This is a genomic window from Meinhardsimonia xiamenensis (assembly GCF_900102905.1).
GTDB lineage: Bacteria > Pseudomonadota > Alphaproteobacteria > Rhodobacterales > Rhodobacteraceae > Meinhardsimonia > Meinhardsimonia xiamenensis.
This window is the reverse complement of the sequence record NZ_FNFV01000001.1, coordinates 117,607-173,529: the sequence shown is the minus strand read 5'-3', so window position 1 is coordinate 173,529 and position 55,923 is coordinate 117,607. Positions and strand designations below refer to the sequence as shown.

General features: G+C 69.2%; 47 protein-coding genes and 1 pseudogene (1 of these 48 only partly in view). 22 read left to right on the top strand and 26 right to left on the bottom strand.

Annotation, left to right across the window (positions count from 1 at the left end; genetic code table 11):
• The first annotated feature begins 59 nt into the window (after nucleotides 1–59).
• Nucleotides 60–1,037 carry an iron exporter MbfA gene (mbfA, locus tag BLQ14_RS00830; protein ID WP_092497232.1) on the top strand — a complete coding sequence of 326 codons (978 nt, stop codon included), beginning with the start codon at nucleotides 60–62 and terminating at the stop codon, nucleotides 1,035–1,037.
• 6 nt (nucleotides 1,038–1,043) lie between these two features.
• On the opposite strand, the gene BLQ14_RS00825 is transcribed toward mbfA, so the two are convergent.
• A complete protein-coding gene (locus BLQ14_RS00825) occupies nucleotides 1,044–2,351 on the bottom strand; it encodes an NAD(P)/FAD-dependent oxidoreductase (RefSeq protein ID WP_092497230.1) in 1,308 nt (435 codons plus the stop codon).
• 15 nt (nucleotides 2,352–2,366) lie between these two features.
• On the bottom strand, nucleotides 2,367–3,356 hold the full coding sequence (gene denD, locus BLQ14_RS00820; protein WP_092497228.1) for a D-erythronate dehydrogenase: 990 nt from the start codon (nucleotides 3,354–3,356) through the stop codon (nucleotides 2,367–2,369).
• 214 nt (nucleotides 3,357–3,570) lie between these two features.
• On the opposite strand from denD, the gene BLQ14_RS00815 reads away from it, so the two are divergent.
• A complete protein-coding gene (locus BLQ14_RS00815) occupies nucleotides 3,571–5,064 on the top strand; it encodes a calcium-binding protein (protein ID WP_092497226.1) in 1,494 nt (497 codons plus the stop codon).
• A 213-nt stretch (nucleotides 5,065–5,277) separates the two neighbouring features.
• Here BLQ14_RS00815 and BLQ14_RS00810 read toward each other — a convergent pair whose 3' ends face one another.
• Nucleotides 5,278–7,206 carry a GumC family protein gene (locus BLQ14_RS00810; protein ID WP_092497224.1) on the bottom strand — a complete coding sequence of 643 codons (1,929 nt, stop codon included), beginning with the start codon at nucleotides 7,204–7,206 and terminating at the stop codon, nucleotides 5,278–5,280.
• 137 nt (nucleotides 7,207–7,343) lie between these two features.
• Between BLQ14_RS00810 and BLQ14_RS00805 the strand changes: the two genes are divergently transcribed.
• The 3 genes from BLQ14_RS00805 (at nucleotide 7,344) to BLQ14_RS00795 (ending at nucleotide 11,685) form a co-directional block, all read left to right on the top strand.
• A complete protein-coding gene (locus BLQ14_RS00805; RefSeq protein WP_245656790.1) occupies nucleotides 7,344–7,976 on the top strand; it encodes a sugar transferase in 633 nt (210 codons plus the stop codon).
• A gap of 324 nt (nucleotides 7,977–8,300) precedes the next feature.
• Entirely contained in the window at nucleotides 8,301–9,248 is a 948-nt protein-coding gene (gene deoC / locus BLQ14_RS00800) for a deoxyribose-phosphate aldolase (protein WP_245656917.1), read from the top strand.
• Nucleotides 9,249–9,327: 79 nt separating this feature from the next.
• A complete protein-coding gene (locus BLQ14_RS00795; protein ID WP_092498274.1) occupies nucleotides 9,328–11,685 on the top strand; it encodes an aldehyde dehydrogenase family protein in 2,358 nt (785 codons plus the stop codon).
• 18 nt (nucleotides 11,686–11,703) lie between these two features.
• Here BLQ14_RS00795 and BLQ14_RS00790 read toward each other — a convergent pair whose 3' ends face one another.
• The 13 genes from BLQ14_RS00790 to trhO form a co-directional block, all read right to left on the bottom strand.
• Complete coding sequence (locus BLQ14_RS00790) at nucleotides 11,704–12,156, bottom strand: SRPBCC family protein (RefSeq protein ID WP_092497218.1); 453 nt, start codon at nucleotides 12,154–12,156, stop codon at nucleotides 11,704–11,706.
• Nucleotides 12,157–12,187: 31 nt separating this feature from the next.
• Nucleotides 12,188–12,949, bottom strand: a complete 762-nt coding sequence (locus tag BLQ14_RS00785; protein ID WP_092497216.1) for an XdhC family protein — start codon at nucleotides 12,947–12,949, stop codon at nucleotides 12,188–12,190.
• Nucleotides 12,950–12,962: 13 nt separating this feature from the next.
• Nucleotides 12,963–14,144 (bottom strand): vWA domain-containing protein, encoded by a 1,182-nt coding sequence (locus BLQ14_RS00780; RefSeq protein ID WP_092497214.1) that lies wholly within the window; start codon nucleotides 14,142–14,144, stop codon nucleotides 12,963–12,965.
• Nucleotides 14,144–15,019, bottom strand: coding sequence for an AAA family ATPase (locus tag BLQ14_RS00775; RefSeq protein ID WP_092497212.1), 876 nt, complete (start codon nucleotides 15,017–15,019; stop codon nucleotides 14,144–14,146). Before BLQ14_RS00775 ends, BLQ14_RS00780 begins: the two co-directional genes overlap by 1 nt.
• 79 nt (nucleotides 15,020–15,098) lie before the next feature.
• Nucleotides 15,099–17,519 carry an aerobic carbon-monoxide dehydrogenase large subunit gene (locus BLQ14_RS00770; protein ID WP_092497210.1) on the bottom strand — a complete coding sequence of 807 codons (2,421 nt, stop codon included), beginning with the start codon at nucleotides 17,517–17,519 and terminating at the stop codon, nucleotides 15,099–15,101.
• Nucleotides 17,516–18,010, bottom strand: coding sequence for a (2Fe-2S)-binding protein (locus BLQ14_RS00765; RefSeq protein ID WP_092497208.1), 495 nt, complete (start codon nucleotides 18,008–18,010; stop codon nucleotides 17,516–17,518). The genes BLQ14_RS00770 and BLQ14_RS00765 overlap by 4 nt, the downstream gene beginning before the upstream one ends.
• 11 nt (nucleotides 18,011–18,021) lie before the next feature.
• Entirely contained in the window at nucleotides 18,022–18,855 is an 834-nt protein-coding gene (locus BLQ14_RS00760) for an FAD binding domain-containing protein (protein WP_092497206.1), read from the bottom strand.
• A 147-nt stretch (nucleotides 18,856–19,002) separates the two neighbouring features.
• Complete coding sequence (locus BLQ14_RS00755) at nucleotides 19,003–20,151, bottom strand: MHYT domain-containing protein (RefSeq protein WP_245656788.1); 1,149 nt, start codon at nucleotides 20,149–20,151, stop codon at nucleotides 19,003–19,005.
• Between the two features lie 78 nt (nucleotides 20,152–20,229).
• Complete coding sequence (locus BLQ14_RS00750; RefSeq protein ID WP_092498272.1) at nucleotides 20,230–20,742, bottom strand: flavin reductase family protein; 513 nt, start codon at nucleotides 20,740–20,742, stop codon at nucleotides 20,230–20,232.
• A gap of 158 nt (nucleotides 20,743–20,900) precedes the next feature.
• On the bottom strand, nucleotides 20,901–21,302 hold the full coding sequence (locus BLQ14_RS00745; RefSeq protein ID WP_092497201.1) for a hypothetical protein: 402 nt from the start codon (nucleotides 21,300–21,302) through the stop codon (nucleotides 20,901–20,903).
• A 23-nt stretch (nucleotides 21,303–21,325) separates the two neighbouring features.
• Nucleotides 21,326–21,733 carry a curli-like amyloid fiber formation chaperone CsgH gene (gene csgH, locus BLQ14_RS00740; RefSeq protein WP_092497199.1) on the bottom strand — a complete coding sequence of 136 codons (408 nt, stop codon included), beginning with the start codon at nucleotides 21,731–21,733 and terminating at the stop codon, nucleotides 21,326–21,328.
• Between the two features lie 78 nt (nucleotides 21,734–21,811).
• On the bottom strand, nucleotides 21,812–22,246 hold the full coding sequence (locus BLQ14_RS00735; RefSeq protein ID WP_170068373.1) for a curlin: 435 nt from the start codon (nucleotides 22,244–22,246) through the stop codon (nucleotides 21,812–21,814).
• A gap of 204 nt (nucleotides 22,247–22,450) precedes the next feature.
• Nucleotides 22,451–23,359 (bottom strand): oxygen-dependent tRNA uridine(34) hydroxylase TrhO, encoded by a 909-nt coding sequence (gene trhO / locus BLQ14_RS00730; RefSeq protein WP_092497195.1) that lies wholly within the window; start codon nucleotides 23,357–23,359, stop codon nucleotides 22,451–22,453.
• Nucleotides 23,360–23,472: 113 nt separating this feature from the next.
• Between trhO and pncA the strand changes: the two genes are divergently transcribed.
• The 6 genes from pncA (at nucleotide 23,473) to infB (ending at nucleotide 31,100) form a co-directional block, all read left to right on the top strand.
• A complete protein-coding gene (gene pncA / locus BLQ14_RS00725) occupies nucleotides 23,473–24,087 on the top strand; it encodes a bifunctional nicotinamidase/pyrazinamidase (RefSeq protein ID WP_092497193.1) in 615 nt (204 codons plus the stop codon).
• Nucleotides 24,087–25,379 carry a nicotinate phosphoribosyltransferase gene (gene pncB / locus BLQ14_RS00720; RefSeq protein ID WP_092497191.1) on the top strand — a complete coding sequence of 431 codons (1,293 nt, stop codon included), beginning with the start codon at nucleotides 24,087–24,089 and terminating at the stop codon, nucleotides 25,377–25,379. The genes pncA and pncB overlap by 1 nt, the downstream gene beginning before the upstream one ends.
• A 195-nt stretch (nucleotides 25,380–25,574) precedes the next feature.
• Nucleotides 25,575–26,183: a ribosome maturation factor RimP gene (rimP, locus tag BLQ14_RS00715; RefSeq protein ID WP_092498270.1), complete on the top strand. Its 609-nt coding sequence runs from the start codon at nucleotides 25,575–25,577 to the stop codon at nucleotides 26,181–26,183.
• Between the two features lie 2 nt (nucleotides 26,184–26,185).
• Complete coding sequence (nusA, locus tag BLQ14_RS00710; RefSeq protein ID WP_092497189.1) at nucleotides 26,186–27,958, top strand: transcription termination factor NusA; 1,773 nt, start codon at nucleotides 26,186–26,188, stop codon at nucleotides 27,956–27,958.
• Nucleotides 27,959–27,963: 5 nt separating this feature from the next.
• Nucleotides 27,964–28,596: an RNA-binding protein gene (locus BLQ14_RS00705; protein WP_092497187.1), complete on the top strand. Its 633-nt coding sequence runs from the start codon at nucleotides 27,964–27,966 to the stop codon at nucleotides 28,594–28,596.
• Nucleotides 28,593–31,100 (top strand): translation initiation factor IF-2, encoded by a 2,508-nt coding sequence (gene infB, locus BLQ14_RS00700; RefSeq protein WP_092497185.1) that lies wholly within the window; start codon nucleotides 28,593–28,595, stop codon nucleotides 31,098–31,100. Before BLQ14_RS00705 ends, infB begins: the two co-directional genes overlap by 4 nt.
• Nucleotides 31,101–31,323: 223 nt before the next feature.
• On the opposite strand, the gene paaZ is transcribed toward infB, so the two are convergent.
• Complete coding sequence (gene paaZ, locus BLQ14_RS00695) at nucleotides 31,324–33,348, bottom strand: phenylacetic acid degradation bifunctional protein PaaZ (RefSeq protein WP_092497183.1); 2,025 nt, start codon at nucleotides 33,346–33,348, stop codon at nucleotides 31,324–31,326.
• 128 nt (nucleotides 33,349–33,476) lie between these two features.
• Between paaZ and BLQ14_RS00690 the strand changes: the two genes are divergently transcribed.
• Nucleotides 33,477–35,351, top strand: coding sequence for an FAD-dependent monooxygenase (locus tag BLQ14_RS00690; RefSeq protein ID WP_092497181.1), 1,875 nt, complete (start codon nucleotides 33,477–33,479; stop codon nucleotides 35,349–35,351).
• A gap of 155 nt (nucleotides 35,352–35,506) precedes the next feature.
• Here BLQ14_RS00690 and BLQ14_RS00685 read toward each other — a convergent pair whose 3' ends face one another.
• A complete protein-coding gene (locus BLQ14_RS00685; protein ID WP_092497179.1) occupies nucleotides 35,507–36,271 on the bottom strand; it encodes a hydroxypyruvate isomerase family protein in 765 nt (254 codons plus the stop codon).
• Nucleotides 36,271–36,882 carry a DUF1285 domain-containing protein gene (locus BLQ14_RS00680; protein ID WP_092497177.1) on the bottom strand — a complete coding sequence of 204 codons (612 nt, stop codon included), beginning with the start codon at nucleotides 36,880–36,882 and terminating at the stop codon, nucleotides 36,271–36,273. The genes BLQ14_RS00685 and BLQ14_RS00680 overlap by 1 nt, the downstream gene beginning before the upstream one ends.
• 71 nt (nucleotides 36,883–36,953) lie before the next feature.
• Here BLQ14_RS00680 and BLQ14_RS00675 point away from each other — a divergent pair, with 71 nt between their 5' ends.
• The 4 genes from BLQ14_RS00675 (at nucleotide 36,954) to BLQ14_RS00660 (ending at nucleotide 43,679) form a co-directional block, all read left to right on the top strand.
• Nucleotides 36,954–37,961, top strand: a complete 1,008-nt coding sequence (locus tag BLQ14_RS00675) for an AAA family ATPase (RefSeq protein ID WP_092497175.1) — start codon at nucleotides 36,954–36,956, stop codon at nucleotides 37,959–37,961.
• Complete coding sequence (locus BLQ14_RS00670) at nucleotides 37,958–38,833, top strand: DUF58 domain-containing protein (RefSeq protein WP_092497173.1); 876 nt, start codon at nucleotides 37,958–37,960, stop codon at nucleotides 38,831–38,833. Before BLQ14_RS00675 ends, BLQ14_RS00670 begins: the two co-directional genes overlap by 4 nt.
• The gene (locus BLQ14_RS00665; protein ID WP_092497171.1) at nucleotides 38,833–41,604 is read left to right on the top strand and encodes a DUF4159 domain-containing protein; all 2,772 of its coding nucleotides are present in this window, start codon (nucleotides 38,833–38,835) and stop codon (nucleotides 41,602–41,604) included. Before BLQ14_RS00670 ends, BLQ14_RS00665 begins: the two co-directional genes overlap by 1 nt.
• 68 nt (nucleotides 41,605–41,672) lie before the next feature.
• Complete coding sequence (locus tag BLQ14_RS00660; protein ID WP_092498268.1) at nucleotides 41,673–43,679, top strand: hypothetical protein; 2,007 nt, start codon at nucleotides 41,673–41,675, stop codon at nucleotides 43,677–43,679.
• A 59-nt stretch (nucleotides 43,680–43,738) separates the two neighbouring features.
• Here BLQ14_RS00660 and BLQ14_RS00655 read toward each other — a convergent pair whose 3' ends face one another.
• The 6 genes from BLQ14_RS00655 to BLQ14_RS00630 form a co-directional block, all read right to left on the bottom strand.
• The gene (locus BLQ14_RS00655; protein WP_092497169.1) at nucleotides 43,739–44,242 is read right to left on the bottom strand and encodes an Hsp20 family protein; all 504 of its coding nucleotides are present in this window, start codon (nucleotides 44,240–44,242) and stop codon (nucleotides 43,739–43,741) included.
• A 125-nt stretch (nucleotides 44,243–44,367) separates the two neighbouring features.
• On the bottom strand, nucleotides 44,368–45,189 hold the full coding sequence (locus BLQ14_RS00650) for a trypsin-like serine peptidase (protein ID WP_092498266.1): 822 nt from the start codon (nucleotides 45,187–45,189) through the stop codon (nucleotides 44,368–44,370).
• A 50-nt stretch (nucleotides 45,190–45,239) separates the two neighbouring features.
• Entirely contained in the window at nucleotides 45,240–46,535 is a 1,296-nt protein-coding gene (gene glcF, locus BLQ14_RS00645) for a glycolate oxidase subunit GlcF (protein WP_092497167.1), read from the bottom strand.
• 3 nt (nucleotides 46,536–46,538) lie between these two features.
• The gene (glcE, locus tag BLQ14_RS00640) at nucleotides 46,539–47,696 is read right to left on the bottom strand and encodes a glycolate oxidase subunit GlcE (RefSeq protein WP_092497165.1); all 1,158 of its coding nucleotides are present in this window, start codon (nucleotides 47,694–47,696) and stop codon (nucleotides 46,539–46,541) included.
• Nucleotides 47,686–49,122 carry an FAD-linked oxidase C-terminal domain-containing protein gene (locus BLQ14_RS00635; RefSeq protein WP_092497163.1) on the bottom strand — a complete coding sequence of 479 codons (1,437 nt, stop codon included), beginning with the start codon at nucleotides 49,120–49,122 and terminating at the stop codon, nucleotides 47,686–47,688. Before BLQ14_RS00635 ends, glcE begins: the two co-directional genes overlap by 11 nt.
• 92 nt (nucleotides 49,123–49,214) lie before the next feature.
• Nucleotides 49,215–49,889 (bottom strand): TetR/AcrR family transcriptional regulator C-terminal domain-containing protein, encoded by a 675-nt coding sequence (locus BLQ14_RS00630; RefSeq protein WP_092497161.1) that lies wholly within the window; start codon nucleotides 49,887–49,889, stop codon nucleotides 49,215–49,217.
• A 90-nt stretch (nucleotides 49,890–49,979) separates the two neighbouring features.
• Here BLQ14_RS00630 and BLQ14_RS00625 point away from each other — a divergent pair, with 90 nt between their 5' ends.
• The gene (locus BLQ14_RS00625; protein WP_092497159.1) at nucleotides 49,980–50,678 is read left to right on the top strand and encodes an NAD(P)-dependent oxidoreductase; all 699 of its coding nucleotides are present in this window, start codon (nucleotides 49,980–49,982) and stop codon (nucleotides 50,676–50,678) included.
• Nucleotides 50,679–50,721: 43 nt separating this feature from the next.
• On the opposite strand, the pseudogene BLQ14_RS00620 reads toward BLQ14_RS00625, so the two are convergent.
• A pseudogene (locus BLQ14_RS00620) lies at nucleotides 50,722–51,153 on the bottom strand (NUDIX hydrolase); the annotation flags it as partial.
• Nucleotides 51,154–51,248: 95 nt separating this feature from the next.
• On the opposite strand from BLQ14_RS00620, the gene hslO reads away from it, so the two are divergent.
• The 5 genes in view from hslO to BLQ14_RS00595 are tightly spaced (at most 53 nt apart) and all read left to right on the top strand, a layout consistent with a single transcriptional unit that may run on beyond the window.
• Nucleotides 51,249–52,268: an Hsp33 family molecular chaperone HslO gene (gene hslO / locus BLQ14_RS00615; protein WP_092497155.1), complete on the top strand. Its 1,020-nt coding sequence runs from the start codon at nucleotides 51,249–51,251 to the stop codon at nucleotides 52,266–52,268.
• Complete coding sequence (locus tag BLQ14_RS00610) at nucleotides 52,252–52,860, top strand: CoA pyrophosphatase (RefSeq protein WP_245656786.1); 609 nt, start codon at nucleotides 52,252–52,254, stop codon at nucleotides 52,858–52,860. The genes hslO and BLQ14_RS00610 overlap by 17 nt, the downstream gene beginning before the upstream one ends.
• Before the next feature lie 53 nt (nucleotides 52,861–52,913).
• The gene (locus BLQ14_RS00605) at nucleotides 52,914–54,011 is read left to right on the top strand and encodes a CCA tRNA nucleotidyltransferase (protein ID WP_092498262.1); all 1,098 of its coding nucleotides are present in this window, start codon (nucleotides 52,914–52,916) and stop codon (nucleotides 54,009–54,011) included.
• A gap of 16 nt (nucleotides 54,012–54,027) precedes the next feature.
• The gene (locus BLQ14_RS00600; RefSeq protein WP_092497153.1) at nucleotides 54,028–54,612 is read left to right on the top strand and encodes a LysE family translocator; all 585 of its coding nucleotides are present in this window, start codon (nucleotides 54,028–54,030) and stop codon (nucleotides 54,610–54,612) included.
• 47 nt (nucleotides 54,613–54,659) lie between these two features.
• Nucleotides 54,660–55,923: the 5' portion of an ABC transporter ATP-binding protein gene (locus tag BLQ14_RS00595; protein ID WP_092497151.1), read on the top strand. 581 nt of this gene lie beyond the right edge of the window; only the first 1,264 of its 1,845 coding nucleotides appear in the window; it begins with the start codon at nucleotides 54,660–54,662; its stop codon lies off the right edge, out of view.

Genomic DNA, 55,923 nt, shown 5'->3' with positions numbered 1-55,923 from the left:
TTGAACCATGCTGGCCGAAGCGTAAATCTGCACCGGTTCAAGCCAGACGAGGGGCAGCCATGATACCGGGCGTGACAAGCCGCAAGCGATTTTCCGACCTCAGTGAGAAGGAGATTCTCGCCCTCGCCATCTCCGCCGAAGAGGACGATGCGGCCATCTACCGTATGTATGCCGAGCGCCTGCGGCAGGATTACCCCGCCTCCGCGAAGATCTTCGAGGAGATGGCGAAGGAGGAGGATGCGCACCGCCAGCGGCTGATCGAGATGTTCAAGCGCCGCTTCGGCGAGGTGATTCCGCTCATCCGCCGCGAGCATGTCTCGGGTTTCTATGCGCGCCGCCCCGTCTGGCTGATGGAGAATCTCCCCCTCGAGCGCATCCGCGAAGAGGCGGCGCTGATGGAGCGCGAGGCCGAGGAGTTCTATCGAAAGGCCGCCCAGCGCACGCAGGACGCGGACACGCGCAAGCTTCTGGGCGATCTTGCCGCGGCGGAAGCCGGTCACGAACGCCGCGCCGAGCAGCTCGAATCGGAGCTGCTCGACGCGGACACACGCAAGAAGGAAGAGATGATCGCCCGCCGCCAGTTCGTGCTGACCTGGGTGCAGCCGGGCCTTGCGGGGCTGATGGACGGTTCGGTTTCGACGCTTGCGCCGATCTTCGCCACCGCCTTTGCCACGGGCGACACCTGGACGACCTTTCAGGTGGGTCTTGCCGCCTCGGTGGGTGCGGGCATCTCCATGGGCTTCACCGAAGCCGCTTCGGACGATGGCGAGCTTTCGGGCCGCGGCTCTCCGGTCAAGCGCGGCATCGCCTCGGGCGTGATGACGGCCGTGGGCGGGCTTGGCCATGCGCTGCCCTATCTCATCCCGCATTTCTGGACGGCGACGATCATCGCCATGATCGTGGTGTTCGTGGAGCTCTGGGCGATTGCCTGGATCCAGAACCGCTACATGGAAACACCCTTCCGCCGCGCGGTGTTTCAGGTCGTGCTGGGGGGCGCGCTGGTGTTTGCGGCCGGTGCGCTGATCGGCGGGGGCTGAGGGGGCTCAGCCGAGCACCGAGAAGCTCGATTCGGCAATTACGGGGCGCTTGCGCGAGAAACGGCCGGTATCGATCTCATGTCCCGTGTGCGGCAGGGTGAAGCGCAACGGCGTGCTGTCATGGTCATGGCCCGCCTCGCAGTAGTCGATCAGCGCGGCCATCAGCTTGCCGGCGACGGGGGCATTCTTGAACTGGTTGCCGCTGGTGCCGCAGGCCATGTAGAAGCCCGGCAGCATCGAGCGGTCGTAGATCGGGATCCAGTCGGTGGAGGCGTCGTAGAGGTCCACCACGCCCGCCAGCCGTGAGGGGATGCCGAGCGAGGGCACGCGCTGGGCGTAGCGCATCGCCTGCACCATCGCCTGATCGCTGAGCGACCGATCGAAGCCGGTGTCGCTTTCCACCCAGTGGTGCGGGTCGCAGGGTGGGTCTTCGCCGCCCACCAGAATGTGATTGCCAAGCTCGGGGCGGCAGTAGCAGCCGATGTCGGAGTCCGACACGATGGTGCCCTGCCGCTCGAAGTCGAAGCCTTGCGGGGCGGGCAGATGCACCACCTCCTGGCGCAGCGGGCGCGTGGTGATGGTCATGTCCTCGGTGACGCCTGCCATCGCGTTGACCCGCGCCGAGCCCGGCCCCGCGACATTGACGACGACGGGCGCGTGAATCTCCTCCCCCGTGGCCAGCCGCACGCCCTTCACCCGGCCGCCATGGTGCAGGATCTCCACCACCTCCGCCCCCAGCCGGAAGCGCGCGCCATGCAGTGCTGCCGCCTCGGCAAGGTTCTGTGCGGCGAGGGCCGGGTCGCTCACATAGCCGGCCTCGGGCCAGAAGACGCCGCCCTCGATGCGCCCGCCGTTGGGCACGGCAAAGGCGGGGTCGTCGGGGCGTCTGGGCGGTGCGAAGCTCTCGAGATTGTAGATGGGCAGCCGGGCGGTGATCTCATCCGCGCTCCACTCCTCGAAAGGGCAGCCGAGCGCGGTGCTGAAGCCCTTGTGACGCTCCAGAAAGCCGTTGGCCGGCGTCTTCATCACGAGACAGCCTGTCTTGCGGAAGGTGGCGAGCGCCCGGCCCGTGGGCAGGCCGACATGATCCGCCCAGTTGCGCCAGAAATGCGTGCCCTCCCAGGCGAGCGCCGTGCCCTCGAAGGTGGAATAGTGCGTGCGGATGATGGCGCAGGAGCTTGCCGTGGAGCCGTGCCCGATCTGGCGGTTGCGGTCGAGCGAGAGCGTCTTCCACCCCGCGCGGGCCATCTCGAAGGCGGTTGCCGCGCCGATCACGCCGGTGCCGATGATGATGGCGTCTGCCGTCTCGGTCATGTCCCTGTCCGCTCCTCAGCCGGGGATCGCGCCGCCAAGCTCGTCCTCGATGTGAATGCGGATGATCTCCTCGAAATCCCGTTCGGCGCGGAAGCCGAGCGCGAGCGCGCGCTCGGGCGCGAAGTCGCGCGGCCAGCCCTCGACGATGGCCATGATCGCCGGGTCGGGCTCGCGGCGGATGCGCGCCACCGCCGCCTCGCCGGCGACGCGGCGCAGCGCCTCGATCTGCTCGACCACCGTGCAGGAGACACCGGGCATGTTGAGCGCGCGACGGCTGCCGAGGGCAGCGAGGTCGATGGTCGCGGCGTGGGTGAGAAACCCCACAGCGGCGCGCGGCGAGGCGTGCCAATGGCGCACCGTGTCGGGCACCGGCAGCACCGCTTCCTGCCCCGCAAGCGGCTCGCGGATGATCGAGGAGAAGAAGCCCGACGCCGCCTTGTTGGGCTTGCCGGGCCGCACGCAGATGGTCGGCAGGCGGATCGCGATGCCGTCGATGAACCCCTTGCGCGAGAAGTCCGAAACCATGAGCTCGCCGATCGCCTTCTGCGCGCCGTAGGAGGTTTGCGGCGCGCACAGGAAGTCGTCGCCGATCTTCTCGGGAAAGGGCGGCCCGAAGACGGCGATGGAGGAGGCGAAGACGAAGCGCGGCCGGTAACGCCCACCCGAAGCCTCATGCGCGGCTCTCAGCGCCTCGAGAATCCGGCGCAGCGCATCGACATTCACCCGCCAGCCCTTCTCGAAATCCTGCTCCGCTTCGCCCGAGACCACCGCGGCGAGGTGAAAGATCACATCGGGTGCGAGCGCGGCGAGCCATTCCGCCTCGGCCGGGGCGGCGATGTCGCCCGTGCGCTCTTCGGGTGCGGGCAGGTCCGTGGGCCAGGGCGGAAAGCCGATGTCATGCAGGTGCAGCGTCGCCTCCTGCCCGCCCAGCCCGTTTGCGGCGATGTGGCGTGCGAGCTTCTGCCCGATCATGCCGCCGCCGCCCAGAATCGCGACCTTCTTCATGCCCGTCCCCGTTTCCGCCACCGACGCCGCCATTTACGCCCTGTCGGCACGGCGGCGTCAATGCGCTCCGCCAGGGTGCGCCGAGCGGCGCCATCTGCCGCGGCGCTGCCACGGAAATTTCGCGTTGGCGCCGGAATCCGCCAACCGCCGGTCAATCCTTGTCGGTCAGGCTGAAGCGCGGGTGAGGTGGGGGCCGCGGCCGGGGGGTCGGGGCATGTTCTACAGGGTCGAGCACGTTGCCACGCTGGGCAGCGGGGTGCCGCACATGGCCGGCATCACCGACATGGCTGTGTGGGCCGGGGCGTCGGGCACGTTTCTCTACACCGGTTCGGAAGCCGACGGCGGGCTATCCGCCTTCGCGCTCGCGCCGGGCGCGGTGGCGGGCTACTTCGACCAGATCGGCGCTTCGGCGAACCGCGGCACATACGGTCTTTCCGATCTGGCGCTTGCCGTGATCGCCGGCCAGCCGGCGCTGATTCCGGCCGGCCGGCATGATGACCGGCTCGCCTTTCATCTGCCCGACGGGAACGGCGAGCTCGGCAGCGTGAAGATCCTCGGCGGCGACAGCGCCGTGCTCGGCAATCTCGAGACGGTTGCCGTGATGGAGGTGCAGGGCAGCACCTTCATGGTGGCCGGGCAGTGGGGGCGGCCGGGCGTGGAGCTTTACCGCATCCGCAGCGATCTTACGGTGGAACACCGGCGCGGCCTTGAAGACACTGCCAGCGCCGCGCTCGGCGACGTGACCGACATGGCGACCGCCGAGATTGATGGGCGCAGCTACTTCTTTACCGTTTCGGCAGCGGAAAACGGCATCAGCGCCTGGTGGATGGGGCGGTGGGGCAACGTCAAGCTGCGCGGCACCCTTGATGACACGTCGGGGCTGTGGGTTTCGGCACCGACGGCGGTGGAGGCGGTGGTGGTGGCCGGGCAGGCCTATGTCGTCCTCGCGGCGGCAGGGTCGGACAGCCTCACGGTGATGAAGATGAACCGGTGGGGCGGACTGTTCGTGAAGGACCACGAGATCGACAGCCTGCACACCCGGTTCGGGGGGGTGAGCGCGCTCGCGGCCTTCGAGGCGGGCGGGCGCAGTTTTCTCGTGGCCGGCGGCGCGGACGACGGGCTGACGCTGTTCGAGATCGCACCGGGCGGACGCCTCGTGCTGCACGATGTGATCGCCGACGAAACCTTCACGACGCTCGACAACGTCGCCGCGATCGAGGCGCATGTCTTCGGCAGCGAAGTCCAGCTGTTCGTGACCAGCGCCTCGGAGCCGGGGGTGACGCAATTCGCCATCGACCTTTCTACCCTCGGGGTCATGCGCACCGGCGGCGACGCGGCGAATACGCTGGCAGGAACCGGCGCGGACGATCTTCTCTTCGGCAATGCCGGCGACGATGTGCTGAGCGGCGGTGGCGGCCGCGACATTCTCATCGACGGCACCGGGGTTGACAGCCTGTCCGGCGGCGCCGGCGCCGATCTGTTCGTGTTCTACACCGACGCCAGGATGGATACGGTCACCGACTTCGACCCGGCCGAGGACCGGCTCGATCTGAGCGATTTCGACGGTCTCCACACCTTCGATCAGCTTGCCTTGACGCAAAAGGATTACGGGGTTCTGGTCACCTACGGGAGCGAGCGCCTCCGCCTCATCGCCGAGAGCGGCCAGTTGCTGACCGGGGACATTTCCGCCGATCACTTCATCTTCTGAGGCGCCGCGTCATCGCAAGCGCCGCCCCCGGCGTGCACCCCCGCAGCGCGACAATCGTCGGTGCCAGCATGCCGATCTGCCGCCAGGCCCGCGACCGGGTGCCGGCGCCCGGCAGATCGCCGGGCGCCGTCGGTGCAAGCCGCCCGCCTGCGCGGGTCCGGGGCTGCGGCACGATGCGCCGGGTTGCCGGAGCCGCGCGTGGCCGCAGGCTCATCATCCCGACGCGAGGCGTCGCGAGACACCCGACAGCACGGCAAGAACGGGGGCATGGCCCGTGCCGCGCAACGCTCTGACCGCGGTTGCGATGTGCGCGCGCGGGGTGCGGTTCCACGCCACGACGAGCAGTGTCGCATCGACAAGGCGCAGCAGCAGGCGCGCGTCGGGCCCGGCGAGGACCGGAGCGCCGAGGACGATTACGCAGTCGTAATCCCGCCGTGCCGCGCGCAGCAGCGTGTCAAGCTGGGGCGACGAGAGCAGATCGGCCGCATTGGCCCGCGCCGCCTCGCTTCTCAGAAGGTCAAAGCCCCCCGTGCCAGCCGAAACCACCGCCCGCCGGAGCGGGCATTTGCCCTCGAGAACGGCGACAAGCCCGGGAGCGGGCTTGCGGGCAAGAAGGCGCCGCCCTCGCCGCTTGATGTCGGCGTCGATCACCAGAACGCGCCGCTTGAGATCGACGAGGCTGCGCGCCAGCGCCCCGGCGACCGGGGCCTTGCCGTCCTCGTTCAGCGCGGAGGTGACGAGCAGCACCTGAGGCGGGTTGGCCGCCTCCACGAACAGGCGACTGCGCAGGTTGCGCACCGCCTCGGCGGCCTGGCTTGCGGGCCGGCGCCCAAGCGAGGTGCCGGCCTCGGCCGCGTCCTTGCCGGCGAGGCGCGGAAGCGAGCCGACGGCGCGGCAACCGGAAGCGTCCTCGAGTTCCTCGGGGCTGACGCAGCCTTTCCGCCCGGCCTCGCGCCAGAGCAGCAGGGCGATCGCCGCGATGCAGCCGAGAAACCCGGCCAGTGCCGCCATGACCACCGGCTGGGGCCAGGCCGGCAGCACCGGCACCTCGGCCAGCGACAGGATTCGGCTTTCGGGCGTCTGCACGCCGCGCTGCACCTCCGCCTCCTTCAGCCGCCCCAGAAAATGCTCGTAGATCACCCGGCTTGCCTCGGCGTCGAGCTGCAGCTGGCCAAGCTGCACGAGCCCCTCGGAATGGCGCGCGATCCGGCGGGCAAGCTCTTCTTCCATCTCGCGCATCGGCTGCAGCAGCGCCCGCACCCGGCCCGGCGCGGTGCCGTTGCGCAGAAGTTCGGCCTGGCGCGCGCCGATGCGCTGGCGAATCTCCTCAAGCTGGAGTGCCAGCCCCTGCAGCGCCTCGGGTGTCACCAGATCCATTTCCGCGGCGAAGCGGCGCGCGCGCCTGTCGGCGGCCTCCAGCTCGCGCCGCAACTCCGCCACCCGCTCCGAAAGCCAGGCGGTCGCCTCGACGGCCTCCTGACGCTTCTGGGCGACCTGGCGGGCGAGATAGAGACGGGCTAGGGTGTTTGCCAGCCGCGCGGCCTTCACCGGGTCGGCACTCTCGGCGGTCACCTCGAATATGCGGCTGTCCGGGACGCTTCGCACCGCGATCCGGTCGCTGACCACGTCAACGGTGCGCGGGAACGCCTCCTCCGGGCCAGGCGGGGCGGTGAGGGGCGCGAGGCCAAGGCGCGCGCTCACCGCATCGAGCAGGCGCGCGGGAACGGAAGGCGGCCACAGCGCGGGGTTGAACTCGGGGTCCGACGTCAGCCGCATTTCCTCGACGAGCTGGCGCATGAGCGCCCGTGACTGGAGGATCTCGACCTCGGTATTGACGGCGACGGAATCGCCCATGAGGCCGGGCACAACGCCGGTGAGGCCGGTGGTGGGCCCGACCAGTTCGGGCGCCATGATCAGCGTGGCGGTGGACCTGTACTGGGGCGTGGCGAGGAACGCCGCCCAGAGCCCGGCCGCCGCCGCGGCCAGAAGCGTCAGCGCGGCAAGCATGGCCCAGCCGCGCCGGAGCGTGCGGAACATGCGGGCGAAGTCGATGAGATCGCCAGGCGGGGCGGCGGCCGATCTTTCCGCGTTGCGGAGCAGCTCGAATACCGCCGCGCCCGGGCCGGCAAGGGGTGCGTTCATGGTCGGGTCATCCGTCAAATGCGAGCGACTTTTCCTCAGGCTAGCCCGCCGGGGTGGAGCCTTTCTTAACCGTGGCGGGGTTTTCTGCGGCCATGGGCGCGAAATCACATCATTGGCATCATCGACGCCGCTCCCGCGTGGCGGACAGGGCGGCGCTCCGCAATTATCAGGACGGTGCCAAGCGCTGGCTTGACATCGCGGGCGTGCTGGTGCTGGCGCCGTTTGCGCTGCCGCTGGTGGGCGTGTTGTGGCTGCTGGTCCGGCTAGATGGCGGGCCGGGCTTCTTCGGTCACTGGCGCGTGGGGCGGGACGGGCACGCCTTTCGCTGCTGGAAGCTGCGCAGCATGGTTCCCGATGCCGACACGCGGCTGGAGGCTATGCTGGCGCGCGATCCCGCGCTTCGGGCGGAGTGGCAGGCCGGCTTCAAGCTCGCCCGCGACCCGCGGATCACGCCGCTCGGCCGGCTGCTCCGCAGGACCAGCCTCGATGAGCTGCCGCAGCTGTGGAACGTGCTGCGCGGCGAGATGAGCCTTGTCGGCCCGCGTCCCGTCACCCGCGCCGAACTGGCCGCCTATGGCGGCTATGCCTGGGCCTATCTGGAGTGCAGGCCCGGCATCACCGGGCTGTGGCAGGTGAGCGGCCGCAACGACACCAGCTACGAGGAGCGCGTGCTTCTTGACCTCGGCTACACGGCGCGCGCCGGGTTGCGCACCGATCTGGCGATTCTGGCGCGCACCCCGCTCGCGGTGATGGGCTGCACCGGGCGTTGACCCGCCCAAGGCCGCGCCACGCGGCGTTGACGGGGCAACCGCAGGCTGACGGGCGCCGCGGCGTCGGCGGCAGCTGCGCCGCTTCGAACAGGCCCTGGCCGCGGGCAATCGGGCCGCGGGCGCGTCCTGCTCCGTCTGGCCGGCCCCGTGTTGATCGCTCCGTCTTGTCCGCTCCATCTTGCGGGGGGTTGCGGCCCGTGTCACCCTGAAGCTCTCGCGCAAGCAGGAGGGCAGAGCGTGGCAACCGAACTTCCGGGTCGGCAGGCGACGGGCGCCGCGACGGATGGCGGGGCAGGGGACGGAGCAGGCGCGCGCCTTCCGCAGCTGCATGACGCGCGCAACCCCGGCACCGATCTCGACCTTGACTGGGTGATGTCGGCGCAGGCCAACACCTCGGCCATCGAGCGGCGGGCGGCGACGCTTCCGGCGCGGCGGACGGTGAAGAAGGCGCATCAGGCGGCCTGGCTTCTCAAGGCGGTGACGCTGATCGACCTGACGACGCTCTCGGGCGATGACACGCCGGGCCGCGTTCGCCGCCTGTGCGCGAAGGCCCGCAGGCCAGTGCGCGACGATCTGCTCGAGGCGCTGGGCATGGGGCCGGTCACGGTGGGCGCCGTCTGCGTCTACCACGAGATGGTGCCGGTGGCCGTTGAGGCGCTGGCGGGCTCGGGGATACCCGTCGCCGCCGTCTCCACCGGGTTTCCGGCCGGGCTCAGCCCCTTCCGGCTGCGGGTTGCCGAGATCGGCGAGAGCGTGGCGGCCGGGGCGCGCGAGATCGACATCGTGATCTCGCGGCGGCATGTGCTCACCGGCAACTGGCGGGCGCTTTACGATGAACTCAGGGAATTCCGCGCCGCCTGTGGCGAGGCGCACATGAAGGCGATCCTGGCCACGGGCGAGCTTGGCTCCTTGCGCAATGTGGCGCGGGCCTCGCTGGTGGCGATGATGGCGGGGGCCGACTTCATCAAGACCTCCACCGGCAAGGAGGCCGTCAACGCCACGTTGCCGGTGAGTCTCGTGATGCTGCGGGCGATACGCGATTATTTCGAGCGCACCGGCTACCGGGTGGGTTACAAGCCCGCGGGGGGCATCTCGAAGGCGAAGGATGCGCTGAACTATCTGGCGCTCCTGCGCGAGGAGCTCGGGCGGCGGTGGATGGAGCCTGACCTTTTCCGCTTCGGGGCCTCCTCGCTGCTCGGCGACATCGAGCGGCAGCTCGAGCATCACGTGACCGGGCGCTATTCGGCCGCCTGGCGGCATCCGATGGGATGAGCGGCAGGCGGCGGCGCGGGGGGAGGCGTCGTGCAATGGGTATTTGCACCAGGATGATGAAACAGGGATGGGCCCGGCAATGAACCTGCGCGAGATCTTCGAGAGCATGGAATACGGCCCCGCAGCGGAGGATGACGGGCCGGCGCGGGCGTGGCTCGCGCGCCATGGCGGGCGGTTCGGGCATTTCATTGCCGGGCGCTTCACCGAGCCCGGCGCGGCGTTTGCCTCCCGCAATCCCGCGACCGGCGAGGTTCTGGCCGAGCTGACCCAGGCGAGCGAGGCCGATGTCGAGGCGGCGGTGGCGGCGGCGCGCGCGGCACAGGGCAGATGGGCGCGTGCTTCGGGGCATGAGCGGGCGCGGCATCTCTACGCGCTCGCGCGGATGGTGCAGAAGAACGCGCGGCTCTTCGCGGTGCTCGAGACGCTCGACAACGGCAAGCCGATCCGCGAGAGCCGTGACATCGACGTGCCGCTGGTGGCGCGGCATTTCTACTATCACGCCGGCATGGCGCAGCTCGCCGAGGCCGAGTTTGGCGGGCTCGAGCCGGTGGGGGTGTGCGGGCAGATCATTCCGTGGAACTTTCCGCTCCTGATGCTGGCATGGAAGGTGGCGCCGGCGCTCGCGGCCGGCTGCACGGTGGTGCTGAAGCCGGCCGAATACACCTCGCTGAGCGCGCTTCTCTTTGCCGAGCTCGCCGCGGAGGTGGGGCTTCCCATGGGCGTGCTCAACATCGTCACCGGTGACGGCGCGGTGGGCGAGATGATCGTCGCCCACCCCGACATCGACAAGATCGCCTTCACCGGCTCCACCGAGGTGGGGCGCAAGATTCGCCAGGCCACCGCGGGCTCGGGCAAGGCGCTGACGCTCGAGCTGGGCGGCAAGAGCCCCTACATCGTCTTCGATGATGCCGATCTCGACAGCGCCGTCGAGGGGCTGGTGGACGCGATCTGGTTCAACCAGGGGCAGGTGTGTTGCGCGGGTTCGCGCCTCATCGTGCAGGAAGGCGTGGCCGAGCGCTTCCACGACAAGCTGCGCCGGCGCATGGGCGAGCTCAGGCTCGGCAACCCGCTCGACAAGTGCATCGACATCGGGGCGATCGTCGATCCGGTGCAGCTTCAGCGAATCGAGCGGATGGTGGCGGGCAGCGCGGGCGAGGTGTTCCAGCCCGAGATCAGCCTGCCCGAGGGCGGGTGCTTCTTTCGCCCCACGCTGATTACCGGGCTCGAGCCGGCCGATCCGCTGATGCAGGAGGAGATCTTCGGCCCGGTGCTCGTCTCCACCACCTTCCGCACGCCCGCCGAGGCGGTCGAGCTTGCCAACAACAGCCGCTACGGGCTCGCCGCCTCCATCTGGAGCGAGAACGTGAACCTCGCGCTCGATGTGGCGCCGAAGCTTGCGGCCGGGGTGGTGTGGGTCAACGCCACCAACCTCTTCGATGCGGCGGCCGGTTTCGGCGGCGTGCGCGAGTCGGGCTTCGGGCGCGAAGGCGGCTGGGAGGGGATGCACGCCTATCTGAAGCCGGCACGGCGGGCGCGCGCGCTTGCGCCGCTGCGGCCCGTGCCGGCGCCCGAGAGCCCCAAGCCCGAGGAAGGGATCGACCGCACGCCCAAGCTCTACATCGGTGGCCGGCAGCTGCGGCCCGACGGCGGCTATTCGCGCGAGGTCTGGAGCCCGCGCGGGCGGCTTCTCAGTATGGTGCCGGTCGCCAACCGCAAGGATGTGCGCAACGCCGTCGAGGCGGCGGCGGCGGCGGCAGGCTGGGCGCGTGCCACGGGGCATCTGCGCGCGCAGATCATCTACTATATTGCCGAGAACCTCGCGGAACGGACCGGGGAATTTGCCGCGCGCATCGCCGCGATGACGGGCGCGAGCCGTGCGAAGGCCGAGGCGGAGGTTGCGCGCGCGGTGGAGCGGCTCTTCACCTGGGCGGCCTGGGCCGACAAGCATGACGGCGGCGTGCGCGGCGTGCCGCTGCGCGGCGTGGCGCTTGCCATGAACGAGCCGGTGGGGGTGATCGGCGCCTTCTGCCCCGACGAGGCGCCGCTTCTGGGGCTTGTCTCGGTGATGGCGCCGGCGATCGCCATGGGCAACCGCGTGGTTCTGGTCGCCTCCGAGGCCTACCCGCTTTCGGCGGCCGATCTCTACCAGGTGCTCGACACCTCGGACCTGCCCGGCGGGGTGGTGAACATCCTCATGGGCAGCCATGCCGAGCTTGCCCCGCATCTCGCCGGCCATCTGGGGGTGGATGCGGTGTGGTCCTTCTCCTCCTCCGACATCTCGGGCGTGATCGAGCGCGAGGCGGCGGGCAACCTCAAGCGCACATGGGTCAACCACGGCCGCGCGCGCGACTGGATGGGGCCCGAGGGAGAGGGCCGCGAATTCCTGCGCGCGGCGACCGAGGTCAAGACCGTCTGGGTGCCCTACGGCGAGGGCTGAGGATGCCAGCCGCGGCGGTCAGCCGGCAGCGGGCTGGCTGAGTTCCTCGGCGAAGCAGGAAAAGAACTTGGCCGAGAGCTTCTTGGCGGTGCCGGCGATGAGGCGGCTGCCGAGCTGGGCGATCTTGCCGCCGATCTCCACCTTGGCGGTGTAGCGCAGGACCGTCTCCTCGCCATCTTCGGTGAGCGTCACGTCGGCCCCGCCCTTGGCGAAGCCTGCCGCACCACCCTTGCCTTCGCCGGTGAGCGAGAAGGCCTCGGGCGCGTTGGTGTCGTCAAGTTTCACAACGCCGCCGAAGCGCGCCTTCACCGGGCCGATCTTGAGCACGACCTTCGCCTCATACTCGCCGGGGCCGGTGGCCTTGAGTTCCTCGCAGCCGGGGATGCAGCGGGCGAGGATTTCCGGGTCATTGAGCGCGGCATAGACGCGGTCGCGGGGTGCGGGCACACGGATTTCGTCGGTCAGTTCCATCTCTCGTCCTCTCGAGCTCTTGTTTGAAGGGTCAGGCCGTCTGTTCGCCGCGCGACTCACCCTTGCCGGCGGCGTTGCGCCAGGCGATCACCTCGGCAAGGATCGAGACGGCGATCTCATGCGGGTCCACCGCGCCGATGTTGATGCCGGCGGGGGATTTCAGCCGCTCAAGCCGGGCGCGATCCATTCCCGCGGCGGCGAGCTTTTCGGTGAGCACGCGGGCCTTGCGGCGGCTTGCGACCATCGAGACATGGGCTGCGGGGCTTTCCAGCGCGGCCTTGAGCGCGGCACAGTCGCCGTTGCCTTGCGTGGCGACGACGACAAAATCGCCCGCCTCCGCCTCGGCGATGGCCTCGCCCCCGGTGGCGCGGAAGCCTGCCAGCGCGGCGTGCTCGCGCAGCGCCACCGCGATCGGCCCGTCACCGAAGACGATGAGCCGCGGCGGCAGGCGCCAAGGCTCGATCAGGATGTCGACCGTGCCGCCCGAGGGGCAGCCGCTCTTGAAGGTCTGCACGCCGTCGGGGTCGGCAAGGCCCACCACCTTGTCGGAGGGCTTGACGCGGATCACCTTCGGCGCGCCGGTCGCCAGCGCCTCGGTCGCGGCGGTGCGCACCGCGCGCTGCACGCAGGCGCCGCCCAGATGGCCAATGATCTCGCCCTCGGCCGTCACCGCCGCCTTGGCCCCGGCCTTGGCCGAGGTCGCGTCGGCTGTGCGCAGCACCGTGGCCACGCAGAAGGGGGCGCCCTTCTGCCTCAGTTTCAGGATCTCGTCGAAGATGTCTTGGCGGGCCATGATCTCCTCCCTCTCACAGCCGCGAGAATTCGTTCTCGAGCGCGGTGAGCGCTTCGAGTGTGTTTGCCGGCAGCATGGCATCGAGATGCGGGCGCGCTGCGGACATGGCGCGGGCGACGGGCGCGTGCTCCTGCCAGCCGCCGAGCGGATTGAGCCAGACGACGCGCCGCGCCTTGCGCCTGAGCCGCGCCAGTGCGGCACCGAGCCGCTCGGGCGGCGAGGTGCAGTAGCCGTCGGAGACGATCATCACCAGCGTCCGGCCACCGAGCGCGCGGGCGCCGTAGCCTGCCATGAAGCGCTCGAGGCAGCCGGAGATGTCTGTGCCGCCGCCGAAGCCCTCGGCCATCAGCGAAAGGCGCGCGGCCGCGCGCAGCGTGTCGTGGTCGCGCAAGGCATCGGTGACGCGCATCAGCCGGGTGTGAAACAGGTAGGCATCCGCCTCGGCCGCGCCCACGAGCCCGCGCAGGAAGGCGAGAAAGATGCGCGCATGCACGCTCATCGAGCCGGAGACGTCGAGAAGCGCCACAACCCGCATCGGCCGGGGCGGGCGGGCGCGGCGGTGCAGCTCGATGGGCTCGCCGCCACGCGTGAGACTTGTGCGCATGATCCGGCGCAGGTCGAGCGCCTCGCCGCGGCTCGCGGCCCGGCGGCGGCGCGAAAGCCGGTCGCGGATGGCGCGCGCGATGGCCTCGGCGGCGGCCTCGGCTCGGGCGAGGCTGTCGTCGTCCATCAGCTCGCGCAGGTCGCGGCGCGAGAGGTTCTCGCCACGGGTGGCGATGAGCCGGCCCTCGGTGCCTTCGGCCTCGCCCTCGCCGCTGTCGGCCTGATCCGGCTCGGCGCCGGGCCCGCCGCTTTCCTCCTCGCCGAAATGCGGCTGCCAGAGTTTGGGCCGCGCCGATTGCACGCGGACATGGGCGCCCGGCGCCTGCCTTTCGCGCGCGCGGCCCGCGTTGAACCAGTAGGCATCGAAGAGCTCGTCGAAACGGCGCCAGTCCTCGGCGTCGCCGGCGAGGAGCGCAGCGAGCGCCATGCGCGCCTCGGCCGGGTCGGTCGCCTTCACTGCCGCAAGCGCGGCGAGCGCCTCGCCCGTCTCGCGCGGGCCCACGCGCAGCCCGTTCAGGCGCAGATGGGCGATGAAGCCGGCCATGCGGTCGGCAAGCCCTTCGGCACGGGCGGGAAAGCGGGTGATACCCATCAGGCCACCTTTCCGATGAGCCGGTCCATCACCTCGGGTGGCGCGGCGTCCGAATCCGCGGCGGTCTTCAGAAGGCAGACGAGCGTTGCCTGCACTTCCTCGCGCGCCTGGGCGAGATCGTTGACGCCCAGACCCGAAAGCGCCGCCGCCCAGTCGAGCATCTCGGCGATGCCGGGGGTCTTCTCGAGCTCCTCGGCCCTCAGCGCCTGCACGACGCCGACGATCTGGCGGGCAAGCCGCGCCTCCAGCCCCGGCATGCGCGCGCGCAGGATGGCAAGCTCGGTCTCCCGGTCGGGATAGCCGATGAAGGTGTAAAGGCAGCGCCGGCGCAGCGCGTCCGACAGATCGCGCGTGCCGTTCGCGGTGAGGATCACCAGCGGGCGCGAGCGGGCGCGGATGGTGCCGATTTCGGGAATGGTGATCTGGAAGTCGGAGAGGATCTCGAGAAGATAGGCCTCGAACTCCTCGTCGGCGCGGTCGATCTCGTCGATGAGCAGCACCGGGGGCTCCTCGCGGCTGATCGCCTCGAGAAGCGGCCGGCGCAACAGGTAGGCGGCGGAGAAGAGCGCCGCCTCATCCATGCCGCCCTTCGCCTCGGCGGCGCGGATCGCGAGAAGCTGGCGCTGGTAGTTCCATTCGTAGATGGCGTGGCTCGCATCGAGCCCCTCGTAGCACTGCAGTCGGATCAGCTCGGTGTTCATCACCCCGGCCATGGCGCGGGCGACCTCGGTCTTGCCCACGCCGGCGGGGCCTTCCAGAAGCAGCGGCCGGCCAAGGCTTTGCGCCAGATGCAGCGCCATCGCCAGCCGGTCATCGGCGACATAGCCCTCGCGGGCGAGCTCGGCCTGAAGGGTCTTGATGCTCACGCCTGACATCCTCTGTTGCCAATGCGCAACAATCCAGGGCGGCGCGGTCCGGCGAAAAGCTCTGCCGGGCCGCGCCTTGGCTGTTGGCTCAGGCGTGCAGCCCGAGGTTTTCGGCGATCTGCCAGATGCGCCAATGGTCGTGCGGCATGTGCGCCTGGCGCAGCCCGAAGGCGCGGAAGGCGTCATGCACCGCATTCGAGAAGGCCGGCACCCCGCCCACATTGGGGCTTTCGCCCACGCCCTTGGCGCCGATCGGGTGATGCGGCGAGGGAGTCACCGTATGATCGGTGATGTAGTTGGGCGTCTCCCACGCGGTGGGAATGAAGAAGTCCATCAAGGTGCCGGTCTTCACGTTGCCCATCTCGTCATAGGCGATCTCCTGGCCCATGGCGATGGCGAGCGCCTCGGTCAGGCCGCCGTGCACCTGCCCCTCGATGATCATCGGGTTGATGCGCGTGCCGCAGTCGTCGAGCGCATAGAACTGACGCACCTGCCATTCGCCCGTGTCCACGTCGATTTCCATCACGCAGATGTAGGCGCGGAAGGGGTAGGTCATGTTGGGCGGGTCGTAGTAGCTCACCGCCTCAAGCCCCGGCTCGAGCCCCGGAATGGCCTGGTTGTAGGCGGCAAAGGCGATCTCCTTCATGGTCTTGAAGCGCTCGGGGTTGCCCTTCACCACGAAGCGGTCGACGTCCCATTCCACGTCGTCGTCATGAACCTCCAGAAGATAGGCCGCGATCATCTGCGCCTTGGCGCGGATCTTGCGCGCGGCCATGGCCGTGGCCGCCCCCGCAACCGGGGTGGAACGCGAGCCGTAGGTGCCAAGCCCGTAGGGCGCGGTGTCGGTGTCGCCCTCCTCCACGGTGATGTCGGAGGCCGGGATGCCGAGCTCGCTGGCGAGGATCTGCGCGAAGGTCGTGGCATGTCCCTGCCCCTGGCTGATGGTGCCAAGCCGGGCGATGGCGCTGCCGGTGGGGTGAATGCGGATCTCGCAGCTGTCGAACATCCCCAGCCCGAGAATGTCGCAGTTCTTCACCGGCCCGGCACCGACGATCTCGGTGAAGTGCGAAAGCCCGATGCCGAGAAGCTTGCGCGTCTTGCCGGCCTTGAACTCCTCGATGCGCTGGGCCTGCTCGCGCCTGAGCCCCTCGTAGTCGACAGCCTTGAGTGCCTTCTCCCAGGCGGTGTGGTAGTCGCCCGAGTCATACTCCCAGCCGAGCGCCGACTTGTAGGGGAACTGGTCCTTGCGAATGAAGTTGATGCGCCTCAGCTCTGCGGCATCCATGCCAAGCTCGATGGCCAGCACCTCGATCATCCGCTCGATGAAATAGGCGGCTTCCGTCACCCGGAAGGAGCAGCGATAGGCCACGCCCCCCGGCGCCTTGTTGGTGTAGACGCCATCGACGCAGAGATACGCCACAGGAATGTCATAGCTGCCGGTGCAGATGTTGAAGAAGCCGGCCGGAAACTTGGTGGGGTCGGCGCAGGCGTCGAACCCGCCATGGTCGGCCGTCACATGGCACCAGAGCCCGGTGATCCGCCCGTCCTTCGTGGCCGCGATCCTGCCCTTCATCCAGTAGTCGCGGGCGAAGGCGGTGGACATGAGGTTTTCCATCCGGTTCTCGACCCATTTCACCGGCCGGCCGGTGACGATGGAGGCCACGACCGAGCAGACATAGCCCGGATAGGCGCCCACCTTGTTGCCGAAGCCGCCGCCAATGTCGGGCGAGATGATGCGGATGTTGTGCTCGGCGATCCCCGAGATCAGCGAGACCACCGTACGGATCGCATGCGGCGCCTGGAAGGTGCCCCAGACGGTGAGCTTGCCCGTCACCTTGTCCATCGAGGCCACGCAGCCGCAGGTCTCGAGCGGGCAGGGATGGGTGCGGTGGTAGTAGATCATCTCCTCCGCCACCACATCGGCCTCTTCGAGCACCTTCTCGGTCGCCTCGCGGTCGCCCTGCTCCCAGGTGAAGATGTGGTTGTGGTGCTTGCGCGGACCGTGCGCGCCTTCCTTCTGGTCCTTGATGTCCTCGCGCAGCACCGGCGCGTCGGGCTCGAGCGCCCTGAACGGGTCCGTGACGACGGGAAGCTCCTCGTATTCCACCTCGACAAGCTCCACCGCGTCGGCGGCGGTGTAGCGGTCCTCGGCGACGACGAAGGCCACCTCCTGGCCCTGGAACAGCACCTTGCCGTCGGCCAGCACCATCTGCTTGTCGCCGGCGAGGGTGGGCATCCAGTGCAGGCCAAGGGGCGCGAGATCCTCGGCCGTCAGCACCGCCACCACGCCGGGCAGCGCCTTGGCCGCGTCGGCGTTGATGCTCTTCACCCGTGCATGGGCGTAGGGCGAGCGGACGAAGGCGCCAAACAGCATCCCCGGCAGCTTGATGTCATCAACGTAGTTGCCCTTGCCCTGGGTGAAGCGCACATCCTCGACGCGCTTGCGCCGGCAGCCCATGCCTTCAAGGCTTGCCGCGCGTTCTTCGGGGGTCATGGTCTGGTCGGTCATTCCGCAGCCTCCTTCGCGGCGTTCAGCTCGGCAGCCGCCGCCATGATCGCCTTGACGATGTTCTGATAGCCGGTGCAGCGGCACAGGTTGCCGGCAATGCCGAAGCGCACCTCCTCCTCGGTCGGATTGGGGTTTTCCTGCAGAAGCCGGTGCGCGCGGGTGATCATGCCCGGCGTGCAGAAGCCGCACTGCAGCCCGTGGTGCTCGCGGAACTTCTCCTGGATGACACCGAGCGAGCCGTCGGGGTTGGCAAGCCCCTCGACGGTGGTGATCTCGGCGCCATTGGCCTGGGCGACAAAGACGGTGCAGGACTTCACCGAGCGGCCGTCCATGTCCACCGTGCAGGCGCCGCAGTGGCTGGTCTCGCAGCCGATGTGCGGGCCGGTGATCCCGAGCTCCTCGCGCAGGAAATGGATGAGCAGCATGCGCGGCTCTGCAAGCCCCTCGACCTCGCGGCCGTTGACCTTGAGCTTGACGTGTGTCTTCGACATCTCGACCTCCCTCAGCCGGCACGCGACTGCGCGCGCGCGATCGCCCGGCGCAGCACCACGCCGGCGGCATGTTTCTTGAACGCGACCGGGCCGCGGTTGTCCTCCACCGGGTCGATGGCCTCGAGCATGGCGGCAACGCAGCCCTCGACATCGCCCGCAGCAAGCGCGGCGCTCGCGGCCTCCGACCACACCGGCGTGTCGGCGAGGTTGGTCATCGCGACCGAAGCCGTGCCCTTGCCCACCAGCACCGCGGCGGCGGCGGTGGCATAGTCGCCGATCTTGCGCTTGACCTTCTCGTAGGCCCAGCCCGTGCCCGCCGCGGGGCGGGGGATGGTGATGCGGGTGAGGATCTCGTCGTCCTCGCGCGCGGTAAAATAGGCCGCCTCGTAGAATTCCCGCGCCTTGACCTCGCGGGTGCCGTCCGGCCCCGCAAGCGTGTAGGTGGCATCGAGGCACTGCATCAGCCCCGGCATGTCGTTGCCCGGGTCGCCATTGGCGACGTTGCCGCCGATGGTTCCCTTGTAGCGCACCTGCGGATCGGCAATCTGCAGCGCCGCCTCGCGGATGATCGGCAGCGCCTCCGCGAGCCCCTCATGGGCGATCAGGTCATGCTGGGTGACCATCGCGCCGATGGTCACCGCGTCAGCGCCGATCTCGATGCCTCTCAGCTCGGCAATGTCCTGCAGGTCGACCAGATGCGCCGGCGCGGCCATCCTGAGCTTCATCATCGGAATCAGGCTGTGCCCGCCCGCGAGCACGCGGGCTTCATCGCCGTGCTCCTGCAGAACGGCGATCGCCGACGCCACATCCGCTGGCCGGTGATACGCGAACCCGGCTGGTATCATGTCTGTACTCCTCCCTCGATCGGTCGCCGGCAAAGGGGCGACTCGACGCGGGGAGATTCAGCGCGGCAGCCGTGCGTTCCTCAACGGCCGACGAACGGGCGGCGGCAATGGCTGCACGAAATGCGAAATGGCTGCACGAACCGCGCCTCAGACTCCGAGCGCCTCGCGCACCACCGCAAGGCGTGACCGGCTGACCGGGACGCGCCCGAGGCCCGGTGTGCGCTCGAAGTGGCACAGCCCGTTGTCGCGGGCGCGTTCGAAGCGCGTCACATGCGACGGGTTGATCAGATAGCTGCGATGCGCGCGCAGGAATCCCGAGGGCTTCAGCCGCGCTTCGGCCTCGGTGATCGACCAGGGACAGAAGAGCTGTTCTCCATCCATGTACAGGATGGTGTAGTGACCTTCGGCGCGTATCGCCGCAATGCGCTCCCGCGGGGCGAAGAAGGTCTGCCCCTCGCGCTCGTAGGGAACCCCCGGAAGCGCTGTCGCCGCCGACGGTTTCGGTTGCGGCAACGGCGGTTCGTCCGCGGTCGGATCGGGCTCCGCCCCCGGTTCCATCAGGCTGATCCCGGTCAGCACGAAGCCGCCGCAGATGAGGAACACCGCCAGCGTCACGCCCAGCGCCAGCGCCTCGTTCGACAGCGCCGGGCCGGAAACCGACGCCTCGCCCGTGGCAACGAAATCGGTCAGCGAGATCGCGGTGAAGTGCATCGTCACCACGGCTGCGGCAAAGCAGACGGTGCCGAGCAGGATGTTGCGGTGCGTGCGCGCCCCGTAGGCCACGCCGATCGCCGCCACCGACAGCGCCACCGAGGCGGCGGCGGAAAGCGCGACATCCCACGCGTCATAGACCGCCCGGCAAACGCGCATCGCCTCCATGCCGATGAAGTGCATCACGACGATGCCAAGGCCCACGATCACCCCCGCCGCGATGACGAGCTGCGGCGTGCGCCGGCGGAAATGCAGCAGCAGCAGCGCCACGCCCACGACAAGGATGGCCACGAGCGCCGAGATGAGCGTCACGAGCGCGTCGTAATAGAAGAGGATCGGCAGCTGCAGTCCGAGCATGGCGACGAAGTGCATCGACCAGATGCCGCCGCCCAGGATCACCGCGGCCAGCACGATGACGAGCTTGCGCCGCGCAGGCGGCAGCGCCGAGGCACCCTTGGTGAGCGAGAGTCCGGTGAATCCGGCCATGAGCGCCACCGCGAAGGCGGCGATGACGAGCCATCCGTTATGGCTGACCTCCAGCATGGCCCGCAATCTACTCCGCCCCGCCCGCAGGGCAAGCGCCATGCAAGGCCGGGCCGTGCGGCGCGCGCACATGGCCGGATGCGCCGCGCAGCACCGCCACGGCCTTTCGGCCAGCGGCCTTCAGCCGATGCCGACGGGGAAGGGCTCCATCCTCCCCTTGCCGAAAACGAGCGGCGTGCGCTCGCTGTCGGAGTGGCGAATCACCTCGCCGATGAAGATCTCGTGGTCGCCGCCGTCATAGGTGCGCCACTTGCGACATTCGAAACTGGCGGCGGTGCCGGCCAGAACCGGAACGCCCTCGATACCCGGCGTCCAGTCAACCTTCGCAAAGCGGTCCTCGACCGGCGAGGCGAAGACCCGGCACAGCTCCTCCTGATCGGCGGCCAGCACATTCACCGCGAAGGCCGGATGCGCCCTGAAGGCCGACAGCGACAACGCCTTGCGCGCCAGGCTCCACAGGATCAATGGCGGCTCCATCGAGACAGAGTTGAATGAGCTGATGGTCAGCCCGATGGGCCTTTCGCCGGGGCCCAGCGTGGTGACGATGGCAACGCCGGTGGGAAAGCAGGAAAGCGCCCGCCGAAACGAGGCGGGATCGACGGGATGGGTCTCGCTGGCGGTCAGAACGGTCATTTCGGGCGTCTTCGATGCTGCCACTGAAAACATAAGCATCGGACACATCATGGCAAATGGTAAAGTCTGATCGGATCGATCAGAATCGAGAATGACAGGGCTCGCCCGGGCGGGGGCCGCCGCGCGCGCCGGTGGCCCCGGCCGCGCGCGCCGGGAACTCACCAGCCGTATTGCAGCATCAGCCCCGCGGCTCCGCCCGACTGTGCGACGGCGGCTGCGGTGTTGCGGCCGAACTGGAACAGCCCGAAGGCATTGCCGCCGCCGCTCTGGTCGAGCGTGCCGCTGTGGCCGGTGCCTTCCTGGTGCACCGCGCCGAGATTGCCACGCCCGCTCTGGCGGATGCCCGCGCCATTGCCGCTGCCGCGCTGGGTGATGACGGCGCGGCCGCCGCCCTGTGCGAGGTTGTAGATGAGAAGGCCGGCAGCCAGCGCGGCGCGCTCCTCGGAATTGCGCGGGGTGAAGGTGACGGAGATCGTGCCGCCGGCGCTGGCCGGGGCTGCCGCGAGGGCCATGGCCGAAACGGCGGTGGCGAGAAGAAGCGAGGCGAGAGAGCGTTTCATGGGTCCGGTTCCTTGCCGTGGGGTCAGAGCTCGATGGGGAAGACGCCGCGGCAGGTCATCCGCTTGCCGTCCACTTCGAGCTTGAAGTCGATGTCGAAATCCTCCGGCGCGCCGGAGAGCATCGCCCGCCCGAGGGTCTTCGTCTCGCCAGACGCGGCGGAAAACGCCCCCGACTGGCGGATGCTGGCGCGCCCCGAGGCGCCGGTTTTCTCGATCCCGAGTTCGTAGCTGCCGGAGACGGGCTCGCGGGCCTGAAGGCGGGCCTCGATCGAGATGCCGGAGGCGCCCTTTTCCATCACCACCCCGCAGGAAAGGGGCGGTCTGGCGGCGGTGCTGTCGCGGCTGTCGTGGGCGGCCACGCCCGTGGCCAGGGCAAGGGCGGCGATCCCGAGGAGGGGAACGGAGGGGGGAAGTCGATACAAACGGGTCATGGGTTGGGTCTCCTGTGTCGGCAGGGAAGCAAGCGGCCCGCGGGTGGGAAGGAGGCGCCCGCGGGCCGGGCGCGGGCGTCAGTCCTGAACGATCACCGCCACATTGCCGCTGCCGCGCTGGGTGGTGCTGGCGCTGTGGCCGCCGCCGATCTGGATCACGCCCACAGCGTTGCAGCGGCCGCTCTGGCTTACGTCGGCGTCGTTGTGCCCGCCCATCTGCGCGATACCGGCGAGGTTGCAGCGCCCGCTCTGGGTGACGGTGGCGCCATTGGCATGGCCGGTCTGGCCCACGGCGGTGCGGTTGCGAAAGCCGTCCTGGCTGATGAAGGTCGAGTTGGTCCAGCCGTCCTGATAGACGCGCATGCGGTTGCGGTGGCCGGCCTGATGGCCGGCGGCATCATTGGCGCGGCCGTATTGCTCGACGATCACCACCGATCCGGCGCTGGCGGGCAGGGCGCCGAGGAGGATGGCGACGGAGGCGAGCGGGGCGAGAAGGCGGGTTGTGAAGGTCATCAAATCGTTCCTTTCCAGTGTGGCGTTGAGGCTCATTCTGTCTCTTGTCCTCGGCGCCGGGATGGTGGCGCGGTGCCGATGCCCACCACAGGCCCCGAACGGCTCCGGTCAGGCAATATCGCCGCGGCGCGATCCGATGACGGTGACGCCGTTATCGAATAACGTTCTGAGAAAATTCAGGTTTTCCGCCGGTGCGATCCGGCGCTACCGCTGTCCGCCCAGATGCCGCATCCCGCGTGCGGCGGCGAGGCGCATCTGCCGGTGGCGTTCGCGGAAGCGCGCGCGGTCGGCCTCGCTGAATCGGTCGCGGCAGCGGTGGCAGGCCGCGCCTTCCTCGTATTCGGGGCGGGCGCGGTCTTCGGCGGTGAGCGGGTGGCGGCAGGCATGGCACAGGCTCAGCCCGCCCGGCTCAAGCCCGTGGCTAACGCTCACGCGCTCGTCGAACACGAAGCATTCGCCGCGCCAGAGGCTCTCTTCGGGCGGCACTTCTTCGAGATATTTCAGGATCCCGCCCTTGAGGTGATAGACCTCCTCCACCCCCTGCTGCCTGAGCCAGCTCGTGGCCTTCTCGCAGCGGATGCCGCCGGTGCAGAACATGGCGATCCGCCGGTTTGAAAGCCGCGCGCGGTTTTCCTCCCACCAGGCCGGAAAGTCGCGGAAGCGCTCGGTGCCGGGGTCGATGGCGCCCTGAAAGCTGCCGATCGCCACCTCATAGGCGTTACGCGTGTCGATCACCGCCACATCCGGCGCGGTGATGAGCGCGTTCCACTCGGCCGGTTCCACATACTCGCCCACTGTGGCGGCGGGGTCGACGCCCGTCTGGCCCAGCGTGACGATCTCGCGCTTGAGCCGCACCTTCATCCGGCCGAAGGGCATGGTCTCGGCGCGGCTCTCCTTGCACTCGATGTCGGCGCAGCCGGGCAATGTGCGGATATGGGCAAGGACACGGTCGATACCTTCGCGCGGACCGGCAATGGTGCCGTTGATTCCCTCGGGTGCAATGAGAAGCGTGCCCTTCACGCCCGCGGCGGTGCAGGCCTCGAGAAGCGGGCCGCGCAGCGCGGCCGGGTCGGGAAAGCGGGTGAACCGGTAGAGTGCGGCGACGACGAACATGCCTCGGCCTAGCCCCAGCCGGCGCGCGGTTCAAGCCGGCGCAAGCGCGCTTCGGTTGACCGGCGGGCAGGGGCGGCTTAGCAAGTTGCGAACACGCAAGGAGGGAATTCGCCATGCCCGCCCCTGACGAAGCGCTCGTCGTGATCGACGTGCAGAACGACTTCTGCCCCGGTGGCGCGCTTGCCGTGCCGGGTGGCGACGAGATCGTGCCCGGCATCAACGCGCTCATGGCCGAGTTTGCCGCCGTCATCCTCACGCAGGACTGGCACCCGGCCGATCACGCCTCCTTCGCCTCGCAGCACGCCGGCAAGGCGCCATTCGAGACGGTGGAAATGCCTTATGGCGAGCAGGTGCTCTGGCCCGACCACTGCGTGCAGGGCGCGCCCGGCGCCGCCTTCCACCCCGATCTCGACACCGAGCGCGCGCAGCTCATCATCCGCAAGGGCTTTCACCGCGAGATCGACAGCTATTCCGCCTTCTTCGAGAATGACCGCACCACGCCCACGGGGCTTGAGGGATACCTGCGCACACGCGGGATCAACCGGCTCACGCTGGTGGGGCTCGCCACCGATTTCTGCGTGAACTACTCCGCACTCGATGCCGCGCGGCTCGGCTTCGAGGTGACGGTGCGCGAGGATCTCTGCCGCGCCATCGACCTTGAAGGCTCCCTTGCCGCGGCACGCGAGGCGATGCGCAAGGCGGGCGTGCGGCTTGAGGGGCGCGGCTGATGGTCGATATCGCCACCCGCGTCTACAATCACAACTGGAAGATCGACCCGATCGTCCGGTCGCTGATCGACACCGACTTCTACAAGCTCCTGATGTGCCAGTTCGTCTTCCACCGGAAGCCGGACGTGAACGTGACCTTCTCGCTCATCAACCGCACCAAGTCGGTGCGCCTCGCCGATCTGGTGGAGGAGAAGGAGGTGCGCGAGCAGCTCGACCACATCCGCACCCTGCGGCTGTCGCGCGGGGAGAGCACCTGGCTCAGGGGCAACATGTTCTACGGCAAGCGGCAGATGTTCACGCCGGAGTTCATGGAGTGGTTCGAGCAGCTGCAACTGCCGCCCTACCATCTCGAAAAGCGCGACGGGCAGTACGAGCTGACCTTCGAGGGCAAATGGCCGGAGGTGATGCTGTGGGAGATCCCCGCGCTTGCGGTGCTCATGGAGCTGCGCGCCCGCGCGGTGCTCAGGCACATGGGGCGTTTCGAGCTGCAGGTGCTCTATGCGCGCGCGATGACGCGGGTGTGGGACAAGGTGGAGCGGCTGCGCAGGCTCGAGGGTCTGAAGCTTGCCGATTTCGGCACTCGCCGGCGGCACTCCTTCCTGTGGCAGGACTGGTGCGTGCAGGCGCTGATCGAAGGCTTGGGCGACAAGTTCATCGGCACTTCCAACTGCCTCATCGCCATGCGCCGGGAGGTCGAGGCGATCGGCACCAACGCGCATGAATTGCCGATGGTCTATGCCGCGCTGGCCGAAACCGACGAGGAACTGCGAGAGGCGCCCTACAAGGTGCTCGAGGAATGGCACGAGGAACACGAGGGCAACCTGCGCATCATCCTGCCCGACACCTTCGGCACCAGGCAGTTTCTCGAGCGCGCGCCGGACTGGCTGGCGGGATGGACCGGGATCCGCATCGATTCGGGCGATCCCTTCGAGGGCGGCGAGACGGCCATCGCCTGGTGGAAGAGCCGCGGGCAGGATCCCCGGCAGAAGCTGCTGATCTTCTCTGACGGGCTCGATGTGGATCTGATCGAGAAGCTCTACGAGCGCTTCCACGGGCGGGTGCGGCTCAGCTTCGGCTGGGGCACGCTTTTGACCAACGACTTCCGCGGGCTGGTGAAGGACGATGCGCTGGCGCCCTTCTCGCTCGTCTGCAAGGCGGTGGCGGCCAATGGCCGGCCGACGGTGAAGCTTTCCGACAACCCCAGAAAGGCGATGGGGCCGAAGGAGCAGATCGAGCGCTACAAGCGCGTCTTCGGCGTGGGCGAGCAGGTCGAGCGCGAGGTCGTGGTGTAGAGGGCGGAGGGGGGCGCTGCCCCCCGCGCTTCCGCGCTCCCCCCGGGGTATTGCCACCCAGGGTGAGAAGCCCGGCTTGAAATCGGGGCGGGTGATGCGTATATGGACCTCAACAGCGGCGCTCTGGCCTCCACCCCCAGGGCTCCACCGGAAAAGGATGACGGGCCGCGGGCCCGTTTTTTTGTGCCCGAGAACATGACCGATCTGATCGCGAAGACGCCCATCGACCGCAGGCTCGCCGACATCGTGCGGCCGGTGATCGAGGACATGGGATATGAACTCGTCCGCCTGCGGCTGCAGGGCGGCAGGAAGCCCGTGCTGCAGATCATGGCCGACCGCCCCGGCGGCGGCATCGAGGTGGATGACTGCGCGGCGATTTCCACCGCCGTCTCGGCGGTGCTCGATGTGGAAGACCCGATCGAGGGCGCCTACACGCTCGAGGTCTCGAGCCCCGGCATCGACCGGCCGCTGACGCGGCTGAAGGATTTCGAGGACTGGGCCGGCTGGGAAGCCAGGCTCGAGACCACCGAGCTCATCGACGGGCGGCGGCGCTTCAAGGGGCGGCTTGCCGGGGTCGAGGATGGCGAGGTGCTGATCGAGATCGCCGAGGGCACGATCGGGCTCAGGTTCGACTGGCTGGCCGATGCCAAGCTGGTGCTGACCGACGAGCTCATCCGTGCCGCCCTCGCCGACAGACGGGCGGCGGGCATCATCGACGAGACGCAGTTTGACGCGATCGAGACCGAAGACGAAACCGAAGACGAGACAACTGACGGGACCGCGGGGCGGTCCGAGGAGGACTGAACATGGCCATCACATCAGCCAACCAGCTTGAACTGTTGCAGACCGCCGAGGCGGTGGCGCGGGAGAAGATGATTGACCCCGGCGTCGTTGTCGAGGCGATGGAGGAAAGCCTCGCGCGCGCGGCGAAGAGCCGCTACGGCGCCGACCTCGACATTCGTGTGAAGATCGACCGCAAGACCGGGCGGGCGACCTTCACCCGCGTGCGCACGGTGGCCGACCCCGAGGCAATCGAGAACTTTCAGGCCGAGGTTGACCCGGACCAGGCGCGTCAGATCGTAGCGCAGGCGCGGCCCGAGGTGGTGGTGCTCGAGGCCAGCGCGCCGGTGTTCGACGAGGAAGGCAACGAGGTGGAGCGGCGCAAGATCCACCGCTTCATCCTGCGCGCGCCGACCGAGACCGACCGGATGCTGATGGAAGGCGTCGACCAGTCGGTCGAGCCGCAGGTGGGCGACGAGATCATCGACGAGGTGCCGCCCGTTGAGATGGGCCGGATCGCGGCGCAATCGGCCAAGCAGGTGATCCTGCAGCGGGTGCGCGAGGCCGAGCGGGAGCGCCAGTACGAGGAGTTCAAGGACCGCGTCGGCACCATCATCAACGGCATCGTCAAGCGCGAGGAATACGGCAACATCATCGTCGATGTCGGCCGTGGCGAGGCGGTGCTGCGCCGCAACGACAAGATCGGGCGCGAAAGCTACCGCCCCGGCGACCGCATCCGCGCCTGGGTGAAGGATGTGCGGCGCGAGAATCGCGGCCCGCAGATCTTCCTGTCGCGCACCGCGCCGGAGTTCATGGCCGAGCTCTTCAAGATGGAGGTGCCGGAGATCTACGACGGCATCATCGAGATCAAGGCCGTGGCGCGCGATCCGGGCAGCCGGGCGAAGATTGCCGTGGTCAGCCATGACCCCTCGATCGACCCGGTCGGTGCCTGCGTGGGCATGCGTGGGTCGCGCGTGCAGGCGGTGGTCAACGAGCTTCAGGGTGAGCGCATCGACATCATCCCCTGGAACGAGGATCAGGCCACCTTCCTTGTGAACGCGCTGCAGCCGGCGGAGGTCTCCAAGGTCGTCATCGACGAGGAGGCCGGCAAGATCGAGGTCGTGGTGCCGGAAGATCAGCTCTCGCTGGCCATCGGCAGGCGCGGGCAGAACGTGCGGCTCGCCAGCCAGCTCACCGGGCTTGATATCGACATCATGACCGAGGAGGAGGAGAGCCAGCGCCGTCAGGCCGAGTTTGCCGAGCGCACCAAGCTGTTCATGGACGCGCTCGACCTCGACGAGTTCTTCGCCCAGCTTCTGGTGGCCGAGGGCTTCACCTCGCTCGAGGAAGTTGCCTATGTCGACCCCGAGGAGCTTCTGGTGATCGAGGGCATCGACGAGGAGACGGTGGCCGAGCTTCAGGCCCGTGCCCGCGACGTGCTCGAGGAGCAGAACCGCAAGGCGCTCGAGCGCGCGCGCGAGCTGGGGCTGGAGGACAGCCTCGCCGAGTTCCCCGGCCTGACGCCGCAGATGCTGGAGGCGCTGGCCGAGGAGGGCATCAAGACGCTGGAGGACTTCGCCACCTGCGCCGACTGGGAGCTTGCCGGTGGCTGGACGACCGTCAACGGTGAGCGTCACAAGGACGAGGGCATTCTCGAGAAGTTCGACGTGAGCCTCGAGGAGGCCCAGCAGCTGGTGATGAACGCCCGCGTTCAGCTTGGCTGGGTCGATCCGGCCGAACTGGAGACGGGCGAGGAAGAAGCCGAGGCCGTCGACGGCGAGGCAACCGAGGAGGCCTGAGCACGGTGACGCGGGGCGGACGCATCAAGAACCGGACCGAGCCCGAGCGGCGGTGCATCGTCACCGGCCGCTCGGGGCCGAAGGCCGGTCTCGTCCGCTTCGTCATCGGCCCCGGCGACCGGGTGGTGCCCGACATCGCCGGCCGCCTGCCCGGCCGGGGCATCTGGGTTTCGGCGGAGCGAGAGGCGATCGAGACGGCGGTCGGGAAGCGTCTCTTTGCCCGTGCCGCGCGCAAGGCGGTGGAGGTGCCGGAGGATCTGGCCGATCAGGTGGAAGAGACCCTTGCACGGCGCGTGATCGACGCTATCTCGCTGGCGAGGAAGGCCGGCGAGGCCGTTGCCGGCTTCGAGAAGGTGAAGGACTGGCTGACGACTGGCCGGGCGGCGGTTCTCGTTCAGGCGCGGGACGGTTCTTTGCGTGAAAGGGGGCGGTTGAAGCCGCCGGCCGGGCCGGAAAGCCTCGTCGACGTTCTAAACGCGTCCGAATTGGGTTTGGCTTTCGGACGCGAACGTGTGATACATTGCGCGCTCGCCGCTGGCGGTCTCTCCAAACGTGTAGTAGAGGATGCCACGCGACTTGCGGGGCTGCGAAAGGCGATCGGCGCCGAACGCGCCGGGAAGGATACGAAGGTTACATGAGCGATACCGACGGCAAGAAGACACTCGGCCTGCGTGGCGGCCCGCGTTCCGGCAGCGTGAAGCAGAGCTTCAGCCACGGCCGGACGAAGAGCGTTGTGGTCGAGACGAAGCGCAAGCGCGTTGTGGTGCCCAAGACCGGGGCCGCCAAGCCGGAGGTGGAAACGCCGGCGGCCAAGGCGGCGAAGAAGACGCCTTTGGGTGGCGACCCCGCGAAGCGGCCGGCAGGCATTACGGATGCCGAGCTCGAGCGCCGGATGAAGGCGCTTGCCGCCGCGAAGGCACGCGAGGCCGAAGAGGCCGCGCGCCGGGAGGCCGAGGAGCGCGCCCGCGCCGAGGAGCGGGAGCGCCGCCGCCGCGAGGCAGAAGAGAAGGAGCGCCAGGAGCGCGAGATCGCCGAGGCCGCCCGCCGCAAGGCCGAGGAGGAGGAAGCCGCGCGCCGCGCCGCCGAGCAGGAGGCCAAGGCGCGCCATGAAAAGCCGGCGGCTGCAAAGCCGGAGAAGGTCGAGGAGCCGCGCGCCGCAAAGCCGGCTCCCTCGCCCCGCAAGGCTGACCGGGAACGGGAGAAGCCCGAGCGCGAGGGTCGGGGCCGCGTCCGCGAAGAGGGACGCCGCTCCGGCAAGCTCACGCTCAACCAGGTGCTGTCAGGTGACGGCGGGCGCGAGCGGTCGCTGGCCGCGATGCGCCGCAAGCAGGAACGCGCGCGCCAGAAGGCCATGGGCGGTGCCCAGAGCCGCGAGAAGGTCGTGCGCGACGTGCAGATCCCTGACGCGATCATGGTCTCGGAGCTGGCCAACCGCATGGCCGAGCGCGTTGCCGATGTGGTCAAGGCGCTGATGAAGATGGGCCTGATGGTCACGCAGAACCAGACCATCGACGCCGACACCGCCGAGCTCATCGTCGAGGAATTCGGCCATCGCCCGGTGCGCGTTTCCGAATCGGCGGTCGAGGACGTGATCGACACCTATGAGGACAAGCCCGAGGACCTGGTGCCGCGTCCGCCGGTGGTCACGGTCATGGGCCATGTCGACCACGGCAAGACCTCGCTTCTCGATGCGATCCGCAACACCAAGGTGACGGCGGGCGAGGCCGGGGGCATCACCCAGCACATCGGCGCCTATCAGGTGAAGACGAAGGACGGCCAGCTCATCACCTTCCTCGACACGCCGGGCCACGCCGCGTTCACCTCGATGCGCGCGCGGGGCGCGCAGGTGACCGACATCGTCGTGCTGGTGGTTGCCGCTGACGATTCGGTGATGCCGCAGACGGTGGAGGCGATCAACCACGCCAAGGCCGCAGGCGTGCCCATCATCGTGGCGATCAACAAGATCGACAAGCCCGAGGCCAACCCCGACAAGGTGCGCACCGAGCTTCTGCAGCACGAGATCGTGGTCGAGAAGCTCTCGGGGGACGTGCAGGACGTGGAGGTTTCGGCGATTACCGGTCAGGGGATCGACGACCTTCTGGAAGCGATTGCGCTGCAGGCCGAGATTCTCGAGCTCAAGGCCAACCCCAACCGCCCCGCGAAGGGCGCGGTGATCGAGGCGCAGCTCGATGTCGGCCGCGGCCCGGTGGCCACGGTGCTGGTGCAGAACGGCACGCTGCGTCAGGGCGACGTCTTTGTCGTCGGCGAGCAGTGGGGCAAGGTGCGCGCGCTCATCAGCGACTCGGGCGAGCGGGTGAAGGAGGCCGGACCGTCGCAGCCGGTGGAGGTGCTGGGCCTCAACGGCACCCCCGAGGCAGGCGACGTGCTCAATGTCGTCGAGACCGAGGCGCAGGCGCGCGAGATCTCCGAGTATCGCCAGGAGAAGGCGAAGGAGAAGCGCGCGGCCGCCGGCGCTCAGGCGTCGCTCGACCAGCTTCTGGCCAAGGCCAAGGCCGATGCGAATGTCAAGGAACTGCCGGTGGTGGTCAAGGCCGACGTGCAGGGTTCGTCCGAGGCGATCGTGCAGGCGCTCGAGAAGATCGGCAACGACGAGGTGCGCGTGCGCGTCCTTCACGCCGGCGTCGGCGCCATCACCGAGACGGATGTGACGCTGGCCGAGGCTTCCGGTGCGCCGGTGATCGGCTTCAACGTGCGCGCCAACGCCGCCGCGCGGCAGGCAGCCAACCAGAAGGGCGTGGAGATCCGCTACTATTCGGTGATCTACGACCTGGTGGATGACGTGAAGAAGGCCGCCGAGGGGCTTCTGTCGGCCGAGGTGCGGGAGAAGTTCATCGGCTATGCCGAGGTCAAGGAGGTCTTCAAGGTCTCCAAGGTCGGCAATGTCGCGGGATGTCTCGTTACCGAGGGCGTGGCGCGGCGTTCGGCGGGCGTGCGGCTTCTGCGCGACAACGTGGTGATCCACGAGGGCACGCTGAAGACGCTCAAGCGCTTCAAGGACGAGGTCGCGGAGGTGCGCGCCGGACAGGAATGCGGCATGGCGTTCGAGAACTACGACGACATCCGCAAGGGCGACATCATCGAGATCTTCGAGCGCGAGGAGGTCGAGCGCAAGCTCGACTGAGGGGTCTGGAAGACGATCGGAAAGGGGGGCCGGATGGCCCCCTTTTTTCGCGCCTGTCCCACTTCGCGCGCGTGCTGATCAGTCTTGCTGGGTCGACTTCTATCCGCCCGGAGCGCGCAGCGTTCCGGGCATGCGCCCGCCCGCCCCCATGGCGGGCGCATTCGCGCCCACCCGGGCGGGCGCATGCCCTCTGTCCGGCAACTTGGCGCGTAGGATCACGAGCTTAGATCGCCACCATGGTCAGAAGCTCGTATTCGGCCACGGTCTCGTCGTGTTGGTTGGCGAGCCGCACATGCCAGCGCACCTCGCCGTAGTCGTCGTTGCGCTTCTTCTTTTCCTTCACCGTCAGCGTCACGGCGATCGAGTCGCCGGGGCTCACCGGCTTCATGAAGCGCAGGTTGTCAAGCCCGGTGTTGGCGAGCACCGGGCCTTCGTCCGGGTCCACAAACAGCCCGGCGGCGAAGGAGATCAACAGATAGCCATGCGCCACACGGCCGGGGAAGAACGGGTTACGTCTGGCTGCCTCCTCGTCCATGTGGGCATAGAAGGTGTCGCCGGTGAAACGGGCGAAATGCTCGATGTCTTCGAGCGTGATCTGGCGGGCGGGCGTGTGCAGCGTCTCGCCGATCCGAAGCTCGCCGAAGCGGCGGCGGAAGGGGTGTGTGGGGCCTTCGAATTCGCGCGCGCCGGGCACCCACCGGTTGGAGACGCGGGTGAGCAGGTCGGGACTGCCCTGCACCGCCACCCGCTGCATGAAATGCTTCACGCCGCGGATGCCGCCAAGCTCCTCGCCCCCGCCCGCGCGCCCCGGACCGCCATGGGTCATGTGCGGCATCGGCGCGCCGTGGCCGGTGGCCTCGGCCATCGAGTCGCGGTCGTTGAAATAGAGTCGTCCGTGCCAGGCGCCGATCTCCTCCACCGCCGCGCGCGCCACCTCCGGGTCATGGGTGATGACCGAGGCCACGAGGCTGCCGCCGCCGCGGTTGGCGATGTCGAAGGCGTGCGACAGGTCACGATAGCCCATGACCGTGGAAACCGGGCCGAAGGCTTCGGTTTCATGCAGCGTCCGCGCCGCGTCAGGGTCGGCGCAGTGAAACAGCATCGGCGGCAGGAAGGCGCCATTGGCGGTGTTCGAGCCGAAAGGGGTGAAGCTTTCGGGGTCGCCGAAGACGCGCGCGGCCTCGCTGCCGATGAGCGCGGCCTTCCCGAGCACATCCGCCTTCTGCTCGGCGGAGATGAGCGCTCCCATCGTCACCCCCTCGGCGCGCGGGTCGCCGACGACGACCTTCGCAAGCCGCGCGCGGATCGCCTCGATCACCGCGCCGACATGGGGCTCGGGCGCGATGATGCGGCGGATGGCGGTGCATTTCTGCCCGGCCTTCACCGTCATCTCGCGCACCACCTCCTTGACGAAAAGGTCGAATTCGGGCGTGCCAGGTGCGGCGTCCGGCCCGAGGATCGAGGCGTTGAGGCTGTCCTGCTCGGCGGTGAAGCGCACCGCGTTGTCAAGAAGGTTCGGCGTGCGGCGCAGCATGCGCGCGGTCTCGGCCGAGCCGGTGAAGCTGACCACGTCCTGCGGCCCAAGGAGCTCGAGCGTGGGCCCAAGGCTGCCGGTGACGAGCTGCAGCGCGCCTTCGGGCAGGATGCCGGAGTCGATCATCATCCGCACGCAGGCTCCGGTGACATAGGCGCTGGCGGTGGCGGGCTTGACCACCGAAGGCACGCCGGCCAGAAGGCTCGGCGCGAGCTTCTCCAGCATGCCCCAGACGGGAAAATTATAGGCGTTGATGTGCACGGCCACCCCGCGCAGCGGCACATAGACATGCTGGCCCTTGAAGCTTCCGCTGCGGCCCAGCTCCTCGATGCCGCCGTCAAGCAGCACATGGCCGTCGGGCAGCTCGCGGCGCCCCTTGGAGGCGTAGACGAAGAGCGTGCCGATGCCGCCGTCGATGTCGAAGGCGTGGTCGCGGCGGGTGGCGCCGGTGTCGTAGCTGATCTCGTAGAGCTCCTCCTTGCGCGCGTTGAGATGGAGCGCCAGCGCCTTGAGCATCCGCGCCCGGTCATGAAAGCTCATGGCCCTCAGCGCCGGCCCGCCTACCGTGCGCGCGTGCGCGAGCATGCCGGCGAAATCGAGCCCGTCATGGCCGACCTCGGCGATCACCTCGCCTGTCACCGCACTCGTCACCGGCCGGGCGGCCCTGCCGGGGCCGATCCACTCGCCCTTCACATAGCTTGCCACCCTGTGCATGGCGTCCTCCCGTCCCGAACCTCGGTTGCGGATTTATCGACCGAACGTTCGGTCAAATCAAGTGCCGCGCTTGCGGGCCGGCCGGTCGCGTGCCAGCATCGCGGCCGCAACGGGAGGAGGGCCGCGCGATGCAGTTTCACCTCAACGGATTCCGCCCCGGAGACCCCGAGCTTGCCGAAGCCGCGCCCGATGCCGGCATGCGCAAGCCTGCGGTCGATGTGCTCATTGTCGGCAGCGGGCCGACGGGGCTGACGCTGGCCGCGCAGCTTTCGGCCTTTCCCGAAATCACCACACGCATCATCGACCGCCGCGACGGCCCCTTGCGCTATGGCCAGGCCGACGGGATCGCCTGCCGCTCGATGGAGATGTTCGCCGCCTTCGGCTTTGCCGAGCGGGTGGCGCGCGAGGGCTACCATGTGAACGAGGTCACCTTCTGGCGGCCCGACGCCTCGGGCGGCATCGTGCGGGCGGACCGCATCCGCGATGTGGAGGAGGATCTCTCCCACATGCCGCATGTGATCCTGAGCCAGGCGCGGGTGCATGACTTTCTGCTCGAGCGCATGGCCAAGTCACCGCACAGGCTGACGCCGGAATACGCGGTGGAGCTTGTCTCCTTCAGCCGCGACGACAGCGCCGCCCACCCGGTGAGCGCCGTGGTGCGCAGGGTGGATTCAGGTGAAACAGAGACGATTTCTGCCCGCTACCTGGTGGGCTGCGACGGCGCGCATTCCACCGTGCGGCGGGGCTTGGGCTTTGCCATGCGCGGCGAGGCGCACCGCCAGCTCTGGGGGGTGATGGATGTGTTGGCGGTCACCGACTTTCCCGACATCCGGCTGAAATGCGCGATCCGTTCGGCGGGGGCGGGGAGCCTGCTCATCATCCCGCGCGAGGGCGGCTACATGGTGCGGCTCTACATCGAGCTCGATGCGCTGCATGGCGATGAGCGTGTTGCCGACCGCAAGCTTTCCGCCGACATGCTGATTGCCAAGGCGCAGGCGATCCTCGCGCCCTACAGCCTTGATGTGCGCGAGGTGGCATGGTGGTCGGCCTATGAGATCGGCCAGCGGGTGACCGACCGTTTTGACGATGCCGCAGAGGGCCGCGCGCCGCGCATCTTCATCGCCGGCGATGCCTGTCACACTCACAGCCCGAAGGCCGGGCAGGGCATGAACGTGTCGATGGCGGATGCCTTCAACCTTGGCTGGAAGCTCGCCCATGTGATCACGGGGCGCGCCGGCCCGGAGCTGCTTGCGACATATTCGGCCGAGCGGCGCGCCAAGGCCCAGGAGCTCATCGATTTCGACCGCGACATGGCGCGGCTTTTCAGCGAGGGCGCGCGCGACCCGGAAAAGGCCGCCGAGTTCGAGCGCTATTTCCAGAAGCACTTGCGCTACACCGCAGGTGTCGAGACCCGTTACGAGCCTTCGGCGCTTACCGGGAGCGGCGCACATCAGGCGCTGGCGACGGGGTTTGTTGTCGGCACCCGCTTTCACTCCGCCCCGGTGATCCGGCTTGCCGACGCAAGACCGATGCAGCTTGGCGAGGTGCTCGAGGCCGACGGCCGCTGGCGGCTCATCGCCTTTGCGCCCGAGGGCGACCGGGGCGTGCCCGGCGGCGCGCTTGCCCGGCTGTGCGACTGGCTCGAGACGGACGCGGCGAGCCCGATCCGCCGCCACACGCCCGAGGGTGCGGACATCGACAGCGTGATCGACCTGCGCGCGGTCATCCCCGCCCCGCATCGCGAGCTTGAGCTTCCGGCCCTGCCCGCGCTCCTGCGCCCGCGCAAGGGCAGGCTCGGCCTCGTCGATCACGAAAAGGTCTTCTGCCCCGACCACGAGGGCAGGCTCGATGCCTTGCCGGAAATCTACACCCGCCGCGGCATCGACCGCAGGCGCGGGGCGCTCGTCATCATCCGCCCCGACCAGTTTGTCGCCGAGGTGCTGCCGCTCGAGGCAACCGGGGCGCTCGCGGCGTTTCTTGGCGGCGTGTTGCGCGCGGTCTGACTAGGTGTGCCCTTCATCCGAGTTCACCGCGCCCGGGGCGCGAAGCGTGCCGGGCATGCGCCCGCCCGCCCCTTTGGCGGGCGCATCCTGCACCCGCCCGGGCGGCCGCATGCCCTCTGTTTATGCAAAGCACTGACGCGATCAGAAAGAGGCCCTCAGCGAGCCGCGAGCTTTCCCAGCCACCCCAGCCCCTCGGCCGTGCTGCCCGCCGGGTGATACTCGGCGCTCACGAAGCCCTCGTAGCCATCGGCATCGAGCCGCGCGAAGAAGGCCGGAAAGTCGATCTCCCCGCTTCCCGGCTCGTGCCTTCCGGGGTGGTCGGCGATCTGCACATGGCGCACCAGCGCGCGGTGCCGCTCCCATGTGCCCAGCACGTCGCCGGTGATGCGGTGGGCATGATAGGCGTCGAACTGCAAGCCCAGATTGGGCGCGCCCACCTCGGTGATGATCTCGGCGGCAAGGTCAAAATCGGCCAGGAAATAGCCGGGCATGTCCACCGGGTTGATCGGCTCGATGGTCAGCGACTGCGCCGGCGCCTCGGCCGCGGCCCAGGCGAGGTTGCGCAGGAAGGCGGCGCGCGCTTCCGGCCCTTCCGCCGCCCCGGCCATGATGTGGATGTGGCGCGGCCCGAGCGCGCCCGCGTAACGCAGCACGCGGGCGAAATCGTGGCGAAACCGCTCCTCTCCGCCGGGCAGAGCGGCAAAGCCGGGCGTGCCGCCGGTGTAGTTGGGCGGCGGCGCGTTGATGAGCGCAAGCGGCAGGCCAGTGGCCTCGAGCCTCCGGCGCAGCGCCGGCACGGGCGTGTCATAGGGAAAGAGGATCTCCACCGCCTCGAAGCCCGCCTCTGCCGCAGCGTCGATGCGCTCCGGCAGATCAAGCTCGGAGAAGAGAAAGCTGATGTTGGCGGCAAACCGGGGCATCAGGGAAGCTCGGCAGCGGGGATGATGGGGAAGAACACGCCGCCCGACCAGAGGCCGAACCACGCCTCGCCCCCGTGCTCCTCTACGGTGCCGATCTCGACCAGCCGGTAAAAGCTCTTGCGGTCGATCAATGCCTCGAGGTTGGCGCGCACAAGCACATAGGGCGCGGGCTCGCCCGTTTGCGCGTCGCGCTGGACGCGGATCGGGTGCTCGGCATCGGCGGTGACCCGGTCGCCGACATTGGTGATGAAGGTCAGCCGCTGTTCGCGCCCTTCGCCCTCGACCTCGAAATCGACGGCCACGAAGGGAGCGTCATCGACGGTGATGCCCACCTTCTCCACCGGGGTGACGAGAAAGTAGCGGTCGCCCTCGCGCTTGAGGATGTTGGAGAACAGCCGCACAAGCTCGGGCCGGCCGATGGGCGTGCCGAGGTAGAACCATGTGCCGTCGCGGGCGATGCGAATGTCGAGATCGCCGCAGAAGGGCGGGTTCCACAGATGCACCGGCGCGGGCCCCGCACCCTTGCCCGCCGCCCTGGCGGCCTTGGCGATGTTCTCCGCGCTCGGGGTCGGCGGCCCGCTTTCGGCCTTCACGTGCTTTTGCGCGCACATCGGTTTTGCCTCCCGTCGCCCTTGGGCTAGTCTTCTGCCATAGCGATATACACCCCTCCGGGAGCATTGCCATGGCCGAGACAGAAAACCTCGTCGCCGAGATCGAGGCGCTGGGCGAGAAACTGGGTGAGGCGCGCGCCTCCATCACCCGGCGCTTCATCGGGCAGGAACAGGTGGTGGAGCATGTGCTTGCCACGCTGCTCGGCGGCGGGCACGGCCTCTTGATCGGCCTTCCGGGGCTGGGCAAGACGCGGCTTGTCGAGGCGCTTTCCACCGTCATGGGGCTTTCGGGGCGGCGGGTGCAGTTCACACCCGATCTGATGCCGGCCGACATTCTCGGCTCCGAGGTGCTGGAGACCGCGCCCGACGGCAGCCGCAGCTTCCGCTTCATCGAGGGGCCGGTGTTCTGCCAGCTCCTGATGGCCGACGAGATCAACCGCGCGAGCCCCCGCACCCAGTCCGCGCTTCTGCAGGCGATGCAGGAGCGTTCGGTGACCATCGCCGGCCACGCCCACCCGCTGCCGGTGCCCTTCCACGTGCTCGCCACACAGAACCCGATCGAGCAGGAGGGCACCTATCCGCTGCCCGAGGCCCAGCTTGACCGCTTCCTGTTGCAGATCGACGTGCACTACCCCGACCGCGACACCGAGCGCGCCATTCTTCTCGCCACCACCGGCGCCAGCGAGGAGGAGGCGGAACAGGTGTTCACCGCCGACGAGCTGATCGCCGCCCAGCGCCTTGTGCGGCGGATGCCCGTTGGCGAGGCGGTGATGGAGCTGATCCTTGATCTCGTGCGCGCCTTCCGCCCCGGCGAGCCGGAGGCGGGCGAGCTTGTCAATTCCTCGGTCGGCTGGGGGCCGGGGCCGCGTGCTGCACAGGCGCTGATGCTCACGGTGCGCGCGCGAGCGCTTCTGCACGGGCGGCTCGCGCCGTCGGCCGAGGATGTGGTGGCGATGGCGCGGCCGGTGCTCTCGCAACGCATGGCGCTCACCTTCGCCGCGCGCGCCCGTGGCGAGACGCTCGGCCATGTCATAGACAGCGTGACCGAAGAGGTCACCCGCATCGAGGCCGCCGCGTGAGCACCGCGCCTGAGCTTCGCCAGCGCGCCGAGGCGCTCGCCGGGCTGTTGCCGCCCCTGCTCGCGCATGCCGAGCATCTGGCCGCGGCGGTGCTGATGGGCGCCCACGGTCGCCGCCGCGCGGGCCAGGGCGAGGAGTTCTGGCAGTATCGCGCCGCCCGGCCGGGGGACGAGGCCCGCGCCATCGACTGGCGCCGCTCGGCGCGGTCGGACGCGCATTTCGTGCGCGAGAAGGAATGGCAGGCGGCGCAGGCGGTGCACATCTGGGTGGACGAGGCGCAGTCGATGGATTTTGCTTCGGACCCCGAGCTCGGCACCAAGGGCGACAGGGCGCGGCTTCTGGCGCTGGCGGCGGCGGTGCTTCTCGTGCGCGCCGGCGAGCGGGTGGCGCTGGCCGCGCTCGGCACGCCGCCGCGCACGGGCGAGTTGCAGCTTCTGCGCATCACCGAGGCGCTCACGCAACCGCGCGACCGCCCCGACTATGGCGCGCCCGAGGTCAGGGGGATGCCGCCGCATGCGCGCGCGGTCTTCATCTCCGACTTTCTCGGCCCGCTCGAGCCGGTGGCGGCGCAACTCACCAAGGCCGCCGACCGCGGGGTGAAGGGCGCGCTTGTGCAGATCCTCGACCCGGCCGAAGAGGCGTTTCCCTATGACGGGCGGACGATCTTCGAGAGCATGGGCGGCGAGCTTCGTCACGAGACGCTGAAGGCGGGCGAGCTGCGCGGGCGCTATCTCGAGCGGCTCGCGGCGCGAAAGGCCGAGCTTGCCGATCTCGCCCGCGCCACCGGCTGGCAGTTTCATTGCCACCACACCAGCCAGAGCGCGCAGGCCGCGCTGATGTGGCTTTATGCGGCGCTGGAGCGCAGACGCTGATGTTCATGCTCGGGCCCATCGGCTTTACAGCGCCATGGATCCTTGCCGCACTTGCGGCGCTGCCGATCCTGTGGCTTCTCCTGCGCGCGGTGCCGCCCGCGCCGATCCGCCGCCGCTTTCCCGGCGTGGCGCTCCTGCTGGGCCTGACCGATGACGAAACCCAGACCGACCGCACGCCGTGGTGGCTTCTGATGTTGCGCACGCTTGCGGTGGCGGCGCTGATCCTGGGCTTTGCCGGGCCGGTGCTGAACCCGCAGGAGCGCACGGCCGGATCGGGGCCGCTTCTCATTCTCGCCGATGCAAGCTGGGCCAGCGCGCGCGACTGGCCGCGGCGGCTCGAGCGGATCGAGGTCGCGCTTGACGAGGCGGGCCGCGACGGCCGGCCGGTGGCGGTGGTCACGCTCACCGATCTTCCCGCTGGCCCCCCCGCCTTTCAGGCCGCAGGTGCATGGGCGGGGCGGCTTGCGGCGCTGGCGCCGAAGCCCTGGGAGCCCGACATGGAAGCCGCCGCCGCCTGGGCCGGAGCGCTAGAGGGCGGTTTCGAGACTTTCTGGCTTTCGGACGGGCTCGCGCGCGAGGGGCGGGAGGCGCTTCTGGCGGCGCTTCAGGCGCGGGGGGGCGTGCGCGTGTTCGAGGATCCGCGCCCCGTTCTGGCGCTGCGCCCGCCTGTCTTCGACGGCGGCACGATCACGCTTTCGGCGGTGCGCAGCCGGCCCGGCGCGGCGGCGGAGCTTGAGCTTGTCGCGCAAGGGCGCGACCCGCTCGGCGTGGAGCGGGAGCTTGCGCGCGCCACCCTCGCCTTTGCCGAGGGTGCGCGCGAGGCGGAGGTGGCGCTGTCGCTGCCGGGCGAGTTGCGCAACCGCATCAGCCGCTTCGAGCTTGCCGGCATCCGCTCGGCCGGAGCGGTGAGCCTGACCGACGATGCGCTGCGCCGGCGCGAGGTGGCACTGATCGCCGCGCGCACCGACCGCGAGGGGCTCGAGCTGCTCTCGCCGCTCTACTATCTGCGCAAGGCGCTGGTGCCCACGGCCGATGTGATCGAGGGCGGGCTTGCCGACGTCTTGCCGGCCAACCCCGATGTGATCGTGCTGGCTGACGTGGCGAAGATCGCTGAACCGGAGGCCGAGGCGCTGCGCGCCTGGGTGGAGGCGGGCGGGCTTCTTCTGCGCTTTGCCGGCCCGCAGCTTGCCGCCAGCGATGTCTCGCGCGCCGAGGAGGATCCGCTGATGCCGGTGCGGCTGCGCGCGGGCGGGCGCACGGTGGGGGGTGCCATGAGCTGGGGAGAGCCCAAGCGCCTGCGCCCCTTCGCCGAGGGCTCGCCCTTCTACGGCCTTGCTGTGCCCGACGATGTGACCGTGCGCGCGCAGGTGCTGGCCCAGCCCGACCCCGAGCTTGCCGGGCGCGTCATCGCCACGCTCGCCGACGGCACGCCGCTTGTCACCCGCAAGCGCATGGGCGCGGGGCAGGTCGTGCTGTTTCACGTCACCGCCAATGCCGAATGGTCGAGCCTGCCGCTCTCGGGCCTCTTCGTGCAGATGCTGGAGCGGCTCGCCGTCTCCTCCCGCCCGCCGCAGCCCTCGGCCGAGGAGCTCGCGGGCACCGTCTGGTCGCCCGAGAAGGTGCTCGACGCCTTCGGCCGGATCGAGGATGCAGGCACGCTTCCCGGCGTGCCGGGCGAGCGGCTGGCCGAGGCGCGGCTTGGCCCCGACCTGCCCCCCGGCCTTTATGCCGGCGAGGAGCGGCGGCTCGCCGTCAACGTCGCGCGCGCCGACACCGTGCTTGCGCCCGCGCGCTGGCCTGCTTCGGTGCCGGTGGAGGGGATGGGCGCCCAGCGCGAGATGATGCTTGCGGGTCCCCTCTTCGCCGCCGCGCTGATGATGCTGATGCTCGACATCCTCGCCTCGCTCTGGCTCTCGGGCCGGCTCGGCCTGCGCCCGGCGGCAACGGTGGCGCTCGCCGCCCTCGCCCTCGCCCTGCCCGCCCCCGAAGCCGCCCGCGCGCAAGAGAGCGAGGCCGACGCGCGCGCCATCGCCGCCACGCGCGAGGTGACGCTTGCCCATGTGCTCACCGGCAACGCGCGGGTGGATGAGGTGGCCGCGGCCGGGCTGCGCGGGCTCAGCCGCGTGCTCTTCCAGCGCACCTCGGTGGAGCCGGCCGAGCCGATGGCGGTGGATCTGGAGCGTGACGAGCTTGCCTTCTACCCGCTTCTCTACTGGCCGGTGACGCCCGACCAGCCGCTGCCCTCGGCGGCGGCCTATGCCAGGCTCAACCAGTTCCTGCGCACGGGCGGCATGATCGTCTTCGACACGCGCGATGCCGACATTGCCCGTTTCGGCGCCTCAAGCCCCAATGGCCGGGCCCTGCAGCGGCTTGCGGCGGCACTCGACATTCCCCCGCTCGAGCCGGTGCCGGCCGACCATGTGCTGACGCGCACCTTCTACCTCTTGCAGGATTTCCCAGGCCGCCACGCCTCCCGCGATGTGTGGGTGGAGGCGGCGCCACCCGATGCGGAGAAGGTGGAGGGCATGCCCTTCCGCAACCTCAACGACAACGTCACGCCCGTGGTGATCGGCGGCAATGACTGGGCGGCGGCCTGGGCGATCGATCCTGCGGGCAACCCGATGTTTCCCGTCGGCCGCGGCTTCGGCGGCGAGCGGCAGCGCGAACTTGCCTATCGCTTCGGTGTCAACCTCGTGATGCATGTGCTGACCGGCAACTACAAGTCCGATCAGGTGCATGTGCCCGCCCTTCTGGAGAGGCTCGGCCAGTGATCGGATCAGGGACCGGATCGGTGATCTTCGACCCGCTCCTGCCCTGGGCCTTCGTCGCCGGGCTCGGCATGGCGCTGGCCGCGTTTCTCGCCCTTGCGCTGTGGCGCGGGCTTTCGGGCTGGTGGCTGAGGGCGATGGCCGCAGCGGTGGTGCTGGCCGCGCTCGCCAACCCCTCCTTCCAGCGCGAGGAGCGCGAGGCGCTGAGCGACATCGTCATCGCCGTCATCGACGAGAGCGCGAGCCAGAAGCTCGCCGACCGCCCCGCGCAGACGGCGGCGGCGGTAGAAGCGCTCGAGGCGGCAGTTGCCCGATTGCCGAACACCGAGCTGAGGGTGTTCCGGCTGGGCGATGGCGAGGGCAACGAGGGCACGCTTCTGATGAGCCGTCTTGCCGAGGCGCTGGCCGAGGAGCCGCGCGCGCGGCTTGCGGGCGCGGTGCTCGTCACCGATGGCCAGCTCCATGACATCGACCGCGCCCCGTCGCTGCCCGCGCCGCTGCATGTGCTGCTGACCGGGCGCGAAGGCGATTGGGACAGGCGGCTCATCGTGAAGAATGCGCCCGCATTCGCGATTCTCGGCGAGACGGTCACGCTCACCCTGCGCATCGAGGATCAGGGCGCCGCCCCGCCGGCCGATCGGGCGGAGCTCAACATCTCGGTCGATGGCGGCGAGGAGATGACCTTTGTCGTGCCGGTGGGGGAGGATCTCGAGCTGCCGCTCGAGCTGCCGCATGGCGGGATCAACGTGATCCGCTTTGCCGTGCCGCCCGCCGAGGGGGAGCTCACCGACCGCAACAATGCCGCCGTGGTGCAGATCAACGGCGTGCGCGACAGGCTGCGTGTGCTCCTCGTCTCCGGCGAGCCGCACATGGGCGAGCGGGTGTGGCGCAACCTCTTGAAATCCGACAGCGCGGTGGATCTGGTGCATTTCACCATCCTGCGCCCGCCCGAGAAGCAGGACGGCGTGCCGGTCAACGAGCTGTCATTGATCGCCTTCCCGACCCGCGAGCTGTTCCTGGAGAAGATCGACGAGTTCGATCTCATCGTCTTCGACCGCTACAAGCTGCGCGGCATCCTGCCCGCGCTCTATCTCGACAACGTCCGCCGCTATGTCGAGGCGGGCGGGGCGGTGCTGGTGGCCGCGGGGCCCGATTTCGCCTCCGCCGCGAGCCTCTACCGCTCGCCGCTTGGCGAAGCGATGCCGGGGGTGCCCACAGGAAGGGTGATCGAGCAGGGCTTCCGCCCGGCGATCACCGAGCTCGGTCGCCGCCACCCGGTCACTTCCGGGCTCGAGGACTTTGCTCCGCAGGGCGAGGGCGGCGAAAGCCCGGCCTGGGGGCGGTGGTTCCGGCAGGTGGAGGTGGAGCCGGTCTCGGGCAATACGGTGATGGCGGGCATCGAGGGCCGCCCCTTGCTCATTCTCGACCGCGTCGGCGAGGGGCGCATCGCGCTCATGGCCTCCGATCACACCTGGCTGTGGAGCCGGGGCTTCGAGGGCGGCGGGCCGCAGCTCGAGCTTCTGCGGCGGCTGGCGCACTGGATGATGAAGGAGCCCGAGCTCGAGGAGGAGGCGCTGCAGGCAACAGCAGAGGGTGCGACCGTCACCATCGTCCGGCGCACGCTGGGCGAGGGCGCGCGCGAGGTTACCGTGACCGCCCCGGACGGCAGCAAGGTGACGCTGACGCTCGAGGAAGTCGCGCCGGGCCGTCTCGAGGCCGTCTGGCAGGCGCCCGAGATGGGGCTGTACCGGCTCACGGACGGCGAGCTTGACGCGGTGATTGCGGTGGGCCCCGCCGCGCCGCGCGAGTTCGAGGCGACGATTGCCGAGCCGTCCGCGCTTGCCCCGCTGGTGGAAGCGACGCGCGGCGGCGTGGCGCGGCTCGAGGAAGGCATGCCTGACCTCAGGCAGGTGCGGGCAGGGCGGGCCGCAGCCGGGCGCGGCTGGCTCGGCATCACCCCGCGCGGCGCCTATGTGACGGCCGATGTCACGCTGCTGCCGCTCGTCTCGCCGTGGATCTTCCTGATGCTGGCGGGGCTTCTGACCGTGGGGGCGTGGCTGCGCGAGGGTCGGCGGTAGCGCGCAAAAAAGGCGCGCATGCTACACATGCGCGCCCGGAAACGACCTCCGTCAGGCGATCAGTTCTTCGCCTTGGCGGATTTTTCCTCTTCGACCGTTTCCGCCTCCTCCACGGCCTTCATCTCCACCGTCTTGCCGGTGTTGATCTCGATGCGCCGAGGCTTCAGCGCTTCGGGGATCTCACGGCGCAGATCGATGTGGAGCATGCCGTTTTCCAGCGTCGCGCCGATCACCCGCACATGGTCGGCGAGCGTGAAACGCCGCTCGAAGGCGCGGGTGGCGATGCCACGATGCAGGAAGGTGCGGTTCTTCTCCTCCTCGGTTTCGGTCTTGCGGCCGGTCACGATCAGGGTGTTGTCCTTCACCTCGACGGCGAGCTCATCCTCGCTGAAGCCGGCCACGGCGATCGAGATGCGGTAGGCGTCGTCCGCCGTCTTCTCGATGTTGTAGGGCGGATAGCCGGGCTGGCTGACGTCGCTGGTGAAGACACGATCGATCAGGTCGGCAAGCTGATCGAAGCCGACGGTCGCACGATAAAGCGGAGCAAGATCAAAGTTGCGCATTGGTCATCCTCCTTTGAGCGATAGCCAATCCTGTGCCTTCCCCCACGGGGACAGGCGGGTCGCCGGGCCCTTTGCGGCACCCGGCAATCAAGATGTGGGTAATTCGCGGCCGCCGTTCAAGAGGGTCAGGGCCGCAGGAAACGCGCGCCGGTCTCGTGTCGGGGCATGCCGTTGCCAAGGCGCAGGATCCGCGGGCCATTCGCGGTTGGGGCCCGGTTCGGACTCGGCCCGATCAGCGCCATCACCTCCTCGAGCGAACCCTCAACGGCGGAAGCGACGGAGACCTTGCGCCCCCGCGCCTCGGCCTTGGCGGAGATCACCGACACGATGCGCGCGGCGCCATCCTCGAAGCTGAACACGGGCGCGCCCGACGAGCCGAAATCGACCTGACAAGACAGGATGAGCGCCCCGCCCGAGCGAGCGAGCACGCCGCAATCGCGCTCGAGCGAGGGGCTTTCGGCGCGGTCGTGGGCGTAGGAGACGACGCCCACCCGCGCGCCCTTGCCCGGCCGCCGCCCGGTGGCGAAGGGCTTGATCGTGCCGTTGCGGATCGGCTGATCGAGCCGCAGCAGCGCGATGTCATGGGCGGCGCGGCCGAGGGCGGTGTCGGCGCCGGGCGCAAATCCCGGATGAATGGCCACGGCCCGCACGCCGCGATAGGCCGAAGCGCGCCCGGCGCGCCAGTCGGCGAGAAAGCGGATCTCCTCCGGTGCGAATCGCCGCCCCGTCTCCTTGTCGCGCAGGCAGTGTGCCGCCGTGAGCACCAGATCTTCCTCGATGAGCGACCCGGTGCAGAAGGCGCGGCCGGCAAACTCGACCCGGCCGACAGCGCGCCAGCCGCGGGCGTCATCGCCGGTGAGGAGCGCCTGCAAGCCGTCGCTTTCGCTGGCGCGTACCTCGGTCTTGATCAGCACAAGGGCCAGGAAAATCGCAATCCACTTCCACATGTCCATCCCTCCAGCCCCGCGAGAAGGGATAGGGGAGGGCTTGGGCGGATTTATGGCCTGATCGTGGACAATGCCGGCGGTTTCGGGCCTCCCGTGGCCCAGTCGAGCAGCTCGACGGTGTGCACGACCGGAATGTCGGTGCCGCCGCCGATCTGCACCATGCAGCCGATGTTGCCCGCCGCGATGACATCCGGCGCGCGCGCCTCGAGCGTTGCCACCTTGCGCCGCTTGAGCTCGGCGGAGATCTCGGGCTGCAGCAGGTTGTAGGTGCCGGCCGAGCCGCAGCAGAGGTGACTGTCGGCCGGTTCCACCACCTCGAAGCCCGCGCGTCTCAAGAGCGCCTTGGGCGCCTCGCGGATCTTCTGGCCATGCTGCAGCGAACAGGCGGCGTGATAGGCCACGCGCAAGCCCTTGGGCGCTCCCTCGGGCAGGCCGAGCTCCTTGATGACCTCGGTCACGTCGCGGGCGAGCGCGGCCACCTGTGCCGCTTCCTCGGCCAAAGGGTCGGTGCGGAACATGTGGCCGTAGTCCTTCACCGTGGTGCCGCAGCCGGAGGTGTTGATGACGATGGCATCGAGCCCTTCGCCGCGCACCTCCGCCATCCACGCGCGGATGTTGCGGGCGGCGAAGTGATGCGCCTCGGCCTCGCGGCCCATGTGATGGGTGAGCGCCCCGCAGCAGCCCGCGCCGCGCGCGACCACCACCTCCGCCCCGAGCCGGCGCAGAAGGCGGATGGTGGCGTCGTTGATGTCGGTGTTGAGCGCGCGCTGGGCGCAGCCCGTCATCAGCGCCACCCGCGCCCGCCGCTCGCCGATCGCCGGAAACACCTGCGGCGCGTCATTGGGGCTCACGGGCGGGATGTTCTTCGGCGCCATCTCCAGCATCGCCCTCAGCCGCGCGTCGGGCATCAGCCAGCGGAAGGGCCGGCCGATCTTGGCGCCGAGAAGCGCAAGGCGGAAGCGCGTGGGGTAGGGGATGATGCGCGCGAGAAGCCAGCGCAGCGCCCGGTCGGCCCAGGGGCGGCGGTAGGTCTTCTCGATATAGGCGCGGGCGTGGTCCACCAGATGCATGTAGTGCACGCCCGAGGGGCAGGTGGTCATGCAGGCAAGGCAGGACAGGCAGCGGTCGATGTGGCGCACGGTGCGCTCATCGGCCGGCCGGCCCGATTCGAGCATGTCCTTGATGAGGTAGATGCGCCCGCGCGGGCTGTCGGCCTCGTCGCCCAGCACCTGATAGGTGGGGCAGGTGGCGGTGCAAAAGCCGCAGTGCACGCAGGCGCGCAGGATCTCGTTGGCGCGCGCGATGCCCGGATCCTTGAGCTGCTCGGCGGTGAAATTCGTCTGCATGGCCTAGCCCATCAGCCCGGGGTTGAGAATGCCGCGCGGGTCGAACTGCCGCCTGATCCCGGCCTCGAGCGCGGCCACCGGCGCAGGCTGGGGCGGGAAGCTCGCAATCGCGCGGCGCGTCGGCTCCGAGGCGCGGATCAGCGTGGCATGACCGGAGAAAGGGCCGAGCCGCGCGCGCAGATCGGTCCCTTCCGGCATGAGGAGCCAAAGCCGGCCGCCGCCCCAGTCGTAAAGCGCGCCTTCCGGCTCGGCGCGGGCGGCAACCTCGGGCGCCTCGGAGGGCTTGAGCGAAAGTCGCCAGACATCGCCGGGGCGGTCGTGGAAGGCCTCCACATCGCGCACCCAGCGCCAGCCGGCGGCGGTGCGCTCGGGGTCGGTCTCCACCGCCACCTCGCCGAAGCGGCTGAGGATCTCCTTCAGCCTTTCGGTGCGATAGCGCACCGAGCCGGCAAAACCCTCGATGCGGATCATCGTGACCGGTGCGCCATCGACCCCGCGCGGGGCATGGGCCGCGCCCGACACCTCGAACGGCGAGTTGAGCGCGGCGGTCATGGCGCGCTGGGCGGTGGCATCGTCGAGCCCCTCGACGAGCAGCACGGCGCGCGCCTCGGGCTCCGGCAGGACCTTGAAGGAAATCTCCGTGAGCACCCCGAGCGTGCCGTGGCTACCGGCCATGAGCTTCACGAGGTCATAGCCGGTGACGTTCTTCATCACCCGCCCGCCGCTCTTGATGATCTCGCCGCGCCCGTCAATGAGGCGCACGCCGAGCATGTAGTCGCGGCAGGCGCCCACCTGCACGCGCCGGGGCCCGGAGACGTTGGCGGCCGCCACCCCGCCGATGGTCGGCGCGCCCTCGGTGCCGAGAAGGCCGCGCATGTCCATCGGCTCGAAGGGCAGGCGCTGGCCATGCTCGGCAAGCGCGGCCTCCACATCCGCCAGCGGCGTGCCGGCGCGCACCACCAGCGTCAGCGCGCCGGGCTCGTAGAGGGTAATTCCCGTAAGGGCGGCGGTGGTGAGCGGCCGGCCCTCGACCGGGCGGCCATAGGCGCGCGTGCCGCCGCCGAGGATCCTCAGCGGCCCTTCAGCCGAAGCGATGGCCTCGGCAAGTTCTGCCTCGCTGGCCGGGCAGAGCGCCTTGCTCGCGGTAACCTCACGCTGCACGGCGCGCCTCGGTCACATCGAGCGGGAAGACCTTGCCGGGGTTCAGCAGCCAGGCCGGATCGAACACGTCCTTCAGGCGCATCTGCGCCTCGAGATCAGCGCGGCTGAACTGGACGCCCATCAGATCGCGCTTCTCCACGCCCACGCCATGCTCGCCGGTGAGGCAGCCGCCGACCTCGACGCAGAGCTTGAGAATTTCGGCGCCAAACGCCTCGGCCCGCTCCAGATCGCCAGGCTTGTTGGCATCATAGAGGATCAGCGGATGCATGTTGCCGTCACCGGCGTGAAAGACATTGCCCACCTCGAGCCCGAACTCCTTCGACATCTCGCCGATGCGGCGCAGCACGAAGGGAAGCTCCGAGACCGGGATCGTGCCATCGAGGCACATGTAGTCGTTGATCTGCCCCATCGCGCCGAAGGCGGCCTTGCGGCCGGCCCAGATGCGCGCGGCCTCGTCGGCATCCTTCGCCTCGCGCAGGGCCACCGGGTTGTGGCGACGGGCGATCTGCTTGATGAGGTTGAGTTGCTCGTCGATCTCGGCGTCGGAACCTTCCACCTCGACGATCAGCAGCGCCTCGCAATCGGGATAGCCGGCATGGGCGAAGGCCTCGGTCGCCTCGATGCAGGGCCGGTCCATGAACTCGATCGCCACCGGCAGGATGCCGGCGCGGATGATGTCGGAGACGCAGGCGCCGGCAACCTCGTTCGAGTCGAACCCCATCAGGATCGGCCGCGCGCCCTCGGGCTTGGGCAGGATGCGCAATACCGCTTCCGTCACCACGCCAAGCTGCCCTTCCGAGCCGCAGACAAGGCCCAGAAGATCGAGCCCGCCGGCATCGAGATACGGCCCGCCCAGCTCGACGATGGTGCCATCCATCAGCACCATCTTCACGCCCATCAGGTTGTTGGTGGTCACCCCGTACTTGAGGCAATGCGCGCCGCCGGAATTCATGGCGATGTTGCCGGCGATGGCGCAGGCGAGCTGCGAGGAGGGGTCGGGAGCGTAGAAGAAACCCTCTTCCTCCACCGCGCCGGTAACCGAGAGGTTGGTGCGCCCCGATTCAACCCGGATGAAGCGGTTGTCGGTGTCGATCTCGAGCACGCGGTTGAGGCGCGAGACGCCGAGAATGATGCCGTCGGCCACCGGCAGCGCGCCTCCGGCAAGCGAGGTGCCCGAGCCGCGGGGCACCACCGGCACGCCTTCCTCATGGCAGATCTTCAGAACGGCGGAGACCTCTTCGGTGGAGGAGGGCAGCACCACCGCCATCGGCGGGCAGCGATAGGCGGTGAGCGCATCGCACTCGTAGGCGCGCGTCTCGTGCTCCTCGTCGATCACCGCGTCTTCGCGGGAAACGACCTCGCGCAGACGGGCGACGATACGAGCCTTCGCCTCAAGGCGGCGCGGGTCCGGGCGCGGCATTTCCATGGGAACCTCCAAATCTGGTCAGAAAATATAACCAATTTGCATGAGCGGCAACCACTCTGAGCGCGCGCGGTGCTAGTATTTCGCGTCGTACCTCAGCCTGTTTGTTGCCGGGCTCCGATAAGCGCCTCCAGCCCGTCAAGGATCAGCTCAAGCCCGAAGCAGAAATCGTGAACCCCATCATGCCGACCGCTCGCCACCGCGTCAGCCATGGCGTGCAGGTTGGGCAGCCGATCGGCCGGGATGTGCGGCAACCAGGCGCGCGCCTGCGCGGCGTATTCGCCCTTGGCGAAGGGAAAGTTCAGCTCCTGCAGGGTGAAGCCGTAGATGTGCGAATCAATGGCGTTCCAGGCGTGATCCGCCATGGCCAGATCGAAGCCCGCCGCGCGCAGGCAGCCGATGGTGGCATCAACCCACTCCAGCATCTTCGGCCCTGCATTGACGCGCGAGACAAAGAGCATCGGCGCCCAGGGGTGACGGAGGAACACCTCATGCGCCGAGACCGCGCGCGCGCGCATTTCCGCCTTCCAGTCGCCTTGCGCCGAGGGCCGGCGGATTTCCCCCGCCACGGCATCGACCATGGCGCCAAGGAGATCCTCCTTGCCCGACACGTGGTTGTAGAGCGACATCGCCTCGACCCCGAGCCGTTTGGCCAGCCGCCGCATGCTGAGCGCCTCGAGCCCCTCCGCATCCGCGAGCGCCACCGCCTCGGCCACCACCCGCTCGCGCGTCAGCCGCGCCCGCCGCCCCTCTTTGGCTGCCTCCGCCATCCCATGCCCGCCGAATTTCCTTGACTCGCTTACGGCGTAAGTCTAACAGCCGCGGAAAGCAACTTACAGCGTAAGCGAAAGGAGGCCGTCATGGCCCGCAACAGACGCATCTGCATCATCGGGATTTCCGGCAAGCTCGGGCAGTACATGGCCGAGCACGCCCTTGCCCGCGGCTGGGAGGTGCGGGGCGTCTGCCGCCCCGAGAGCGTGGGCAAGCTCGCCCGCTTCGGTGACCGGATCACGGTGTTTCCCGGCCGCACCGACGACGCGGCGGTGATTGCGCGCGCGTTGCAGGGGTGTGATGGCGTGCTAACGGTGCTCGTGCCCTGGGGGGTGGACGACTATGCCAGCGGCACCGCGCGGGCGGTGCTGGAGCACGCCGAGCCCAAGGCGCGGCTCGTCTTTTCCTGCGGCTGGCACGTCAGTCGTGACGGAAAGGACCGCTATTCGCTCAAACTGCGCGCCTTCGTGGCCGTCTTCGGGGCGATTGCCCGCGCGCTGCGGTTTGCCGACATCTCCGACCAGCTGCGCGCCACGTGCATGATCTTCGACAGCGACCGCGACTGGACGGTGGTGCGCGGCAGCGATCTGGAGGAGGGCGAAAGCCAGGGCCTGCCCGTCTGGAGCCGACATGTCGGCGACCCGATCCTTGCCAGCAACCGCACCCGGCGCATCGATTTTGCGCTGTTCATGGTCGAGGCGCTCGAGAACGACGCGCTGATCCGCGAGGCCCCGGCGATCAACGGCCGGCTGACCCCCTCGGCCATTGCCCACGCGAGGGCCGCCTGATCCGGCGCAACGGGGCGGCGGCATCGCGGCGGGTCGCGACCTCCAGGGCGCGGCGCAGGAAATGGCGGTCACCGTCCGAGGCGAGCGCCTCGACGGCAAGCTCGGGTGTGAACCACACGGCAGCGTGTCCGGGCTCGAGCGGCGGTCCGTGACGGCAGACCGGCCGGGCGAGGTAGATCATGCACAGCTTCTCGGCCCAGAGGTCGTATTCGGGCATGTAGGTGAAGCGGCGGTAGGCGCCGAGGCGCCGTATCCTGCCGATGCGCCAGCCGGTTTCTTCCAGCACTTCACGGTGCAGCGCGGCGACGGGAGACTCGCCCGGATCGATCCCGCCGCCCGGCAGCTGGAACTCGGGAACGGGCTCGGCCTGCCATGTCATCAGAACGTCGCGGCCGTCGCTGATGACCGCATAGACGCCGGGGCGGCGGCGGTAGCGGCGCGCGCTCTCGGGTGGTTGGCCGAATCGTCTGGTCATCGCGTGCCCCTTGCCTTGCGGCTGGTTCTTCCGGTCGGCTTGATCGCTTCCTATATGCGTTGCGTATGCTCAATCCCCCTGACAAGGAATCCCCAATGTCGCTGATTCGACGCATCGCATGGGACGACACCGTGCTGCCGTTCCAGCTTGACCGCTCGGACATCCGCGGCCGCGTCGCGCGGCTCGACGGGGTGCTCGACAACGTTCTTGCCCAGCATGACTACCCGCCCGCGATCGAGGCGCTGGTGGCCGAGGCGACGCTTCTGACCGCGATGATCGGTCAGGCGATCAAGCTGCGCTGGAAGCTCAGCCTGCAGGTTCGCGGCAACGGGCCGGTGCGCATCATCGCCACCGACTACTTCGCGCCGCGCGAGGAGGGCGAGCCGGCCCGCATACGCGCCTGGGCGAGTTTCGATGCCGAGCGGCTTGACGAAAGCAAGCCTCCCTTCGAGCAGCTTGGCGAAGGCTATTTCGCGATACTCATCGACCAGGGCCCCGGCACCATGCCCTATCAGGGCATCACGCCGATTGCCGGCGGCTCGCTTTCGGCCTGCGCAGAGACGTATTTTGCCCAGTCCGAGCAGCTGCCCACGCGCTTTGCCCTTGCCTTCGGAGAAAGCGTCACGCCCGGCGAGGCCTCGGGCTGGCGCGCGGGCGGCGTGATGCTGCAGCACATGCCGCAATCTCAACTCGTGGCCCGCGAGGGCGGCTCGGGCGAAGGCGGACTTCTGCAGGCGGCCGACATCCTCTCCGGTGATGCGGCGGAGGACTGGAACCGTGCCAACATCCTGCTCGACACCGTCGATGCGCTGGAACTCGTCGGCCCCGGCGTGACGCCCACCGATCTTCTGGTTCGGCTGTTCCACGAGGAGGAGCCGCGGGTGTTCGATGCCCAGCCCGTTGCCTTCGGCTGCACCTGCAGCGAAGAGAAGGTGCGCCAAAGCCTGTCGATCTACTCGGCGCGCGACATCGGCACCATGACCACCGAGCAAGGCATCGTCACCGCCGACTGCCAGTTCTGCGGCGCCCATTACGAGCTTGACCCCGCGACGCTGGGGTTCGAAGCATCGGAGGAAGCCCGGAAGGCGGAGGACGAGGGTGACAAGCGCCATTGACGACCCCGAGGAGATCGCTCGGCGGCTCGGCCCGCCGCTTGACCCCTCCTCCGATTTCGACCTGTCGCCGGAGGTGACGCCGCCCGAAGACGCGCCCCTGCGCCCGGCGGCGGTGCTGATTGCGCTGGTGCCGGGGCAGAGGGGCGGGCTCGATGTGGTGCTGACCAAGCGCTCATCGGCGCTGCGCCACCACCCCGGGCAGATCGCCTTTCCCGGCGGCAAGATCGACGCGGGCGACGCCGACGCCGTGGCCGCCGCCCTGCGCGAGGCGCGCGAGGAGGTGGGTCTGCCGGCGGGGCGGGCGCGCATCCTCGGGCTGATGGCGCCGCACCGCACCGTCACCGGCTTTTCGGTGACGCCGGTGGTGGCGCATGTGCCCGAGCGCTTCGAGCTTCGCCCCGAAGCGGGCGAGGTGGAGGAGGCCTTCACCGTGCCGCTGGCCCATGTTGCCGATCCGGCGCGCTATTCCATCCAGTCGCGACGCTGGCGGGGACGGATGCGCAGCTACTACACCGTGCCGTGGGGGCCCTATTACATCTGGGGTGCGACCGCACGCATCCTGCGGGCGCTCGCCGAGAGGCTCGCGCGGTGACCCGGCTTTCGGCCGAATGGCTGCACCGGCCCGAGACGCGGGCGGTGACCGACATGCTCACCGAGGCCGGGCATCAGGCCTGGTTCGTTGGCGGCTGCGTGCGCAACACGCTGCTCGGCCGCCCGGTGGATGACATCGACATTGCCACCGATGCGCGCCCCGAACGGGTGATGGAGCTCGCCCGGGCCGCCGGGCTCAAGCCCGTGCCGACCGGGATCGATCACGGCACGGTCACGGTTGTCTCGGGTGGCATCCCGCATGAGGTGACGACCCTCCGCCGCGACGTGGCCACCGACGGGCGGCGCGCGGTGGTGGCCTATACCGACCGGCTGGAGGAGGATGCGCTGAGGCGCGACTTCACCATGAACGCGCTCTATGCGCGGCCTGACGGCACCATCATCGACCCGGTCGGCGGGCTTGAAGACCTTCGCGCGGGGCGGGTGCGCTTCATCGAGGATGCCGACAGGCGCATTCGCGAGGATTACCTGCGCATCCTGCGCTTCTTCCGCTTTCACGCCTGGTATGGCGACCCCGAGAACGGGCTTGACCCCGAGGGGCTTGCCGCCTGCGCGGCCAATGCCGAGGGGCTCAGGCGGCTGTCGAAGGAGCGGATCGGGCACGAGATGAAGAAGCTTCTCGCCGCGCCCGACCCTTCGCCTTCGGTGGCAGCGATGGCGGCGGCGGGGTGCCTGCAGCCGATCCTGCCTGGCGCCGACCCCGCCCCGCTTGCGGTGCTCGTCCATCTCGAGGGCGAGGTTGCCCGCGCGCCTGACCCGATCCTGCGGCTGGCGGCGCTGGGCGGGGAGGATCCGGTCGGCAACCTGCGGCTTTCGCGCGCGGAGGCGAGGCGGCTCGCGCGGCTGCGCGAGGCGGCTTTAAGCGAGGCGGGGCCGGGCGAGCTTGGCTACCGGCTGGGGGCGGCCGAGGCGCGCGATGCGCTCCTGCTGCGCGCTGCCCTCACCGGCCAGCCGCTGCCGGAGGGCTGGGAGGACGAGGTCGCGCGCGGCGCGGCGGCGGAGTTTCCGGTGAAGCCGGCCGACCTGATGCCGCGATACGAGGGTCCGGCGCTCGGCGCGAAGCTCAAGGAGCTCGAGGCGCGCTGGATCGCCTCGGGGTTCACCCTTACGCGGGCGGAGTTGCTGGCCTCATGAGAGGGAGCCTTTTGCGGTGAGTCTCGACCCGCTCTATCTCTTCGTCTTTGCCGGGCTGTTCTCGCCGGGGCCGAACGTGATCCTGCTCACCGCCTCGGGGGCGCGGTTCGGCTTTGCGGCCACGCTGCCGCATGTGCTCGGCGTGGCGGCGGGGGTGGGCGTGACGTCGGGGCTCACGGGCTTCGGGCTTGGCGCGCTTCTGCTGGCGCAGCCCGCGCTGATGCTGGTGCTGAAGATCGCGGCGGCGGGCTGGATCCTGTGGATGGCCTTCAAGCTCGTTCGTGCCGCCACGCGCCCGAGCGATCCCGGCCGCGACCGGCCCTTCACCTTCGTCGAGGCGGTGCTGTTTCAGTGGGTGAACCCGAAGGTCTGGGCGGTGGCCATGGCGGCCGCGGCGGGCTACGGGCTGGGGCTCGCGCCGGAGGCGGAGGCGTGGCGCCTTGCCTCGGCCTTCTCGGGCATCAACCTTTTCGTCTGCCTGTTCTGGACGAGCGCCGGCGCCTTCGCCGCGCGGCTGCTCGTGACCGCGCGGGCATGGGCGATCTTCCTGCGGGTGATGGCGGCGGCGCTCGCGGTTTCGGCGGCGCTGGTTTTCCTCTGAGCCGCGCGCGGCTATATCTCGGGGGATTGCCGAAGGCGCATACCCCCATGTTCCGTTTCTTCGAAAACCTCGTCGATCCCTACGCCGATCACGAGCGGATGGACCGCCCCCCGGCCTCCGTCTGGGGGATGATGCGGCTCTATGCCCGCCCGTTCCGCCGCGTCTTCGCGGCTGCGGCGGTGCTCTCGGTGCTGGTGGCGGCGGTGGAAATCGGGCTGATCTGGTACATGGGGCGCGTGGTGGACCTGCTTTCGGGCACCGCGCCCGCCGAGCTGTGGGAGCGCCACGGGCTCGAGCTTCTCGGCGCGGCGGCCTTCGTGCTGCTTCTGCGCCCGCTCGTGCAGTTTCTCGATGTGGCGCTTCTCAACAACACGATCATCCCCAATTTCGGCACGCTGATCCGCTGGCGCGCGCACGGCCATGTGCTGCGCCAGTCGGTGGGCTGGTTCGAGAACGATCTCGCCGGCCGCATCGCCAACCGCATCATGCAGACCCCGCCCGCCGCCGGCGAGGCGGCCTATCAGGTGTTCGACGCGATCACCTTCTCGCTTGCCTATTTCGTGGGCGCGGCGGTTCTGCTCACCCAGTCCGACCCGCGGCTGGTGCTGCCGCTTCTGGGCTGGCTCGTGCTCTATGGCGCGCTCGTCGTCTGGGTGATCCGGCGCATCGGCCCGGCCTCCAAGGCGGCCTCGGATGCGCGCAGCGCGGTGACGGGCCGGGTGGTGGACGCCTACACCAACATCCACGCCGTCAAGCTCTTCGCCCGGCAGGACCAGGAGCTTGAGCACGCCCGCGACGCCATCGAGACGGCGCGGCAGGCCTTCCAGCGCGAGATGCGGCTCTACACCGTCATGGATGTGACGCTCGCCCTTCTGAACGGGCTCCTGATCCTGGGCGTCGTGGGCTGGGCGATCGCGCTCTGGTCGGCGGGCAGCGCCAGCGTGGGCGTGGTGGCGGCGGCCACGGCGCTGGCGCTGCGCATCAACGCCATGACCGACTGGGTGATCTGGTCGCTCTCCTCCTTCTTCCGCAATCTCGGCGTGATCGCGGAGGGGATGGAGACCATCGCCCAGCCGATCACGCTGACCGACAGGCCCGGCGCGCCGGCGCTGAAGGTGAGCGAGGGGCGGATCGAGTTCGACCGCGTGAGCCACCATTACGGGCGCGGCGCCGGCGGGCTCGACCGGCTCTCGCTCACCGTGGAGCCGGGGCAGAAGCTGGGCCTCGTCGGCCGCTCGGGCGCCGGCAAATCGACCCTCGTAAAGCTGCTGTTGCGCTTCTACGACCCTGAATCGGGCGTGATCCGCATCG

What these genes read in the sequence shown, in the direction of transcription:
- mbfA (WP_092497232.1), top strand. Translation starts at nt 60, where the DNA reads ATGATACCGGGCGTGACAAGCCGCAAGCGATTTTCCGACCTCAGTGAG.
- BLQ14_RS00825 (WP_092497230.1), bottom strand. Translation starts at nt 2,351, where the DNA reads ATGACCGAGACGGCAGACGCCATCATCATCGGCACCGGCGTGATCGGC.
- denD (WP_092497228.1), bottom strand. Translation starts at nt 3,356, where the DNA reads ATGAAGAAGGTCGCGATTCTGGGCGGCGGCGGCATGATCGGGCAGAAG.
- BLQ14_RS00815 (WP_092497226.1), top strand. Translation starts at nt 3,571, where the DNA reads ATGTTCTACAGGGTCGAGCACGTTGCCACGCTGGGCAGCGGGGTGCCG.
- BLQ14_RS00810 (WP_092497224.1), bottom strand. Translation starts at nt 7,206, where the DNA reads ATGAACGCACCCCTTGCCGGCCCGGGCGCGGCGGTATTCGAGCTGCTC.
- BLQ14_RS00795 (WP_092498274.1), top strand. Translation starts at nt 9,328, where the DNA reads ATGAACCTGCGCGAGATCTTCGAGAGCATGGAATACGGCCCCGCAGCG.
- BLQ14_RS00790 (WP_092497218.1), bottom strand. Translation starts at nt 12,156, where the DNA reads ATGGAACTGACCGACGAAATCCGTGTGCCCGCACCCCGCGACCGCGTC.
- BLQ14_RS00785 (WP_092497216.1), bottom strand. Translation starts at nt 12,949, where the DNA reads ATGGCCCGCCAAGACATCTTCGACGAGATCCTGAAACTGAGGCAGAAG.
- BLQ14_RS00780 (WP_092497214.1), bottom strand. Translation starts at nt 14,144, where the DNA reads ATGGGTATCACCCGCTTTCCCGCCCGTGCCGAAGGGCTTGCCGACCGC.
- BLQ14_RS00775 (WP_092497212.1), bottom strand. Translation starts at nt 15,019, where the DNA reads ATGTCAGGCGTGAGCATCAAGACCCTTCAGGCCGAGCTCGCCCGCGAG.
- BLQ14_RS00770 (WP_092497210.1), bottom strand. Translation starts at nt 17,519, where the DNA reads ATGACCGACCAGACCATGACCCCCGAAGAACGCGCGGCAAGCCTTGAA.
- BLQ14_RS00765 (WP_092497208.1), bottom strand. Translation starts at nt 18,010, where the DNA reads ATGTCGAAGACACACGTCAAGCTCAAGGTCAACGGCCGCGAGGTCGAG.
- BLQ14_RS00760 (WP_092497206.1), bottom strand. Translation starts at nt 18,855, where the DNA reads ATGATACCAGCCGGGTTCGCGTATCACCGGCCAGCGGATGTGGCGTCG.
- BLQ14_RS00755 (WP_245656788.1), bottom strand. Translation starts at nt 20,151, where the DNA reads ATGGCGCTTGCCCTGCGGGCGGGGCGGAGTAGATTGCGGGCCATGCTG.
- BLQ14_RS00750 (WP_092498272.1), bottom strand. Translation starts at nt 20,742, where the DNA reads ATGACCGTTCTGACCGCCAGCGAGACCCATCCCGTCGATCCCGCCTCG.
- BLQ14_RS00745 (WP_092497201.1), bottom strand. Translation starts at nt 21,302, where the DNA reads ATGAAACGCTCTCTCGCCTCGCTTCTTCTCGCCACCGCCGTTTCGGCC.
- csgH (WP_092497199.1), bottom strand. Translation starts at nt 21,733, where the DNA reads ATGACCCGTTTGTATCGACTTCCCCCCTCCGTTCCCCTCCTCGGGATC.
- BLQ14_RS00735 (WP_170068373.1), bottom strand. Translation starts at nt 22,246, where the DNA reads ATGACCTTCACAACCCGCCTTCTCGCCCCGCTCGCCTCCGTCGCCATC.
- trhO (WP_092497195.1), bottom strand. Translation starts at nt 23,359, where the DNA reads ATGTTCGTCGTCGCCGCACTCTACCGGTTCACCCGCTTTCCCGACCCG.
- pncA (WP_092497193.1), top strand. Translation starts at nt 23,473, where the DNA reads ATGCCCGCCCCTGACGAAGCGCTCGTCGTGATCGACGTGCAGAACGAC.
- pncB (WP_092497191.1), top strand. Translation starts at nt 24,087, where the DNA reads ATGGTCGATATCGCCACCCGCGTCTACAATCACAACTGGAAGATCGAC.
- rimP (WP_092498270.1), top strand. Translation starts at nt 25,575, where the DNA reads ATGACCGATCTGATCGCGAAGACGCCCATCGACCGCAGGCTCGCCGAC.
- nusA (WP_092497189.1), top strand. Translation starts at nt 26,186, where the DNA reads ATGGCCATCACATCAGCCAACCAGCTTGAACTGTTGCAGACCGCCGAG.
- infB (WP_092497185.1), top strand. Translation starts at nt 28,593, where the DNA reads ATGAGCGATACCGACGGCAAGAAGACACTCGGCCTGCGTGGCGGCCCG.
- paaZ (WP_092497183.1), bottom strand. Translation starts at nt 33,348, where the DNA reads ATGCACAGGGTGGCAAGCTATGTGAAGGGCGAGTGGATCGGCCCCGGC.
- BLQ14_RS00690 (WP_092497181.1), top strand. Translation starts at nt 33,477, where the DNA reads ATGCAGTTTCACCTCAACGGATTCCGCCCCGGAGACCCCGAGCTTGCC.
- BLQ14_RS00685 (WP_092497179.1), bottom strand. Translation starts at nt 36,271, where the DNA reads ATGCCCCGGTTTGCCGCCAACATCAGCTTTCTCTTCTCCGAGCTTGAT.
- BLQ14_RS00680 (WP_092497177.1), bottom strand. Translation starts at nt 36,882, where the DNA reads ATGTGCGCGCAAAAGCACGTGAAGGCCGAAAGCGGGCCGCCGACCCCG.
- BLQ14_RS00675 (WP_092497175.1), top strand. Translation starts at nt 36,954, where the DNA reads ATGGCCGAGACAGAAAACCTCGTCGCCGAGATCGAGGCGCTGGGCGAG.
- BLQ14_RS00665 (WP_092497171.1), top strand. Translation starts at nt 38,833, where the DNA reads ATGTTCATGCTCGGGCCCATCGGCTTTACAGCGCCATGGATCCTTGCC.
- BLQ14_RS00660 (WP_092498268.1), top strand. Translation starts at nt 41,673, where the DNA reads ATGGCGCTGGCCGCGTTTCTCGCCCTTGCGCTGTGGCGCGGGCTTTCG.
- BLQ14_RS00655 (WP_092497169.1), bottom strand. Translation starts at nt 44,242, where the DNA reads ATGCGCAACTTTGATCTTGCTCCGCTTTATCGTGCGACCGTCGGCTTC.
- BLQ14_RS00650 (WP_092498266.1), bottom strand. Translation starts at nt 45,189, where the DNA reads ATGTGGAAGTGGATTGCGATTTTCCTGGCCCTTGTGCTGATCAAGACC.
- glcF (WP_092497167.1), bottom strand. Translation starts at nt 46,535, where the DNA reads ATGCAGACGAATTTCACCGCCGAGCAGCTCAAGGATCCGGGCATCGCG.
- BLQ14_RS00635 (WP_092497163.1), bottom strand. Translation starts at nt 49,122, where the DNA reads ATGGAAATGCCGCGCCCGGACCCGCGCCGCCTTGAGGCGAAGGCTCGT.
- BLQ14_RS00630 (WP_092497161.1), bottom strand. Translation starts at nt 49,889, where the DNA reads ATGGCGGAGGCAGCCAAAGAGGGGCGGCGGGCGCGGCTGACGCGCGAG.
- BLQ14_RS00625 (WP_092497159.1), top strand. Translation starts at nt 49,980, where the DNA reads ATGGCCCGCAACAGACGCATCTGCATCATCGGGATTTCCGGCAAGCTC.
- hslO (WP_092497155.1), top strand. Translation starts at nt 51,249, where the DNA reads ATGTCGCTGATTCGACGCATCGCATGGGACGACACCGTGCTGCCGTTC.
- BLQ14_RS00605 (WP_092498262.1), top strand. Translation starts at nt 52,914, where the DNA reads ATGCTCACCGAGGCCGGGCATCAGGCCTGGTTCGTTGGCGGCTGCGTG.